Annotated in this window: 52 protein-coding genes (1 of these 52 only partly in view); 32 read left to right on the top strand and 20 right to left on the bottom strand. The window is 75.0% G+C overall.

Features of this window, described 5'->3' with window-relative positions; all coding sequences use genetic code 11:
* The 3 genes in view from IEZ31_RS27595 to IEZ31_RS27585 are tightly spaced (at most 2 nt apart) and all read left to right on the top strand, a layout consistent with a single transcriptional unit that may run on beyond the window.
* Nucleotides 1–619: the 3' portion of a biliverdin-producing heme oxygenase gene (locus IEZ31_RS27595; RefSeq protein WP_229835891.1), read on the top strand. Its footprint begins 29 nt before the window's first position; only the last 619 of its 648 coding nucleotides appear in the window; the start codon falls outside the window, past its left edge; its stop codon occupies nucleotides 617–619.
* Nucleotides 616–1,419 carry a heme ABC transporter ATP-binding protein gene (locus IEZ31_RS27590; RefSeq protein ID WP_190252903.1) on the top strand — a complete coding sequence of 268 codons (804 nt, stop codon included), beginning with the start codon at nucleotides 616–618 and terminating at the stop codon, nucleotides 1,417–1,419. The genes IEZ31_RS27595 and IEZ31_RS27590 overlap by 4 nt, the downstream gene beginning before the upstream one ends.
* Nucleotides 1,420–1,421: 2 nt before the next feature.
* Nucleotides 1,422–1,721, top strand: a complete 300-nt coding sequence (locus tag IEZ31_RS27585; protein WP_190252902.1) for a DUF2470 domain-containing protein — start codon at nucleotides 1,422–1,424, stop codon at nucleotides 1,719–1,721.
* 4 nt (nucleotides 1,722–1,725) lie between these two features.
* On the opposite strand, the gene IEZ31_RS27580 is transcribed toward IEZ31_RS27585, so the two are convergent.
* The 3 genes from IEZ31_RS27580 to IEZ31_RS27570 are packed head-to-tail and all read right to left on the bottom strand — an operon-like array spanning nucleotide 1,726 to nucleotide 4,573.
* Nucleotides 1,726–2,793: a FecCD family ABC transporter permease gene (locus IEZ31_RS27580; protein ID WP_190252901.1), complete on the bottom strand. Its 1,068-nt coding sequence runs from the start codon at nucleotides 2,791–2,793 to the stop codon at nucleotides 1,726–1,728.
* Nucleotides 2,790–3,809, bottom strand: a complete 1,020-nt coding sequence (locus IEZ31_RS27575) for a heme/hemin ABC transporter substrate-binding protein (RefSeq protein WP_190252900.1) — start codon at nucleotides 3,807–3,809, stop codon at nucleotides 2,790–2,792. The genes IEZ31_RS27580 and IEZ31_RS27575 overlap by 4 nt, the downstream gene beginning before the upstream one ends.
* Nucleotides 3,806–4,573, bottom strand: a complete 768-nt coding sequence (locus IEZ31_RS27570) for a neocarzinostatin apoprotein domain-containing protein (protein WP_190252899.1) — start codon at nucleotides 4,571–4,573, stop codon at nucleotides 3,806–3,808. The genes IEZ31_RS27575 and IEZ31_RS27570 overlap by 4 nt, the downstream gene beginning before the upstream one ends.
* A gap of 262 nt (nucleotides 4,574–4,835) precedes the next feature.
* Here IEZ31_RS27570 and IEZ31_RS27565 point away from each other — a divergent pair, with 262 nt between their 5' ends.
* The 4 genes from IEZ31_RS27565 to IEZ31_RS27550 all read left to right on the top strand — a co-directional run bounded on the left by IEZ31_RS27565 (nucleotide 4,836) and on the right by IEZ31_RS27550 (nucleotide 9,520).
* A complete protein-coding gene (locus tag IEZ31_RS27565) occupies nucleotides 4,836–5,942 on the top strand; it encodes an HtaA domain-containing protein (RefSeq protein ID WP_190252898.1) in 1,107 nt (368 codons plus the stop codon).
* 91 nt (nucleotides 5,943–6,033) lie between these two features.
* Nucleotides 6,034–6,984, top strand: coding sequence for a WxL protein peptidoglycan domain-containing protein (locus tag IEZ31_RS27560; protein ID WP_190252897.1), 951 nt, complete (start codon nucleotides 6,034–6,036; stop codon nucleotides 6,982–6,984).
* Entirely contained in the window at nucleotides 6,981–7,808 is an 828-nt protein-coding gene (locus tag IEZ31_RS27555) for a hypothetical protein (RefSeq protein ID WP_190252896.1), read from the top strand. The genes IEZ31_RS27560 and IEZ31_RS27555 overlap by 4 nt, the downstream gene beginning before the upstream one ends.
* Before the next feature lie 86 nt (nucleotides 7,809–7,894).
* Entirely contained in the window at nucleotides 7,895–9,520 is a 1,626-nt protein-coding gene (locus IEZ31_RS27550) for a methyl-accepting chemotaxis protein (protein ID WP_229835890.1), read from the top strand.
* A 33-nt stretch (nucleotides 9,521–9,553) separates the two neighbouring features.
* Here IEZ31_RS27550 and IEZ31_RS27545 read toward each other — a convergent pair whose 3' ends face one another.
* Both IEZ31_RS27545 and IEZ31_RS27540 read right to left on the bottom strand, forming a co-directional pair.
* Nucleotides 9,554–9,760, bottom strand: coding sequence for a hypothetical protein (locus IEZ31_RS27545; RefSeq protein WP_190252894.1), 207 nt, complete (start codon nucleotides 9,758–9,760; stop codon nucleotides 9,554–9,556).
* A 166-nt stretch (nucleotides 9,761–9,926) separates the two neighbouring features.
* Complete coding sequence (locus IEZ31_RS27540) at nucleotides 9,927–10,361, bottom strand: hypothetical protein (RefSeq protein ID WP_190252893.1); 435 nt, start codon at nucleotides 10,359–10,361, stop codon at nucleotides 9,927–9,929.
* Between the two features lie 258 nt (nucleotides 10,362–10,619).
* Here IEZ31_RS27540 and IEZ31_RS27535 point away from each other — a divergent pair, with 258 nt between their 5' ends.
* Nucleotides 10,620–11,366 carry a sulfite exporter TauE/SafE family protein gene (locus IEZ31_RS27535; RefSeq protein ID WP_190252892.1) on the top strand — a complete coding sequence of 249 codons (747 nt, stop codon included), beginning with the start codon at nucleotides 10,620–10,622 and terminating at the stop codon, nucleotides 11,364–11,366.
* A gap of 15 nt (nucleotides 11,367–11,381) precedes the next feature.
* On the opposite strand, the gene IEZ31_RS27530 is transcribed toward IEZ31_RS27535, so the two are convergent.
* The 6 genes from IEZ31_RS27530 to IEZ31_RS27505 all read right to left on the bottom strand — a co-directional run bounded on the left by IEZ31_RS27530 (nucleotide 11,382) and on the right by IEZ31_RS27505 (nucleotide 22,880).
* On the bottom strand, nucleotides 11,382–13,706 hold the full coding sequence (locus IEZ31_RS27530) for an ATP-binding protein (RefSeq protein WP_190252891.1): 2,325 nt from the start codon (nucleotides 13,704–13,706) through the stop codon (nucleotides 11,382–11,384).
* 226 nt (nucleotides 13,707–13,932) lie between these two features.
* Entirely contained in the window at nucleotides 13,933–19,965 is a 6,033-nt protein-coding gene (locus IEZ31_RS27525; RefSeq protein WP_190252890.1) for a tetratricopeptide repeat protein, read from the bottom strand.
* Between the two features lie 158 nt (nucleotides 19,966–20,123).
* Nucleotides 20,124–20,582, bottom strand: a complete 459-nt coding sequence (locus IEZ31_RS27520) for a cation:proton antiporter regulatory subunit (RefSeq protein WP_190252889.1) — start codon at nucleotides 20,580–20,582, stop codon at nucleotides 20,124–20,126.
* Nucleotides 20,583–20,599: 17 nt separating this feature from the next.
* Nucleotides 20,600–21,886: an ArsB/NhaD family transporter gene (locus IEZ31_RS27515; protein WP_190252888.1), complete on the bottom strand. Its 1,287-nt coding sequence runs from the start codon at nucleotides 21,884–21,886 to the stop codon at nucleotides 20,600–20,602.
* Between the two features lie 143 nt (nucleotides 21,887–22,029).
* Nucleotides 22,030–22,380 (bottom strand): hypothetical protein, encoded by a 351-nt coding sequence (locus IEZ31_RS27510; RefSeq protein ID WP_190252887.1) that lies wholly within the window; start codon nucleotides 22,378–22,380, stop codon nucleotides 22,030–22,032.
* A 167-nt stretch (nucleotides 22,381–22,547) separates the two neighbouring features.
* Nucleotides 22,548–22,880, bottom strand: coding sequence for a lysozyme family protein (locus IEZ31_RS27505; protein ID WP_190252985.1), 333 nt, complete (start codon nucleotides 22,878–22,880; stop codon nucleotides 22,548–22,550).
* Here IEZ31_RS27505 and IEZ31_RS59445 point away from each other — a divergent pair.
* The 5 genes from IEZ31_RS59445 to IEZ31_RS27480 are packed head-to-tail and all read left to right on the top strand — an operon-like array spanning nucleotide 22,867 to nucleotide 28,490.
* A complete protein-coding gene (locus IEZ31_RS59445; RefSeq protein ID WP_373294701.1) occupies nucleotides 22,867–23,127 on the top strand; it encodes a polysaccharide deacetylase family protein in 261 nt (86 codons plus the stop codon). The two genes, IEZ31_RS27505 and IEZ31_RS59445, sit on opposite strands and share 14 nt — an antisense overlap.
* Nucleotides 23,096–23,677, top strand: coding sequence for a glycosyltransferase family 2 protein (locus IEZ31_RS27495; RefSeq protein ID WP_190252886.1), 582 nt, complete (start codon nucleotides 23,096–23,098; stop codon nucleotides 23,675–23,677). The genes IEZ31_RS59445 and IEZ31_RS27495 overlap by 32 nt, the downstream gene beginning before the upstream one ends.
* Nucleotides 23,678–23,703: 26 nt before the next feature.
* Nucleotides 23,704–25,200 (top strand): serine/threonine-protein kinase, encoded by a 1,497-nt coding sequence (locus tag IEZ31_RS56885; RefSeq protein ID WP_229835889.1) that lies wholly within the window; start codon nucleotides 23,704–23,706, stop codon nucleotides 25,198–25,200.
* Nucleotides 25,201–25,233: 33 nt separating this feature from the next.
* Entirely contained in the window at nucleotides 25,234–26,457 is a 1,224-nt protein-coding gene (locus IEZ31_RS27485) for a transglutaminase-like domain-containing protein (RefSeq protein WP_190252885.1), read from the top strand.
* Nucleotides 26,454–28,490 (top strand): protein kinase domain-containing protein, encoded by a 2,037-nt coding sequence (locus tag IEZ31_RS27480; RefSeq protein ID WP_190252884.1) that lies wholly within the window; start codon nucleotides 26,454–26,456, stop codon nucleotides 28,488–28,490. Before IEZ31_RS27485 ends, IEZ31_RS27480 begins: the two co-directional genes overlap by 4 nt.
* 7 nt (nucleotides 28,491–28,497) lie before the next feature.
* On the opposite strand, the gene IEZ31_RS27475 is transcribed toward IEZ31_RS27480, so the two are convergent.
* A complete protein-coding gene (locus IEZ31_RS27475) occupies nucleotides 28,498–29,061 on the bottom strand; it encodes a DUF488 domain-containing protein (protein ID WP_229835888.1) in 564 nt (187 codons plus the stop codon).
* A 124-nt stretch (nucleotides 29,062–29,185) separates the two neighbouring features.
* Between IEZ31_RS27475 and IEZ31_RS27470 the strand changes: the two genes are divergently transcribed.
* Nucleotides 29,186–29,629 (top strand): YdeI/OmpD-associated family protein, encoded by a 444-nt coding sequence (locus IEZ31_RS27470; RefSeq protein ID WP_190252883.1) that lies wholly within the window; start codon nucleotides 29,186–29,188, stop codon nucleotides 29,627–29,629.
* A gap of 150 nt (nucleotides 29,630–29,779) precedes the next feature.
* Here IEZ31_RS27470 and IEZ31_RS27465 read toward each other — a convergent pair whose 3' ends face one another.
* On the bottom strand, nucleotides 29,780–30,895 hold the full coding sequence (locus tag IEZ31_RS27465) for a sensor histidine kinase (protein WP_190252882.1): 1,116 nt from the start codon (nucleotides 30,893–30,895) through the stop codon (nucleotides 29,780–29,782).
* Nucleotides 30,892–31,554 carry a response regulator transcription factor gene (locus IEZ31_RS27460; RefSeq protein WP_190252881.1) on the bottom strand — a complete coding sequence of 221 codons (663 nt, stop codon included), beginning with the start codon at nucleotides 31,552–31,554 and terminating at the stop codon, nucleotides 30,892–30,894. The genes IEZ31_RS27465 and IEZ31_RS27460 overlap by 4 nt, the downstream gene beginning before the upstream one ends.
* Before the next feature lie 128 nt (nucleotides 31,555–31,682).
* On the opposite strand from IEZ31_RS27460, the gene IEZ31_RS27455 reads away from it, so the two are divergent.
* From IEZ31_RS27455 to IEZ31_RS27445, 3 genes are read left to right on the top strand one after another with little or no spacing between them, the layout of a single operon-like run.
* A complete protein-coding gene (locus tag IEZ31_RS27455) occupies nucleotides 31,683–32,612 on the top strand; it encodes an ATP-binding cassette domain-containing protein (RefSeq protein WP_190252880.1) in 930 nt (309 codons plus the stop codon).
* Nucleotides 32,609–34,075, top strand: coding sequence for a DUF1349 domain-containing protein (locus IEZ31_RS27450; RefSeq protein WP_229835887.1), 1,467 nt, complete (start codon nucleotides 32,609–32,611; stop codon nucleotides 34,073–34,075). The genes IEZ31_RS27455 and IEZ31_RS27450 overlap by 4 nt, the downstream gene beginning before the upstream one ends.
* Nucleotides 34,072–34,830, top strand: coding sequence for an ABC transporter permease (locus IEZ31_RS27445; RefSeq protein WP_190252879.1), 759 nt, complete (start codon nucleotides 34,072–34,074; stop codon nucleotides 34,828–34,830). Before IEZ31_RS27450 ends, IEZ31_RS27445 begins: the two co-directional genes overlap by 4 nt.
* Nucleotides 34,831–34,967: 137 nt before the next feature.
* Here the strand turns inward: IEZ31_RS27445 and IEZ31_RS27440 are convergent, their stop codons facing one another.
* Genes IEZ31_RS27440 through IEZ31_RS27425 form a run of 4 tightly spaced genes read right to left on the bottom strand, consistent with a single transcriptional unit; the run spans nucleotide 34,968 to nucleotide 40,908 of the window.
* Entirely contained in the window at nucleotides 34,968–35,636 is a 669-nt protein-coding gene (locus tag IEZ31_RS27440) for an MBL fold metallo-hydrolase (RefSeq protein ID WP_190252878.1), read from the bottom strand.
* Nucleotides 35,637–35,669: 33 nt separating this feature from the next.
* Nucleotides 35,670–36,494, bottom strand: coding sequence for a FadR/GntR family transcriptional regulator (locus IEZ31_RS27435; RefSeq protein ID WP_190252877.1), 825 nt, complete (start codon nucleotides 36,492–36,494; stop codon nucleotides 35,670–35,672).
* Nucleotides 36,491–39,946: an indolepyruvate ferredoxin oxidoreductase family protein gene (locus IEZ31_RS27430; protein WP_190252876.1), complete on the bottom strand. Its 3,456-nt coding sequence runs from the start codon at nucleotides 39,944–39,946 to the stop codon at nucleotides 36,491–36,493. Before IEZ31_RS27430 ends, IEZ31_RS27435 begins: the two co-directional genes overlap by 4 nt.
* Nucleotides 39,943–40,908: a hypothetical protein gene (locus IEZ31_RS27425; RefSeq protein WP_190252875.1), complete on the bottom strand. Its 966-nt coding sequence runs from the start codon at nucleotides 40,906–40,908 to the stop codon at nucleotides 39,943–39,945. The genes IEZ31_RS27430 and IEZ31_RS27425 overlap by 4 nt, the downstream gene beginning before the upstream one ends.
* Before the next feature lie 61 nt (nucleotides 40,909–40,969).
* On the opposite strand from IEZ31_RS27425, the gene IEZ31_RS27420 reads away from it, so the two are divergent.
* The 13 genes from IEZ31_RS27420 (at nucleotide 40,970) to IEZ31_RS27360 (ending at nucleotide 52,564) form a co-directional block, all read left to right on the top strand.
* Complete coding sequence (locus IEZ31_RS27420) at nucleotides 40,970–41,848, top strand: enoyl-CoA hydratase/isomerase family protein (RefSeq protein ID WP_190252874.1); 879 nt, start codon at nucleotides 40,970–40,972, stop codon at nucleotides 41,846–41,848.
* Nucleotides 41,845–42,840 (top strand): acyl-CoA dehydrogenase family protein, encoded by a 996-nt coding sequence (locus IEZ31_RS27415; RefSeq protein ID WP_190252873.1) that lies wholly within the window; start codon nucleotides 41,845–41,847, stop codon nucleotides 42,838–42,840. Before IEZ31_RS27420 ends, IEZ31_RS27415 begins: the two co-directional genes overlap by 4 nt.
* Nucleotides 42,841–44,019 carry an acyl-CoA dehydrogenase family protein gene (locus IEZ31_RS27410; protein ID WP_190252872.1) on the top strand — a complete coding sequence of 393 codons (1,179 nt, stop codon included), beginning with the start codon at nucleotides 42,841–42,843 and terminating at the stop codon, nucleotides 44,017–44,019.
* Between the two features lie 167 nt (nucleotides 44,020–44,186).
* A complete protein-coding gene (locus tag IEZ31_RS27405; RefSeq protein ID WP_190252871.1) occupies nucleotides 44,187–45,008 on the top strand; it encodes an enoyl-CoA hydratase/isomerase family protein in 822 nt (273 codons plus the stop codon).
* Nucleotides 45,009–45,012: 4 nt separating this feature from the next.
* A complete protein-coding gene (locus IEZ31_RS27400; RefSeq protein ID WP_190252870.1) occupies nucleotides 45,013–45,891 on the top strand; it encodes an amidohydrolase family protein in 879 nt (292 codons plus the stop codon).
* A complete protein-coding gene (locus tag IEZ31_RS27395; RefSeq protein ID WP_190252869.1) occupies nucleotides 45,888–46,946 on the top strand; it encodes a Gfo/Idh/MocA family protein in 1,059 nt (352 codons plus the stop codon). Before IEZ31_RS27400 ends, IEZ31_RS27395 begins: the two co-directional genes overlap by 4 nt.
* Nucleotides 46,943–47,566 carry a cysteine hydrolase family protein gene (locus IEZ31_RS27390; protein WP_190252868.1) on the top strand — a complete coding sequence of 208 codons (624 nt, stop codon included), beginning with the start codon at nucleotides 46,943–46,945 and terminating at the stop codon, nucleotides 47,564–47,566. Before IEZ31_RS27395 ends, IEZ31_RS27390 begins: the two co-directional genes overlap by 4 nt.
* On the top strand, nucleotides 47,557–48,324 hold the full coding sequence (locus IEZ31_RS27385; protein WP_190252867.1) for an SDR family oxidoreductase: 768 nt from the start codon (nucleotides 47,557–47,559) through the stop codon (nucleotides 48,322–48,324). Before IEZ31_RS27390 ends, IEZ31_RS27385 begins: the two co-directional genes overlap by 10 nt.
* Before the next feature lie 38 nt (nucleotides 48,325–48,362).
* Complete coding sequence (locus IEZ31_RS27380) at nucleotides 48,363–49,193, top strand: ABC transporter ATP-binding protein (RefSeq protein WP_229835886.1); 831 nt, start codon at nucleotides 48,363–48,365, stop codon at nucleotides 49,191–49,193.
* Between the two features lie 2 nt (nucleotides 49,194–49,195).
* Nucleotides 49,196–50,086: an ABC transporter permease gene (locus IEZ31_RS27375; RefSeq protein WP_190252865.1), complete on the top strand. Its 891-nt coding sequence runs from the start codon at nucleotides 49,196–49,198 to the stop codon at nucleotides 50,084–50,086.
* Nucleotides 50,087–50,138: 52 nt separating this feature from the next.
* On the top strand, nucleotides 50,139–51,209 hold the full coding sequence (locus IEZ31_RS27370) for an ABC transporter substrate-binding protein (protein WP_190252864.1): 1,071 nt from the start codon (nucleotides 50,139–50,141) through the stop codon (nucleotides 51,207–51,209).
* Nucleotides 51,210–51,212: 3 nt separating this feature from the next.
* Nucleotides 51,213–51,512: a hypothetical protein gene (locus IEZ31_RS27365; RefSeq protein ID WP_190252863.1), complete on the top strand. Its 300-nt coding sequence runs from the start codon at nucleotides 51,213–51,215 to the stop codon at nucleotides 51,510–51,512.
* 65 nt (nucleotides 51,513–51,577) lie between these two features.
* Nucleotides 51,578–52,564 (top strand): zinc-binding dehydrogenase, encoded by a 987-nt coding sequence (locus tag IEZ31_RS27360; protein ID WP_229835885.1) that lies wholly within the window; start codon nucleotides 51,578–51,580, stop codon nucleotides 52,562–52,564.
* Here the strand turns inward: IEZ31_RS27360 and IEZ31_RS27355 are convergent.
* The gene (locus IEZ31_RS27355) at nucleotides 52,537–53,466 is read right to left on the bottom strand and encodes a TIGR03619 family F420-dependent LLM class oxidoreductase (protein ID WP_190252862.1); all 930 of its coding nucleotides are present in this window, start codon (nucleotides 53,464–53,466) and stop codon (nucleotides 52,537–52,539) included. The two genes, IEZ31_RS27360 and IEZ31_RS27355, sit on opposite strands and share 28 nt — an antisense overlap.
* Nucleotides 53,467–53,560: 94 nt before the next feature.
* On the opposite strand from IEZ31_RS27355, the gene IEZ31_RS27350 reads away from it, so the two are divergent.
* Both IEZ31_RS27350 and IEZ31_RS27345 read left to right on the top strand, forming a co-directional pair.
* Entirely contained in the window at nucleotides 53,561–54,067 is a 507-nt protein-coding gene (locus tag IEZ31_RS27350) for a nuclear transport factor 2 family protein (protein WP_190252861.1), read from the top strand.
* A 93-nt stretch (nucleotides 54,068–54,160) separates the two neighbouring features.
* Nucleotides 54,161–54,895 carry a hypothetical protein gene (locus tag IEZ31_RS27345; protein WP_190252860.1) on the top strand — a complete coding sequence of 245 codons (735 nt, stop codon included), beginning with the start codon at nucleotides 54,161–54,163 and terminating at the stop codon, nucleotides 54,893–54,895.
* 21 nt (nucleotides 54,896–54,916) lie between these two features.
* On the opposite strand, the gene IEZ31_RS27340 is transcribed toward IEZ31_RS27345, so the two are convergent.
* Nucleotides 54,917–55,678 carry a class I SAM-dependent methyltransferase gene (locus IEZ31_RS27340; protein ID WP_190252859.1) on the bottom strand — a complete coding sequence of 254 codons (762 nt, stop codon included), beginning with the start codon at nucleotides 55,676–55,678 and terminating at the stop codon, nucleotides 54,917–54,919.
* Between the last annotated feature and the right edge of the window lie 167 nt (nucleotides 55,679–55,845).

Below are 55,845 nucleotides of genomic sequence, written 5' to 3'. Positions count from 1 at the left end.
GCGGCGCAGTACCGAAGGACGGCACCGGGACGCGGAACAGGCCGCGTTCCTCGGGCGGCTCGTCACCGGCGCCCTGCCGCTCGCCGGCTACGCCGCCATGGTCGCGCAGCACCACCACATCTACAGTGTGCTCGAAGAGGCCGCCGCCGTCATGCGGCACGACCCGGTCGCCCGGCCGTTCGTCCACGATGGACTGACCCGGCTGCCGGCGCTGGAGAGCGACCTGCGCACGCTGCTCGGCGACGACTGGCAGCGCCGGATCGAGCCGAGCCCGGCCACGACACGGTACGCCGAGCGGCTGCGGGAGGTGTGCTTCGCGTGGCCCGGCGGGTTCGTGGCCCACCACTACACCCGCTACCTCGGGGACCTGTCGGGCGGGCAGTACATCGCCGCCGCCGTCCGCCGCCACTACGGCACCACCGCGACCGGCTTCTACGTCTTCGACGGCATCGGCAGCCCGGCCGCGTTCAAGACGGGCTACCGGGAGGCGCTCGACACCGCGCCCTGGGACCCCGACGAGCGCCGCCGCATCCTCGACGAGGTCCTCGTCGCCTACCAGCTGAACATCGACGTGCTCACCGACCTCGGCCGCGACCACGCCGCCGGGCAGGCCGCGTGAGGCTCGGCCGCGGCCCGCGCCCGCCCGGGCCGCGCGCCAAGGGCGCGGTGGCGGTCAGCGGCACCGGCCTGGACAAGCGCCGCAACGGCCGGCCGGTGCTCGCCGACGTCGACGCGACGATGACCGCGGGCGAGGTGCTCGCCCTGGTCGGGCCGAACGGCGCCGGCAAGTCCACGCTGCTGTCGGTGCTCGCCGGCGACCTCGGACCGGACCGGGGCGAGGTGACGGTCGACGGCCGGCCGCTCGGCGACTGGACCCCGGTCGAGCTGGCGATGCGCCGGGCCGTGCTGCCGCAGCACCACCTGCTGTCGTTCCCGTTCCCGGTTGTCGACGTGGTCCGGATGGGCCGCGCGCCCTGGCCCGACGAGGGCGAGGACATCGTGGCCGGCGCCATGGCGGCGACCGGCGTCGCGCACCTGGCCACCCGGTCGTTCCTGGCGCTGTCCGGCGGCGAGCGGGCCCGGGTGGCCCTGGCGCGCGTGCTGGCCCAGCGCACGGGCGTCCTGCTGCTCGACGAGCCGACCGCGGCGCTCGACCTGCACCATCAGGAGCTGGTCCTGCGCATCGCCCGGGAGCGCGCCACCGAGGGTGATGCGATCCTGGTGGTACTGCATGATCTCGGTCTCGCGGCGGCGCACGCCGATCGCGTGATGGTCCTGTCCGGCGGCCGCGTCGTCGCCGACGGACCGCCGGCCGAGGTGTTCACACCGGACCTGCTGACCGACGTCTACCAGCACGAGATCGAGGTGCTCCCGCACCCGCGCACGGGCACCCCGCTGGTCCTGCCGAGAAGGAGCTGAGCATGGCACAGCCGTTCACCGACGAGATCGTCGCCGCGGTACGCCGGCACATGAACGACGACCACGCCGAGGACAGCCTGCTGATCTGCCGGACGCTCGGCGGGCGGCCGGACGCGACCGCGGCGGCGATGACCGGCATGGACGGCGACGGCATCGACTTCACCGCCGTCGTCGACGGGCGGGACGTGCCGGTGCGGGTGCCGTTCAGCCGGCCGCTGACCGAGCGCGCCGAGGTCCGCCCCGAGGTCGTGCGCATGTACCGCGAGGCGTGCGCGGCGCTCGGCGTGCCGGCGCGGTCCTAGGCACTCATTGCCAACCGCCCGACCGGGTGCGGGTGCGGCGCAGCAGCCAGAAGAAGCACGGCCCGCCGACCAGCGCGGTGAGCACGCCCAGCGGCAGCTCCTGGTAGTCGACGATCGTGCGGGCGGCGAGGTCGCCGCCGACGAGCACGATCGCGCCGCCGAGCGCGCTGGCCGGCAGCACGACCCGGTGGCCCGGCCCGGTCACCATCCGGACCAGGTGCGGCACGACGAGGCCGATGAAGCTGATGATCCCGGTGAACGCCACCGCGCCGGCGGTGAGCAGCGCCGTGACCACGATGAGGCCGAGGCGGAGCCGTTCGACGTCGACGCCGAGGTGCCGGGCCGGCCGCTCGCCGAGCGCGAGCAGGTCGAGCCCGCGCGCGCCGGCCGCCGCCCCGGCCAGGCCGACGGCCACGCACGGCGCAACGACGGCGACCGCGGGCCAGCTGGCCTGGGCGAGGCTGCCGAGGTTCCAGAACGCGATGGCCCGCACCCCGTCGTCGTCGGTGAGGAACATGAGCAGGCCGAGCACGGCGCCGGCCGCCGCGTTGACCGCGATGCCGGTCAGGACCACGGTCACCACCTCGGCCCGGCCGCCGGACTGCGCCAGCCCGTACACGAGCAGCGCCGTCAGCAGCCCGCCCGCGAACGCGCAGGCCGCGACGGTCCAGTTGCCGAACAGGCTGATCCCGGTGACGATCGCGGCCCCGGCCCCGACCGCCGCGCCCGACGACACGCCGATGATCGCCGGCTCGGCGAGCGGGTTGCCGGACAGCCCCTGCATGAGCGCCCCGGCGCAGCCGAGCGCCATCCCGACGAGCACGCCGAGCGCGACCCGCGGGAACCGCACGAACCACAGCGCGTTGTCGCCCTGCACGGCGCTGGGGGTCGGGCCGGCGGGGATGCCGAGCCGGTGCAGCAGCGACCCCAGCACCTCGGCCGGGGGCACCCGCACCTGCCCGGTCCCGGCCGCGACCAGGCACAGCACGACGAGCGCGACGGCGAGGCCGGCGACCACGAACGTGTTCCTGGCGGTGGTTCTTCCCGGTGGTACCGCCGGTGCCTCGATCATCGGCAGGTCGCCGTGACGGCGCGGGCGAGGGCGCGGACGGCCTCGCCGACGCGGGGACCGAAGCTCAGCAGGACGCCGTCGGCCATGTCGACGATCCGGCGGCGCTCCCCGGCCGGGGTCTGGGCGACGCCCGGCATCCGCAGCAGGCCGTCGACGCCGCCGACCGACTGCAGCCCCTCGGTCATCACGAGAATGACGTCGGGCGCGGCGTTGATGAGGCCCTCGCTGGTCAGTGGGCGGAACCCGGACAGCCCGATCGCGGTGCCGGCGTCCTGGGCGCCGATGGCCTCGATCATGGCGTCGGAGCCGGCGCCCTTGCCGCCCATGAGGTACACGCCCGCGGCCCCCCGCACGTACAGGAACGCGACCCGCAGCGGCCGGCCCGCCGGCGCGACCCGGGCGGCCGCGACGTCGGCCTCGACCCGCCGGACGAGCTGCTCGCCGGCGCCCGGCACACCGAGCGCGGCGGCGACCTGGCGGATGTGCGCGGACACGCCGGAGAGGGTCTGCTGGTCGTCGACGAACACCACGGGGATCCCGGACCGGCGCAGCTGGGCGATGACCTCGGCCGGACCGATGCTCCGGTCGGTGACGACGACGGTCGGGTCGAGCCGCAGGATGCCCTCGGCCGACAGGTCGTGCCCGCTGGGCGTCACGAGCGGCAGGTGCGCGGCCGCGGGGAACGTGGTGGAGGTGTCCCGCCCGACGACCCGGTCCCCGAGCCCGAGACTGAACACGATCTCGGCGATCGACCCGTACAGGTTGACCGGCAGGATCCGGCTCACGTCGGTGACGGTGACCCGCTGCCCGTCGGCGGAGTCGACGGTGACCGGCAGCGCGGGCTGCGGCCGGTCGGCGAGCGGGGTGACGTCGGCGGTGTCGAGGGTGGCGGTGACCGGCCCGCATCCGCCGGTGCCCGCGGCCTGCGGGTCGCCGAGGGTGGTGGTCTGCCCGGCACAACCGGCCAGTGTGGACAGCGCGAGCAGCGCGGCCGTGGCGAGGGTCAGGCGGTTCATGACGCGGCCTTCCGGGCAGGGCGACGGCGAACGACGCCGCGGACGGCGAGGGTGACCAGGCCGAGGACGACGGCGGCGGTGACGCCCGTCCACCAGCGGTTGGCCGACTGGCTCGCGCTGATCCTGGTCAGGGTGAGGTCGCCCGGGCTGGCCGGGCCGGCGCTCCCGGCGGGCGGCAGCGCCCCGGCCACCGGCGCACCGGCTCCCCCACTCGTCGCGGCGGGCACGGCCGGGCCGCTGCCCCCGCCCGCCGGAGGCGCGGCGGCCGCGGTCGTCCGGGTCGGGGCGGGCGCTCCCGCGGCGGCGAACGTGACCGGCACCCGCACGTCCTGGCTGCGGTCGCTGGTCCGGGTGTGGTCGGCCCGGGTCGCCACGGCGCACCGGGCCGACCGGCAGTCGACGCCCTCGGCGAGCGCGGCGGCGACCTTGAGCTCGACCCGGAACGTGCCGCCCGGGCCGTACGGGATGGCGAGCCCCTTGCCGTATGCCGGCGGGTTCGACGAGATCCAGTACGAGGAGCCGCTGCTCCCGGTCGTGTCGATGCCACCGCCGCACGGGCTCGGCGCCTGGCCGGGCCCGTTGTCGACGCAGAAGGCGACGTAGATGCCCTTGGTGACGTCATACCCGGAGCCCGACACGGTGACCGCCTCGCCGGCCGGGGCGAGGCCGGCGGTCTTCGCCACGGTCAGCCGCTGCCCGCCGGGCCCGACCCCGGTGGCCGCCGCGGCGGGCGCGGCCGGCCCGACCACGACGGCAGCGGCCATACCGACCACGACGGCAGCCGCGCGCACCGCGGCCTGAATGCATCCCGAGCGCATAGTTAGGTGAGGCTAGCCTAAGTCAACCGACTTGGGTATCCGTGAGATGGGTCGCAGGACCGCGGCGCGCAGGGGATGTTCCGTGAACCCTTAGGTAAGGCTAACCTCACTAGGTCATGGACGGGCGTGCCGCTGCGCGTCGCCACGCGGCCTGGACAGCCGGCGCCGGCTGCGGCACGCCCTGCCACCCATCTCCTGAGAGGTACGGATGACGACGACCAGACTACGCGCCGGCGCGGGCCGGCACCGGATGCTGCGCTGGGGCACCGCCCTCGCGCTGGGCACGGCAGCGGTGTTCGCCACGGCCGCGCCGGCCGCGGCGGCACCGGCCGAAGTGGACAGCGGGCACCTGGACTGGGGGTTCAAGGCCTCGTTCCGGGCCTACGTCGGCACCGGCAACGGTACGCCGCCGATCGGGGCGAGCAACGGCGCCACGATCAACGCCAACGGCACGTTCCGCTTCCCCGTCACCGGGGGCAGCTACGACGCGGCGAGCGGCGCGACCACGGTCAACTACGGCGGTACCGTCGTGTTCTCCTACCCGGCGCACTTCTTCACCATCACCATGGCCAACCCGACCGTGCAGCTCGACGGCGCGACCCGGGTGCTCAAGGCCGACGTCGACCTGACCACGACCGGTGGCGGGTTCGAGCCCGTCCACGTCGTGCAGGCCACCGTCGCCACCATCGGCGCCGGCGACCCCGTCGTCACCGGCACGAGCGTGGCGTGGACGAGCCTGGGGGTCACGATGACGGAGACGGGCGCGTCGGCGTTCGGCGGGTTCTACGGGGCCGGCACCGCCCTCGACCCGCTCTCCGGCGCGGTCACCCTGGCCGCCGGCGAGGAGCCGGGCGGCCCGGGCGAGCCCGGCGGCGCCAGCACCGACCAGGAGCTCACGGTCGAGGTCCCGGGCGGTCCGCTGTCGCTGTCGTCGGCCGGTGGCACGGTGGCGCTCACCGGCGCCACCATCGGCGGCGCCGCGACGGGTGCGCTCAACGCGACGACGGTGAGCGACCTGCGCGGTACCAACGCGGGATGGAACCTCGTCGGGCAGGTCGAGGACTTCACGGGCGACGCCGGCACGATCGGCGCCGGCCAGCTCGGGTGGTCCCCAACGGCGACGGCCGCGCCCGGCTCGGGCACGGTCACCGCCGGCGGCGCGGCCACCGGCCTCGGCACCGGCCACACGCTGTGCAAGTCCGACCCGGGCGCGAGCGCGGGCGTCTTCACCTGCGGCGCGGGCCTGACGCTGAACATCCCGGCGACGACGAAGCCGGGCAGCTACACCGCAACCCTGACGCTCACGCTGTCCTGACAGCGCGTGCGTGACGCCGGCCCGGCAGCTTCGCCGGGCCGGCACCCGCAGCTCCCCGCCGCTCCCCCGAAGCCGAAACCGAAGGCCGACCATGTTCGCACGCGCCACCGTCGTCACCGCCGTCGCCGCACTCCTGCTCGCCGCGCTGCCCGGCCCGGCCGCGGCCGAGGACCAGGGCTGGTCGGTCCAGCCCGCCACCACCGGCACCACCGCCGGCCGCAGCTACTTCGTCTACGACGTCGTGCCGGGCCAGCAGGTCGAGGACGCCGTGCGGGTCACCAACCGCGCGGCCACGCCGCAGACGTTCACCGTGTACGGCACCGACGCCTACACCACCGCCGACGGGGCCTTCGACCTGCTGCCGGCCAGCCGCGAGCCGACCGGCGTCGGCGCCTGGATCGTGCTCGGCCAGCGCGCGTACACCGTCGAGGCCGGCCGGTCCCTCGACATCCCGTTCCGGCTGACCGTGCCCACCAACGCCGGCCCGGGCGACCACGCCGGCGGCGTCATCGCCTCCGTCGTGACCCAGCAGACCACCGGCGAGGGGGCGCGGGTCAACGTCGACCGCCGGGTCGCCGCCCGGGTGTACCTGCGCGTCGCGGGCCAGGCGAGGCCGGCCGTGCGGGTCGAGACGGTCACGGTGGCCTACGACAACCCGCCGCACCCGTTCACCGGCAGCACGATGACGGTGACGTACCGCCTGCACAACACCGGCAACCTGCGCCTCTCCGGCGCCGCCCGGCTGCGCGTCACCGGCCTGTTCGGGCTGACCCTGGGCCGCACGCCCGACGTCGCCGTGCCCGAGCTGCTGCCCGGCGCGAGCATCACGGTGACCGAACGGATCGCCGGCATCGCCCCGGCCGGCCCGCTGACGGCGGACGTCACCGTGGACCCGGCGACCGCGGACGGGCCGCTGCCGTCGGTCACGCGGTCGGCCTCCTTGTGGGCGGTACCGTGGACGGCCCTGGCGACCGTGGCGCTCCTGGCGCTCGGTCTGCTCGCCCTGCGGTGGTTGCGCCGGCGCCGGGCGACCGCCGGGTGACCCGCCGGCACCGCTGGTCGATCGTCGCGCTGGTGCTGGCGGTGACGGGCGGCGCCGCACCGGCGTCCGCCCACGCGCCGTCGCCCGTGGTGCAGGTGCAGCCGGCGAAGGACCGCTACACCGTGCGGCTGACCGGGTGGCCGCCCGGCGCGGTCACCGTGGCCGTGTGCACCGACCGCCCGGACGGCGGCTGCGCCGACGCCACCGCCGTGCAGGCCGGCGTCGGCCCGGACGGCACCGCGGCGGCCACGCTGCCGGCGGCCGCCCCGGCGACGGGCTGCCCGTGCGTGGTCCGGGTGCGGACGCTGACCGGCGCGCTCACCCGGGCCGCGCCGATCGCCCTGAGCGCTCCCGCGGTGGCCGGGGCGCGGCCGGCGGACGTGCCGCGCCCGCTCGCCATCGCCCGGGTGACCGTCCACGGTGGATGGCGGTGGGCGGCGCTGTTCGGCGGCCCGGTCCGCCGCGACGTCACGCTGACGGTCCGCAACACCGGCCCTATCGCGATCCCCGCCACCACGGTCACGGTCACGGCCGGCCGCGGCGAGCACCCGACCGGCCTGGTCGCCGCCCCGGCGCTGGGCCCGCTCGACCCCGGCGCCTCGGTGACGTACACCGTGCCGGTGCGCTTCGCCGGACCGGCCGCCGGCACGTACACCGTCCACGGCGAGCTGGACCCGAACGGCCCGCTCGGCCCGGCGGGCGCCACCGTCGCCTTCCACGCCGAGACGACGACCCAGCCGTGGGGCCTCACCGCCCTGCTGTTCGCGGTGGCCCTGGCGGCGGCCGTGCGCTCCCGGCGCTCACGCGGCCAGGCGCAGGGCTGACCGCCGGTCGCCCACAAACGCTCAGGTTGCCGGGTGGGCGGCCGATGGTTGCCGGTGGGGTGCACACGGCGCGGGGGTTTGCTGCAGTGACGACGCACGTGGCCGGCGCAGGCCGGCGGGGCTGGTGGCGATGGCTCGCCGATCGGCGGATTCGCACGAAGATCCTGACCGCGGTGGCGCTCGTCGCCACCCTCAGCACCGTCGACAGCGTGTTCGCCCTGGAGGAGCTGGGCGCCACCAACGACCGGGTCGACACCGTCGCCGGACACACCCGGCTGGTCGAGGCGGCCGGAGAGCTGCGCGAGGCGGTGTACCGCGCCCGCATCAACTCCCTCGACCTCTTCCTGGCCCAGGACCGGGCGACGGTGACCACCAGGACCCAGGGCATCACCACGACGGCCCAGGCCGTCGCCGACGCCGAGGCCGCCCTGCGCACCCACCCGCTCAGCGCGGCGGCGCGGCAGGCCCTGGCGACGTTCGACACGACCTGGACGGCGTACCTGGCCGTGCTGCGCGACGAGCTGCAGCCCCTGGCCGTGCGCGGTGACCTGACGGCGATCGAGTCCGTCCGTGCCGCGAAGATCGCCCCGCTGACCGCCACCATCTCGACCGCGCTGGACAGCCTGGTCAGCCAGGCCGTGCAGGCCGCGCACCGCGAACAGGCACAGGCCGACGAGGCCTACCGCGAGACGTTCGCCGTCGTCGCCTCGGTGCTCGCCGGCACGCTGCTGTTCGGCATCCTCCTCGCGGTGGCCGTGGCCCGGCTCATCTCGACCGCCCTCGGCCGGTGCATGACCGCCCTGCGCCGCATCGGCGCCGGCGACCTCACCGCCCGGGCCCAGGTCGACGTCCGCGACGACCTCGGCGAGCTCGCCGACACCCTGAACGCCACCGCCGCCGCCGTCGGCGACACGGTCCGGCGGGTCAGCGACAGCGCCCACCGCCTGGCCGACACGTCCGCGCAGATGTCCACCGTCGCCACCGACCTGTCCGGGTCGGCGCAGACCTCGTCCCGGCAGGCCGCGACGGTCTCCGACGAGGCCCGCCGGGTCTCCGGCAACGTCTCGGCGGTCGCCGCCGGGGCGGAGCAGATGGGCGCCGCCATCCGCGAGATCACCACGAACGCCACCGAGGCGTCCCGGGTCGCCGCGAACGCCGCCCAGATCACCGGCAACGCCCAGGTGTCGGTGCAGAACCTCGGCGCGTCCTCGGCGCAGATCGGCTCGGTGGTCAAGCTCATCACCTCGATCGCCGAGCAGACCAACCTGCTCGCGCTCAACGCCACCATCGAGGCCGCCCGGGCCGGCGACGCGGGCAAGGGCTTCGCCGTCGTCGCCGGCGAGGTGAAGGACCTGGCCCAGGAGACCGCCCGGGCGACCGAGCAGATCGGCGCCCAGGTCACCGCGATCCAGCAGGAGACCGACAGCACCATCGCCGCGATCGGCCGGATCGCGGAGGTCATCGGCCGGGTCAACGACTACACCACGACGATCGCCTCGGCCGTCGAGCAGCAGACCGCGGTCACGGCGGAGATCTCCCGCAGCGTCGCCGAGACCGCGGCGAGCGCCACCAGCATCGCCACGAACATCGCCGGGGTGGCCACCACGGCCGACGCCGTCACCACGGGGGCCACGGAGACCCGGCACACGGCCGGCGACCTGGCCACGATGGCCACCGAGCTGCGCAACGCCATCGCCACGTACAAGGTCTAGGGTCACCGACGGCCTGGAGGGCAGTGGCGCCGGCTACCACCAGGTGGGGTAGCCCTTCAGGGCCTCTTCGGCGCTTGGCGGGCCGGTCCTGCCGCGGCGCTGCCGAACCCAGCGGCTGCGGCGGAGGGCGCCGACCAGCAGGCTGCACAGCAGGAGCGGCAGTATCGTCCACGAGACGTCCCAGTCGCCCACCCACGCGCCGACCAGGACCATGAGCCATGCCGCCACGACGACGGACATCAAGCCACGCCAAACCGCCAGCGGCCACTTCACCTGCGCATTGTATGACGCCCGGACGTAGGCGGACGGCGATGAGACCGGGTGGTTCGGGCCGGTCGGCGTGTCTGCGGACATGCAGGCGAGGAGCCGCGCCGGCAGGCGTCCTGCTCGGGCCGCTGTCCGCCGATCACGCCGTAGGCGGCCCCGGGTGGTTGATGATGTTCCCGAACATCACTCCCTGGGCGGTGGCACCCGGCGCGGAGGCCGTGATGTGCTGGACCCACTGCTGCTGCGCCGCCGGCAGCCGCTCCAGCACCTCGTCGCGCAGCGCGACCAGCGCCTCGGCCAGCGCCGGGTCCTCCTCCACGAGGTCGGTGAGGCGGGTCTGCCAGGCCGGCAGGAGCCGCCGCCGGACCTCGTCGCGCTGGTCGGCCGGCGCCTGCTCCACCTCGGCGGCGAGGGCGTCGAGCCGCTGTCCGGCGAGGCCCTCCCGGCCGGGGTCGCCGCGCCCGAGCAGCCGGGCGAACCCGTCCCGGGCCAGCTGCCAGCCGTCGGTCGCGACGGCCTGCACGAGCGCGGCCGCGCCCGTCATCCCCACCTGCGCCAGCCACGCCAGGTCCACTGCGGTTCCTCCTCGCGACGCGTCCCCCCATTGTGGACGCCGGGCGCAACGGAACGCACCAGCCCTGCTGGCAGTCCTCGGTGGACGGGGAGACGACGATCCCGTCGTCGACGCTCTGCTGCCGAGGCCCACGTGATCGAGTCCACCGCGGCCGGTGTGGGCCCGGCCACCGTGTCCGGTGCCGGCGCGGCCCCGGCGCCAGCGGCTGCAGGACCGCTTCGGCGGGCGCCGAACTGCCCGTGGCCTACCCTCGGGCTCATGACCTTGGGGGAGATGCTCGCCGTGCTCGTGGCGGGGCTGGCCGCCGGGGCCGTCAACACCGTCGTCGGGTCCGGCACGCTGGTCACCTTCCCCGTCCTGCTCGCCACCGGCCTGCCCCCGCTCACCGCGACCGTCTCCAACGCCATCGGCATGACGCCGGGGTCGGTGAGCGGCGCGATCGGCTACCGGAAGGACCTTCCCGGCCGCCGGATCCTGTTGTACCTCGCAGCCGGCGCGACCCTGGGCGGCCTGACGGGCGCGACCCTCCTGCTCGCCCTGCCGGCCGGCGCGTTCGACGTGATCGTGCCGGTGCTCGTCGCCCTCGCGCTCGTGCTCGTCGCGCTGCAGCCGGTCATCGCCAGGAGGCTCAGCCGCCGGGCGGAGCGCCGCGACGGCGGCAAGGCGCTGTTCGCCGGGCTGACGCTCGCCAGCGTCTACGGCGGGTACTTCGCCGCCGCCCAGGGCATCATCTACATGGCCCTCATGGGCGCCCTGCTCGACGAGCCGGCGCAGCGCCGCAACGCCGTGAAGAACGTCCTGGTCGCCGTCGTCAACACCGCGGCGTCAGCGGTCCTGCTGTTCCACGCCCACGTCGCCTGGCCGGCCGTCGCCCTGCTCGCGGCCGGCTCCGCCCTCGGCGGCCAGGTGGGCGCCCGCCTGGGCCGCCGCCTCTCCCCCGCGGCACTGCGCCTGCTGATCCTCGCCGTCGGCACGGTGGCGCTGGTCCAGCTCCTGCTGCGGTGACGACACCGCCGGGCGTCAGGCGGGCTCCGGCATGCCCAGCTCCGCGTAGAGCGTGGCGGCCAGGACGCGGTGGGTGCGGGCGCTCGCCCGGTCGCGCAGCGCCTCGTGCGCCTCGCCGAGGCCGCGGTGGGCACGGGCCTGCTGGTCGCGGACGCCCGCCGCCGTCGCCGCGTCCAGGGCTGCGGTGTGGTGGTCGACGGCGCCGGCCGGGTTCCCGAGGGCGAGGGCGGCCTCGCCCAGGCCGTTGCGGGCCCAGGCCTCGCCGACGCGGTCGAGCCCGTCGAGAAACATCGACAGGGCCTGCCGGTGGTGCTCGGCGGCCTCGTCCAGCCGGCCCAGGCGGTGCTCGGCGATGCCCAGGTCGGTCAGGGCGCCCGCCTCGCCGCCCGGGTCGCCCAGCGCCCGGTACAGCGCGAGGGCCTCCAGGTGGTGCTGCTCGGCCGCGGCATACCGGCCCTGCCGCTCCTCGGCGAGGCCGAGGTTGTTCAGGGTGCGGGCCGCGCCGGTGCGGTCGCCGACCTGGCGGAACAGGCGCAGCGCCGCCTCGAAGGAGGCCACGGCGGACGGGAGCCGGCCCTGACGGCTGGCGGCGTAACCGAGGTTGTTCAGCGCGCGGGCCTGCCCGGCCGGGTCGCCGATCGCGGCGAACAGCTCGACGGCGCGCTCCAGCACCTCGACCGCGGCAGGCCGGCCGAGCCGCAGCAGGGCCACGCCGAGCACGTTGCGGCTGTGGGCCTCGCCGGCGCGGTCGCCGGAGGCCAGCGCGGCGTCGAGGGCGTGGCCGTGGACGGTGACGGCGTCGGCGGGATCGGCGCCGAGGTGGCGGGCCAGGACGCGGGCCAGGTCGACGGCGTGCCCCGGGCGGCCCGCGGCTGCGGCCCCGGCGACGATCGCGATGAGCACGGCCCGCTCCCGGTCGAGCCAGGCCCGGGCCGCCTCCCGGTCGGCGAGCTCCGGCAGCGGCCCGGCTGCCGGCGGCACGGCGGGGCGGTGGTGGGCATCGGTCGGGTATGCCACGTTCATGGCGGCGGCCGCGGCCGCCCGGTAGTAGTCGAGCAGCCCGTCGAGCTGCGGGCCGCCGGGCGCCAGCTCGAGGGCGTAGGCGCGGAGCAGGTCGTGCATCCCGTATCGCCCGGGCCCGGTCCGGTGGACCAGGTTGGCCCGGGCGAGCAGCTCCAGCTCACCGCGGGCCGGGCCGAGGGCCGCACCGGTCAGCGCCGCGGCGGCGTGGGCGTCGAGGTCGGGACCGGGGTGCAGGCCGAGCAGGGCGAACGTGCGCGCGACGCCGGGCGGCAGGTGCCGGATCGACCAGGACAGCACGACCCGCACCGACGCCCGCGGGTCGTCGTCGACGACGAGCAGGTCGAGCCGGCGCCGCTGGTCGTGCAGCTCGGCGGCCAGGTCGTCGAGGCCGGTGTCGGCGCGGGAGGCGGCCAGCTCGGCGGCGACCCGCAGCGCCAGCGGTAATCGCGCGCACTGCTCGGCGATGCGGGCGACGGCGTCCTCGGCGGCCGCGGCCCGCGGGCCGATGAGCCGCCGGAGCAGGGCGTGGGCGTCGCCGGGCGGCAGCAGGCCGACGGCGAGCCGGTGCGCGCCGTCGACGGCGACCAGGCCGGCGAGGGCGTCGCGGCTGGTCACGAGGACGGCACTGGACGCGGTGCCGGGCAGCAGCGGCCGGACCTGACCGGCCGTGGACGCGTTGTCGAGCAGCAGCAGGACGCGCCGGTCGGCGATCTCGGTGCGGAAGCGGGCGGCCCGGTCGTCGACGTCGACGGGGACCTCCTCGCCGGTCACGCCGAGCGCGGCGAGCAGGCGGACCAGGGCGTCGGCGGCGGTCATCGGCTGGGCCGGGTCGGAGCCGCGCAGGTTGAGATAGAGCTGGCCGTCGGGGAAGCGCTCGCGGACCCGGTGCGCCCAGCGGACCGCGAGGGCCGTCTTGCCGGCGCCGGCCGGGCCGGTGACCACGGCGACGAGGACGGCGGTCGCCTGATCGGCGGCGGCGTCGAGGGCGCCGAGCTGCTCCTCCCGCCCGGTGAACGCCGACACGTCGGGCGGCAGCTGCGCCGGCACCCCGGCGCGGGGCGGCGCCGCGGGCGGCTCGGCCGCGCCGGCCGCGCAGCGGCGGAAGTGCTCCGCGTCGGCGCCGGTCAGCCCGAACACGTCGGCGAGCAGCCGGACGGTCGGCGGCCGCGGCGCCGCGGTCCGGCCGCCCTCGATCTTGACGATGCTGCGGACGCTCAGGCCGGCCTTGGTCGCCAGCTCCTCCTGCGTGAGGCCCAGCCGCCGCCGATGGGCGCGGACGAGCTCACCGAACGCCCTCGATTCCTCGACCTCACTCACGCCCGCAACCGTACGCCCCCCGTACGACAACTTCGGCACGGCAAGTTCCGACGAAGTACCGGCGAACGTCCTGGAAGCCGGGGCACCGATCGTCAACGATGGAGTGGAGCGGCACCGGTGGCACGAGGGCACCGGTGCCGCTCACCACGTGAAGCCACGTGCAGCCGCGTGCAGCCGCGTGCAGCCATATGCAGCCGGGCGACGCCGCGTGCAGCCGGGACAGCGCCTACCGCCGCTGCCGCGCCGTGTCGGCCGCGAGGTTGCCGAGCGCCTGGTCGGGAATCGGTGCCCACCGGCGCTGCTCCTCCAGCGCGGCGGCCAGGACGGCCTCGGCCGCCGGGTGGCCCTCCAGCGCGGCGACCGCCCGCCGCCCGTGCTCGACGGCCTGGTCCAGCTCGCGGTGGTCGCCGGTCCGCTCGAAGCGCAGCCGCAGCACGGCGCTCAGGTGGCACAGGCAGCGGGCGCGGTCGGCCGGCCGGGCCCCGCCGGACGCGACGGCCCGGCCGGCCGCGGCCAGGGCGCGGTCCAGGTCGGCCGGCTCGAACGTCCACTCGTACCGCTCCAGCAGGGCCGTCACCAGCGCTTCGGCGTACCGCGCGTACTGCGGCAGGATCTCCGCCGAAGCCAGCACCGCCTCGCCGTGGGCGTCGACCGCCCGGTCGAGGTCGGCGAGCTCGCCGCGCCGGGCCAGGCGGGCGTTGCCGAGGTCGAACCACCGCTCCGCCCGGGTGCCGCGGTCCGCCGGTGTACGGTCGAGCGCCTGCTCCGCCAGCCGCACCGCCTCGTCGAGGTCGGCCCGGTCCCCCTCCTGCCGGCCCCGCAGGCACAGCCGGCGGCTCAACCGGGCCAGTTCCTCCGGGTCGTCGGTACGCACGGAGTCGGCCGGGCCGCCGGGCCCGGCGTCGCTCGCCGGCGCGAGCCGTGCGGCCCGGGCCTCGCTCAGGCCGGCGAGCCGGCCGGCCCGCGCCGGGTCGTCCTCCGGGGTGGCCGCCACGAGATCGCCCGCCACGGTCTCCCACTCGTCGCGGTCGGCCGGGTCACCGCCGCGCTCGAACCGTTCGCGCAGGGCCTGGGCCAGCAGCGCGAGGTACCTCGCCCGCTGGGCCGAGCCGGACGGCATCGCGGCCACGATCCGTTGGCGGAGGTCGACGGCGGCGTCCAGGTCGGCGGCGTTCTGCCGGATGCGCAGCGCGGTGGAGATGGACCCGAGCGTGCGTGCCGCGCCGCCGTCGTTGGCCGGCTCGTCCGCGGCCGCGTCCAGCGCCCGCTGGCCGATCTCGACGATCCGTTCCCGGTCGGCCGGCCGATGCGAGTGCGCGTACCGCTTCGACCAGGCGTGCGCCAGGTCGGCCAGGGACCGCGAATCGTTCGCTTTGGCAGCCGCGATGCGTTCGAACACCTCGATCGCGCGGTCGATGTCCGGCACCGCCGCGGTCACGGACGCCCGCGCCAGCCACGCCTCCGCGAGCTGCCGCTGCCGGCCGGCCCACAGCGGGTCGCCGTCCGGCAGGCCGCCGGCCGCGCCCTGGAGCGCATCGAGGGCGGCGTCCACGTCGGACAGTTCGTAGGTCGCCTCGAACCGGTACAGCCAGGCCCCGCCGAGGGTGTTGAGGTACCGCGCGTGGCGGGGATCGCCGGCCGGGACCATCTCGACCGCGCGCCGGGCGAGGTCGACCGCCTCCCGCGCGTCCGCCGGCCGGTCGAGCAGCCTGGCCCGCAGCGTGATCGCGCCGGCCAGCCGGTTGAGTCGCGCGGACCGGTCGGCCGTCCCGTGCGCGGTGGCCGCGATCGCGCGGCGCAGCGCCTCGACCTCACGGTCCAGGTCGGTGACGTCCCTGGTGCGCTGGTACCGCCGGAAGCGGGCCCGGCCGAGGTGGTCCAGCCATCCGGGCAGCGCGGCGTCGTGGTCCGGCGACGCGGCGGCCGCCTGCTCGTACAGCCGGATCGCCCGGTCCAGCAACTGCGGCACCTCGTCGGCCTGCGGGAGGTCGAGCAGCCGCGCCGCCTCCGCGGCCCAGGCCGGTGGGTCGTCGCCGGCCGGTGGCGCGATCTCGGCCACCATGCCGAGGAGCCCCTCGGGGACGATCGCCGGCGCCACCTGCAGTACCAGACCGAACCACCGCTGCGCGGCCGCCAGGTCGGTGGCATCGTCGCCGGCCAGCACGGAGTGCCGGACGAAGCGCACAACGCCGATCATGAACGCGGCCAGCAGGTCCGCGCCGTTCACCGGGCGTCGCGCCAGGTCGGCCTCGACCCGGCGGGCCAGCTCGACCACCTCCGCCAGCGCGTCCGGGCCGAGCGCCGCCGACGGGTCGGGCTCCGGGCCGTCGCCGGTGACCGCGACCGCCCTGGCCTGGACCGCCTCGAACAGCTCGTCGCGGGTCATCGAAGCGGGGCCGCGTTCGGCGGCCGAGCCGGCGAGCAGCAGCCGCGTCCGGAGGAGCTCGTCCAGCACCCGCACCTGGTAGGCGCGATCGAGGTCCTCGGGCGGCGGGCCGGCCAGGACCGCGCGACCGGCGTCGATCGCCTCGTCCAGGTCGGCCGGCTCCTGCAGGTCCGCGAACCGCCGGGTGAGCAGCGTCCGCAGCCAGGCCAGGAGGCTGGTCCGCTGCGGTTCCCCGGCCGAGACCCGGGCCGCCGTCTCGCGCAGGCAGCCGATCAGCGCGACGAGCTCGGCGTCGGTCATCGGGTGCCCGGCCCGGCCCTTGACGGTGGCGACGAGCGAACCGGCCAGCAGGTCGCGCTGCCGCTGATCGTCCGCGTAGCGGCCGATCGCCCGGCGCAGCGCGTCGAGCGACCGGTCGAGATCGGCGACGGCGCCGGTGCGGCCGTACCGCACCCGGCACGCGATGCCGAGCACGCCGAGGCTCCGGGCCCGGTCGGCGGCCGGCACGCCGGGCGCCGAGGACGCGCGCTCCAGCAGGTCGATGACCCGGTCGGCCACCTGCTCGCCGGGCTCGGAGATCAGCCTCGGCATCAGGCGCGCCGCCTCCGCGTACCAGGCGGCCGGGCCGTCGGCGGGCGGCTCGGCGGCGGCGGGCCGGGCCTCCTGCGTCAGCCGCGCCACAGCCGCCGCGCGTTCCTCGGCGTACCCGGCCGGGTCGTCCTCGGCGAGCCGCCCGAAGACGGTGGCCGCCTCCTCGTGGTACGGCAGCGCCTCCCCCGGCCGGTCGAGCGCGGTCAGCGCCGTGGCCACCGCCGTGCACGACTTCGCCAGCGCCGGCGCGTGCACGGCCCACTGTTCGGCGGCGAGCTCCCGGTGCACCGCCAGCGCCTCCTGAAAGCCCGCCAGGGCCTCCTCCCAGCGGCCGAGCCGGCCGAGGCAGTCGCCGCGGTTGTGCGCCGCGCGGGCGAGCTCGGCCCGGTACCGGCGCGGCTCGGCCGCGGCCAGCCGCCGCCCGACCGTCACGGCCTCGGTCAGGGCGTCCAGCGCCGCGTCGTGGCGGTCGAGCCGCGACAGCCAGACGCCCTGGTTGCCGAGCGAGGTGACGAGCTCGTGCTCGTTGAGGCCGGGGTGCTCGTCGAGGCGGCGGCGCCGGATCCGGATCGACTCGGCGCCGGCCTCGATCGCCTCCTGCGGGCGACCGGCCTCGAAGAGCCGGACGGCGTAGCCGTTGAGCACGCTCGCCAGGTTGTCCAGGTTGGCCTCCGGCTCGGCCGCGGCCTGCGCCCGGCCCAGCCGCAGCGCCTCCTCGTTCGCCGCCATGGCCTCCGCACCACGGCCGTCCGCGGCGAGGAGGACCGACAGCCGGTACAGCATGCCGAAACCGCGCTGGGCCTCGGGAAGCGTGCGCTGCAGATCGGCGGCCTCCAGCAGTACTTCGATCGCCTCGTCCCACCGGCTCAGCTCGCACAGCAGCTCGGCGTGCCGGCTGAGCCCCCGCACGACGTGCGCCTCGGAGACGGTGGCCACGGTCCGGGCGAGCCGCCGGACGAGGGCGAGGGCCTCCAGCGAGCGGTCGATCGCCTCGCTCGACCGGCCGGCCGCGGCCAGCCGCCGGCTGAGGTCGCCCAGCGCCTGCACGAGCGTCAGCCCGTAGCCGGCGGGGTTGAGCGCGGCGGCCCGCTGGTAGACGTCGAGTGCCTCCTCGGTGGCGTGCAACGCCTCCGCCGCCCGCCCTTCGTCGGACAGCCGCCGGGCCAGGTTGAGCAGGCCGGCCGCACGGTCGGTTCCGGACGCGCCCGGGTCGTTCGCCGCGGCGGCCTCGCGCAGCCGGTGGGCCTCCTGCGCGGCGACGGCGGCGTCGCCGCGCTGCCCGAGGGCGGCCAGCGCCGACGACAGCACGCCGAGCGCCACGGCGAGCTCGACCCGGGCGGACGCCACGTGCGGGGCGGCCGCGGCCACCCGGCGGTGGATCGCCACCGCGAGCCGCGCCGCCGCCACCGACTCCTGGAACCGGCCGACGAACCGCAGCAGCGTGCCGAGGCTGGTCAGCGCCCTGGCGTACTCGAAGTTCTCGCCGCGGTGGTGCCGGACCGCCGCCCGGAACAGGCCGGCCGCCTCCCGCGTGGCCGCGACCGCCTCGGTGTTGCGCTCCCCGCTCGACAGCAGGAACCCGAGGTCGTACAGCGCGCGGGCGAGCCGCAGGTCCGGTTCCGCCGACCCGCCGGTGACCGTCCGGAACAGCGCCACCGCCTGCTCGGCGTTGGACAGGGCCTGCTCGTCGAGCCCGGCCCGCGACTGGCGCACCGCGAGCGCCTGATGCAGCTCAGCCCGGTCGGCGGGTTCGCCGGTGCCGGCGAGCCGGTGCAGCGTGAGGCGTTCGGCGACGGCGGCGATGCCGGGGTCGAGCTCCAGGTGTGCGCGGTCCGGGAACCGGGCCTCGATGCGGGCCAGCAGCTCCGGGTCGACGTCGTCGATGGCGGCGAGCGCGCTCAGGGCCGCGCTGCCGGCGTCGAGGGCGAGCTGCGGGTCGGCCTCCAGCGCCGGGTACAGCACCGCCGGCCCGACGTGGGGCCACCGGGCCGTTGCGGCGGCGAGGAACGTGACCGCCCGCGCGGCCACGTCCCGCGATGCCAGCAGGCCCGTGGTCGTGGGGCCGGCCCACGGCTGGGCGGGGTAGTCGGCGCGGTGCCCGGGCAGCGTGAGCGCGAGGAAGTCCTCGGCGAGCCGGTCGGGGTACAGCGGGGACAGCACCAGGCCCGGTCCCGCGGGCGGGTAGCACAGCGCGTGGTCGGCGAGGACCTGCGCGGGTGCCGGCCCGGCGTGCGCGTGCCGCATCAGCGCCAGGCCGGCCGGCTCGGGGACGGGACCGCTGAGCGCGGCCACGAACACGGTCCGGCTCATCACGTCGGGCGGGCTGTGCGGCACCGGCCCGGGTTCGAGGTTGTGGGACGGGTCGCCGTACCGGTCGGCCCAGTGCCGGTGCTCGCGGTCCAGCAGGTACACGCTGAGGCCGGCCGGGTCGGCCGGCACCCGCCGGCCGCTGACGTGGGCGTCCACCGCGACCAGCGCCGCCATGTGCAGCGCGAGCGTGAGCCCCAGGCCCGGCTGGTCGAGCAGGGCCGGACGTTCCACTTCGGACGGATGGGGGATCCCGTACCGCGCGCCGAAGCTGTCCCGGGCCGCCCCGAACATCGTCGCGCGGCCGTCGCCCTCGCCGGGCAGCGGCTCCAGCGCCTGGCCGGACGTGCCGGCCTGGTGGTTGGCCAGGGCCGCGCGCACCGACGGCCAGGCGTCGGCGGTCCGGGCGAGCAGCAGCACCCGGGTGGTGACACCGGGCCGGTGCAGGACGGCGTTGCTGAACAACCAGGTCAGATGCGTGTGCGGCCACCGGTCGGCGTAGTCGACGATCATCAGCAGCCCGGCCGCGCCGTCGAGGGTCAGGTCCTGGCTGCCCGGCGGCGGCAGCACCGCGCCGGGCCCGTGCGTGGCGGTGACGACCTTCCAGCCGAGCCCGGCCGCCTCCGCCGCGAACTGCGCGGCGAGCCGCGACTTACCGACCCCGCCGGGCCCGTGCAGCCAGCGCGCGGCCAGCCGCGGCCCGGTGCCGCACCACGCGTGCAGCCCGGCCAGCTCGGCCGTCCGGCCGGTGAAGCCGACGACCTCGAACCGGGCGTTGAGCATCCGGCTCGGCAGCTCCCGCAGCCACTCCGGGTCGGGCTCCGCGGCCGGCCGCCAGTTCTCCAGCACGTACAGCGGCATCCCGTCGCCGAACACGTGAATGTCGGCCCCGACGACCCCGTAGGCGAACCCGCCGGCGGCCGTCACCTGCTGGCTGACCCGCGGCAGCTCCTCCGCCGGCCCGAACCCGGTCATACGTGACTACCTCCGCCGATGACCAGGAGCCCATCCCCGCACGCGACGCTACCGGCGCGCGGGCCGCCCCAGAACCTCCGGTCGTATCGGCCGTACCGGCCTGTCAGCCGGGTCGTTCCGGCCGCGGACGGGATGCCCGCGGCCGGGACGAGCGCCGGTCAGGCCGCCGTGAGGAAGTCGATCACCTCCATGGCCGCGTCGGGCCGGCCGACGACCACGACGACGTCGCCGGGGCTGAACCGGAACTGCCGGCCCGGGGCGACGAGGACCTGGTCGTCGCGGACGACGGCGGCGACCACCGCGCCGTCGACGGCCGCGTCCATCGCGGGGCGGCCGGCGCCGATGAGGACCTGGAGCACCGCGACGCGCTCGGCGTACCGGTCGAGCCGCGCGCAGTGCACCGTCGGGCCGTCGACGCCGAGCAGGTCGGCGAGGACGCCCGCCTCGGCGGTGGTGAGCAGGACGCCGGTCATGCGGGTGTCCGGGTCGGCCGGGTCGTAGACCACCAGCTCGCGGCGGTCGTCGGCGTGGTGGACGAGCCCGACGTGGTGGCCGTCGTCCGCGTGGAGCAGGTGCAGGGTGCCCACGCCGGGAAGTGGACGCTGATCGGTTCGCACGATGCCTCCCTCGGCGGTCATGAGAAGTACCGGAGCCAGACATAGCCCCACGCGACGACCGTGGTCATCACCGTGGTGACGATGCCGTAGCGGGTGAACTGCCAGAAACTGATCGGCTCGCCGGCTCGGGCGGCGATGCCGAGAACGACCAGGTTGGCGCTCGCGGCCACCGCGGTACCGTTGCCGCCGAAATCGGCGCCGAGGGCGAATGCCCACCACAACGAGCGGCCGGTCTCCGGGTCGGACGTGGTGGCGACGAGGTCCTCGACGATCGGGGCCATGGTCGCCACGTACGGAATGTTGTCGAAGAACGCCCCCAGGACCGCCGAGCCGAACAGCAGCCCGGTGGCGGCCATGAAGTAGTTGTCACCGACCTGGCCGGACGCCCACGCGCCGATGCGGTGGATGACGCCGGTCTCGACCAGCCCGCCGACCATGACGAACAGGCCCATGAAGAAGACGAGCGTCGACCACTCGACCTCCTCGAGGTACCGCTCGGTGCTCACCCGCGAGACGAGCACCATCAGCCCGGCGCCGAGCAGCGCGATGATCGCCGGCTCGACGTGGATGACCGCGTGGAGCGAGAACCCGGCGACCACCAGCGCGAGCACGGCCAGGCAGCGCACGAGCAGCCCACGGTCGGTGATGGACTCCCGCTCGTCGAGGGCCATGACCTCGGCGACGCGCTCCGGGTGGTACTCGAAGCGCTTGCGGAACATCACCCACGCCAGCAGCACGAACAGGGCGAACACCACGACGACGATCGGCGCCATGTGCACCACGAAGTCGTTGAACGTCAGCCCGGCCCGGCTGCCGATGATGATGTTCGGCGGGTCGCCGATGAGCGTCGCGGCGCCACCGATGTTGGAGGCGAGGGCCTCCGCGATCAGATACGGCACCGCGGACATGCCCAGCTTCCGGCAGACCAGGACGGTCACCGGGGCCACCAGCATGATCGTGGTGACGTTGTCCAGGAACGGCGACGCCACCGCGGTGATGACCATGAGCAGCACGAACAGCCGGTAGGGCCGCCCTTTGGAGCGTTTCGCGGCCCAGATCGCCAGATACTCGAACAGGCCGGTCTGCTTGATGATCCCGACGATGATCATCATGCCGAGCAGCAGGAAGATGACGTTCCAGTCGATGCCGGCGTGCTCGGAGAAGAACACGTCCTTGCCCGGCACCAGGCCCAGCAGCGCCATGAGCCCGGCCGCGAAGAGCGCGACGGCGACGCGATGGACCTTCTCGGTGGCGATGAGGACGAAGGCGACCGTGAAGATGACGATCGCGGCGAGGGCGCTCACGGGCGGCCCGGCGGGCCGTGGAGGGTGACGAGCGGACGAACGCACAGCGGTATGCGAAACATGGAGGACCTCCGGAAAGGGCAACGCAACGAGGCCGTCGACCCGGATGGGTCACGGCTTCACGGACGAAGGCGTCTGGTGCCTCAGGAGGTCGGCGGGCCCCGGCATCCGGGGGTGCCGGCGCACCGTCCACGATGGACGAAGCGCTCGGCGGACGCGCCGGCCACCCGGACCAGGCGCGGATCGACGACCACGACGTCGGGCAGCGTGGCGTGCCACACCTGCCCGTCGGCGGGGTTGTCGTGGGTCTTGAGTGGCTTCCGCCCGTGCGGCGCCTCGGCCCCGGGCGCGGCGGCGACCGCACTCGCGGTGCGCGCGACCTGGAAGGTGTCCCCCGGCAGCGCATGATGCGCGTGGGAGAGCCCGAGCAACAGCGCACACATGGTGAGCGCAAGCCCGACGGCGGCGGCCCGCAGCGCGGAAGCGTTCTTCACTCCGCACCTCCTACCGGCCGCTGAATCCCGGAGTCTACCAGGACGAGGACCGCGCCTCGGCGCGTTCGCACGGACGATACGCTGGGCGGAGCCGTCTGCCACGTTGCCGCCGCGCGTCCCGACCCGGCCGCGTGGGCCGGACATCGTCCCGGGCTCGAAGCGGACGCTCAGCGCAGTTCGTGCTCGTCGCCGGAGACGTCGACGTGCAGCGGCGGGTCGAGTTGGTGCTCGTCGGCCTCCATCAGGTCGCGCAGCGCGGCGGCGCGGCCGGCCGAGTCCGCCCACACCGTGTGGGTCGCCGCGTCGTGCGGGTGGCGCAGCGTGTCGGAGCGGGCGTCGAGGAACGTCTCCAGCCAGGCCTGCTCCGGCACGCCCGCCGCCGGGCCGGGGCCCGCCCGCGCGATCAGCGCCGGCAGGCCGTCGTTCCCCGACGCGCTGGACGACCAGGACTGGTCCACGGTCCAGGAGACCGCCCGGCAGGGGTACGTGACCGTCCTCAACGACCTCGACAGCCGCGACTGGTCGCGGCCCGGCGTCGACGCGATCGTGCGCGGCGCGACCCCGCAGGACCAGGACGGCGCCGTCGTGCTCTTCCACGACGCCGGCGGCGACCGCGCGCAGACCGTCGCCGCCCTCGACCGGCTCATCCCGCAGCTGCAGCAGCGCGGCTACCGGTTCACGAGCACCCCACCGATCGCCTCGGAGACGGTCGGCGGTGCGCTCCCTCGCGCTCTCCGCGCACCGTGAGGTCGAGGTCATCGTGGTCGACGACGCCTCCACCGACGGCACCGCCGAGGCCGTGGAGGCGCTCGGCCTCGGCAACGTCGCGGAGGCGCCGGCCACCCTGTCGCAGTTGTGGATCCAGCGGTACCGCTGGAGCTATGGGACCATGCAGGCACTCTGGAAGCATCGCGCGGCGATCCGCGACTGCGGGGCGTCGGGGCGGCTCGGGCGGCGGGCGCTGCCCTTCATCACCCTGTTCAGCGTGCTCCTGCCGCTGCTGGCGCCCCTGCTGGACATCTACGGCACGTTCTTCCTCGACCAGACGGTGACGGCCGCCGGGTGGCTGGCGATGCTGGTCGTGCACGTGGTGACCGCGATCCTCGCCTTCCGCCTGGACCGCGAGCCGATGCGTCCCTTGTGGACGCTGCCGTTGCAGCAGCTCGTGTACCGCCAGGTGATGTACCTGGTCCTGCTGTACTCGGCGGTCACCGCGATCACCGGCCGCCGGCTACGCTGGCAGAAGCTGCGCCGCACCGGCGAGGTCGGCGTGGTCGAGGCGCCCGGCGCATATTGATCGCTTTTCCTGGGTATCCCGACGAGGTGCTCAGCCAAGGCGACCTGCTCAGCGACCGGTACCGGCTCGACGACCCCATCGCGACCGGGGGCATGGGCCAGGTCTGGCGCGCCACCGACACCCTGCTGGGGCGGACCGTCGCGGTCAAGCTGCTCAACCGGGGTCCGGCCGCCGAGCGGGAGTTCCAGACCCGCTTCCACCACGAGGCGAAGGCGATGGCGGCGCTGCGCCACCCCGGCATCGCCGGCGTCTACGACTACGGCCAGGGCGCGAGCGGCGCCTACATCGTGATGGCGTACATCGAGGGCCGACCGCTCGACCAGCGCATCGCCGAGGAGGGCCGGATCGACCCGCCGGCGGCGATGGCGGTCGTCGGGCAGGCGGCCCGCGCGCTGGAGGCGGCCCACGCCGCCGGCATCGTCCACCGCGACGTCAAGCCCGGCAACCTGATCATCCAGCCGGACGGCACGGTGGTCCTGGTCGACTTCGGCGTCGCCCGCTCCCCGGCGCTGGCCGCGATCACGGGAACGAACGACGTGGTGGGCACGGCCCTGTACATCGCGCCCGAGCAGGTGTCGAAGCAGCGCACGGGCCCGGCGACGGACGTCTACGCGCTGGGCGCGGTGGCGTACCACTGCGTGGCCGGCCGCCCGCCGTTCGTCGGCGACAACCCGGTGACGGTCGCGGTCCACCACCTCAACGACACGCCGCCGCCGCTCCCGCCGGACGTGCCGGCCCCGGTGCGCGACCTGATCGCGACGGCGCTGGCCAAGCGCCCGGCGGACCGCTACGAGTCGGCCGCCGCGCTGGCCGAGGCCGCCGACGCCGCGGCCGCGGCGATCGGGCCCGATGCGGGCGGGCCGGCTGCTCTTGCGGGCGCCGCCGGTCTGGCGGGCGCCGCCGGTGCTGCGGGTCCGGCCGGACTCGCCGGGCTTTCCGGGCCTTCCGGTCCGGCTGGGCGTCCCGGGACGGCCGAACTCGGCGCGACCGCGCCGCTGGCCGGCACGGGCGGCACGGGCGGCACGGGCGGCACGGGCGGCGCGGGCGGCGTGGGCGGCGCGGGCGGCGTGGGCGGCGTGGGCGGCACGGGCGGCACGGGCGGCGTGGGTGCCGGGGCGGGGTTTCCCCGCCGCTCGGCGGCCCTGTGGTTCCTCGGCCTGCTGGCCCTGATCGCGGTCCTCGCCGCCCTGCCCCTCACCGGCCCGGACACCATCTTCCACGGCCCCGGCGACGACCCCGCACCCACCGGCACCGGCGCACCCGCCACCGGCGTCAGCGGCGGCCAGACCCGCACCGGCCCGGGCGGTTCGGCCGGCGGCTCGTCCCAGCAGCCCTCGACCGCCCCCGCCGCGACCACCGGCACCCAGCCCGGCGGTGGCGGCGGCCCCCAGCCGTCCGACGAGGTCCCGGCGACCCAGAACCCGCAGCCGACCCCGACCGGTTCGGCTCCGGCCACCTCGGCCCCCGAACCCTCCGCCCCCGCGAACACGGCACCGGCCCCGGCCCTGAGCGCCAGCGGCTGACCCCGGCCCGGCGCTGAGCGGTAGGCTCGGCGGGTGGTGATCGACCCGTTCCTCGCCGCCGACGACGTCGTGCAGGCCGACCACCCGGCCGTGCGCGCGGCCGCGGCCCGGCTGCGCGGCCGGCACCCCGACGACGTGGGGTTCTCCCGCGCGGCCTACGAGTTCGTGCGCGACGAGGTGCGCCACTCCTTCGACGCCGACGACCCGCGGGTCACCGTCACCGCCGCCGAGGTGCTCGAACACCGCGTCGGGCTGTGCTACGCCAAATCCCACCTGCTCGCCGCGCTGCTGCGGGCCGAGGGCGTGCCCGCCGGGCTGTGCTACCAGCGCCTCGCGACGGGCGACGGCGGGTTCGTGCTGCACGGGCTCGTGGCGGTACACCTGGATGGAAGATGGCACCGGCAGGACCCTCGCGGAAACAGGCCGGGCGTCGACGCCCAGTTCTCGCTGGACGGGCCGCGGCTCGCGTTCACCGTCGACCCTTCGGCGGGCGAGCGCGACTACGAGCCGGTGTACGCCGCCGCGGACCCGGGTGTGCTGGCCGCGCTGCGCGCCAGGACCGACGTGCTGACCCTGCGCACCGCGGGCCTGCCCGGCGAACCGCTCGGCCCCGACCATCGCGCGGTGGAGCAGGCGCTCCTGCGGCAGGGGTGGCGCCCGTGCGGCGCCGGCGACTGGGCGATCGCGCTGCGCTCGCCCGACGGCACGGCGGCCGCGCGGATCAGCCCGTTCGACCCGACCGGCCCGTACACCGCCGCCCTGTACCGCGAGGCCGCGCACACCCGCCAGGTTCCGGCGCTGTACGCGCACCGCCGGCTGGCCGGGGGCGGTGACCTGCAGGTGCTGGAGTGGCTCGAACCCGTCCCCCACGCGGCCGCCGCCGCGTTCCACCGGGCGATCGCCGAGCGCTCCCCGGAGGTCGCCGAGCTGGTCGACGTCGTGCGCAGCGTCCACGAGCGGGCCCGGCGCGACCTGCCGTGGTGCGGGCCGCTGGACGACAACCCGGCCAACGTGATGCGCGGCGCGGACGGGCGGCTCGTCGTCGTCGACCTGTTCTACGCCGACGGCCCGGACCTGTACGCGGCCGCGGCGACGGACCCCGACCGCGTGGCCGCGCTGATCCCGGAGGCCGAGCGGCGCTTCATGACGGAGATCCCGCTGGCCGGCTCCGGTCCGTGGGACCCCGCGGAACGGGAGGCGATGCGCGCGGGGCTCGCCGCCGCCGACGCCCGCCGGGCCGCCGAGGCTGGGCCGTGACGTCGATCGAGCTGGTCACCGGGGACATCACCGCCGAGCGGGTGGACGCCGTCGTCAACGCGGCGAACTCGTCGCTGCTGGGCGGCGGCGGGGTCGACGGCGCGATCCACCGCAAGGGCGGCCCGGCGACCGCGCTGCGGACGCCACCGCCGGGCATCGACCTCATCCGCCTCGTCCTGTTCGACGACGACACCCGCCAGGTCGCCGAACGGGTCAGGCAGGCGGACCCGCGCTCGCCTTGGTGTTCGGGGCGGGCACGCCGGACAAACGACACGGTTCCTACCCGGCTTGCGTCCACCGCTAGAGTGCGTTCCGGACGGGGGTCCAGGGTCCGGCCTGCGAAAGGGGTCGCGTTGATCGACGCGGGAACGGTGCTGGCCGGGCGGTACGAGATCACGCGGCACATCGCCAGCGGCGGCATGGGCGACGTGTGGCAGGGCTCGGACCGGGTGCTCGGGCGCACGGTCGCGGTCAAGCTGCTGCGGGCGCCGTCCGACGACCCCTCCTTCATCGAGCGGTTCTGGGCCGAGGCGCGCACCATGGCCACGATCAGCCACCCCGGCGTGGTCGACGTGTACGACTTCGGTGACGACCCGGCCGCCGGGGTCTACCTGGTCATGAAGTACATCGAGGGCGAGTCGCTGGCCCGCGCCCTGGACCGCGGCCGGCTCGGCGCCGAGGCGACGATGCGGCTGGCCGCCGAGGCGGCCGACGCCCTGCACGCGGCCCACGAGAAGGGCGTGACGCACCGCGACGTCAAGCCGGCCAACCTGCTGCTGCGCCCCGACGGCAGCGCGGTGCTCACCGACTTCGGCATCGCCCGGTCGGCGGCGGCGACCCACCAGACCTCGACCGGGCTGCTGCTCGGCACCGCCTCGTACATCGCGCCCGAGCGGGCCGGCGGCCAGCCGGCGAGCGCCCGGTCCGACATCTACTCGCTGGGCGTCGTCGCGTACCAGTGCCTGGCCGGCCGGCTGCCGTTCGAGGGCGAGAGCCTGCTGCAGATCGCGCTGCGGCACGCCAACGACGAGCCGCCGCCGCTGCCCCAGGATGTACCGTCCGGCGTCCGCGAGGTCGTGCTGCGCGCGCTGGCGAAGGACCCGGCGGAGCGCTGGCCGTCGGGGGCCGCGTTCGCCGCCGCGGCCCGGCAGGCGATGGCGGCCGAGTCGGCCCGGACGGTGCCGCTGCGGGCCCGCGACCGGTCGGCCGTCACCCGGCGGCTGCTCGTCGCCGGGACCGCCGTGCTGGCGGTCGCGGTCGCCGTGGGCGCGGTGCTCACGCTCGGCCGCGGCGACGACCCGGAGGGGCCGGACCAGGCGGCGGGCATCCCCGGTGCGACCGGCGGCGCGGAGGAGGCCGGCCTCTCGGCGGCGTCCGGCGCGGCCGGCCAGGCGGCGACCTCGCCCGGCGCCGGCGCGACCGGTCCGGCCATGGTGGCCGGCCCGCCGTCGCCGACGCGCACCGCCGGGGCCGGGCTGCCCGCGGTACCCACCAAGCTCAAAGCGACACCCGTGAACGCCACCACCATCCGGCTGCAGTGGGCGGACAACTCGGGCGACGAGACCGGATTCACCGTCATCAACGGCGCGACGTCGAGGAACGTCGGCGCCGACACGACGACGCTCAACTGGGACGGGCTCGCGCCCGACACGTACATGTGCTTCAAGGTGCGCGCGTTCAACGCCGCGGGCGCGTCCGCGTACTTCCCCGCCGCGCAGCAGGACTGGGTCTGCGCCACCAGCCAGGGCGGCACCGGGCCGGCGGCACCGTCCAACCTGTCGGCCACGGCCGTCGGCGCCACCGCCGTCCGGCTGCAGTGGGCGGACAACTCGGGCGACGAGACCGGATTCACCGTCATCAACGGCTCGACATCGAGGAACACCGGCGCCAACGCCACCTCGTACACCTGGGACGGCCTCGCGCCGGGCACCTACATGTGCTTCAAGGTGCGCGCGTTCAACGCCGCCGGCGTCTCCGCCTACTCCCCCGCCGCCCAGGACAGCTGGGCCTGCGTCACCACACCGGCCGCATAATGCCAGGTCACAGGCCCGGCAGCGTCGGCTGCGCGTCGTAGACCGGCCAGCCGTCGGCGCCGCGGCGCACCCCCTCGGTGAGCCGGTGCGGCTGCCGGGAGCCCACGTCGAGCAGGTGCTCGACCACCACCCCGCGCAGCACCAGCGCGTCCGCGACGAGCATGCGGTGGCAGTGCCACCACAGCGTCTCGGCGCAGAGGATCGCGGGCAGCCCGGTCCGCGCCCGGTCGATCAGGTCGTCGACCGCGGCGCGGAACGCCGGGGTGTCCATGTGGTCGGCGTACGCGGCGAACGCGGCGTTGCGCAGCGCGGTGTGGCGGGAGCCCGGCTGCCCGTGCCGGCGTCCGCCGAGGGTTTCGCCTTCCCAGGTGTACCGCAGGCCGGCCCCGCGAACGGCCCCGGCGAGCTCGTCGCGGCCGAACTGCGGATGCCGCCGTGACCCAGGGTAGCGGCGCACGTCGACCAGCGTGTCGACGCCCGCCTCGGTGAGGATCGCCAGGAACGCCCCGATCTCCCGGGCGCCGTGCCCGATCGTGCAGATCCGGACCGGCGGCCCCGCTGCGCTGTCCACCGCTGGCAGGCTACGTCATCGGCTCCCCACCACCTCGGCGGGACCACGCACGACGTTCGACGTTCGACCGCGCGGTGCCTGGCCCCGCCACGCCGGCGGGGCCGGGTGAGGGAGGATGCACCTCATGAGGTTCCGCACGCACGTAGAGCCTCCGGAGCCGATGCGCGGCCTGGAGGTCCCGCCGGAGATCGTCGAGGCGCTCGGCGGCGGCGCCCGGCCACCGGTGACGATCACGGTCAACGGCCACTCGTGGAAGAGCCGGGTGGCCATCATGCGCGGCCGCCACCTGCTCGGCCTGAGCAACGCCAACCGCCGGGCGGCGGGCGTCACGGTCGGCGAGGAGGTCGAGGTCGACCTGGAGCTGGACACCGAGCCCCGCGTCGTGGCCGAGCCCCCGGACCTCACCGCCGCACTGGACGCCGACCCGGCGACCCGCGCCGCCTGGGACGGCCTGGCGCACACCCACCGCCGCGAGCACGTCCTCGCCATCGAGAGCGCGAAGAAGCCCGAGACACGCCTACGGCGCATCGAGCAGGCGATCGCCACGCTCCGCGCCGGCAGCTCGTGAGGGCTCACTCGGGACCGTTGCGGTACGTAGGACCGGTGGTCCACCCGCCGAGTTCGTCACGCCGAGCCGGCCAGCCGTGCTGGATGTCGGGCGCCGCCCCGTTCTCGCCCACCGACGCGACCGGCCGCGGCGCCGCCCATTGCCGGTCGGTCAGGTCGTGCGCCGCAGTGTCGTGCTGCCGCCCGTCAGCGCGGGTGGGAAGTCGACGGTGACCTGGAGGCCTCCTTCCGGCCGGGGCTGGGCGGCGAGCGGGGCGCGGTGGGCGTGGGCGATGGCGGCGACGATGGCCAGGCCGAGGCCGTGCCCGCTGGTCTGGTCGGTGCGGTCGGTGCCGAGCCGCTGGAACGGCTGGAACAGGCGGCTGGTCTCGGCCGGCGGGATCGGCGTGCCCGTGTTGCCGACCGTGAGGCGGCCGGTCGCCGTCGTGGCGATCGCCACCGTCCCGCCGGGGATGTTGTGGCGTAAGGCGTTGTCGACGAGGTTGGTGACGAGGCTCGCGGCCAGGCGCGGGTCGCCGGTCACGGTGGCCGGGTCGAGCGCCGTGCGGACGCTGATGCCGCGCTCCTCCGCCTCGGCGCGGTGGTCCAGGACGACCTTCCGGGTCAGCTCGGCGAGGTCGAACGGCTCCCAGTGCTCGATCGGCTGGTAGCCGCTGGCCAGGGTGAGCAGCGCGTCGATCAGGTGCTCCTGCTGCTGGCCGAGCTCCAGCAGCTCGTGGCAGGTCGCCCGGAGCGTGTCGGCGGTGGCGTCGGGGTCGGCGACGGTGAGCTGCAGCAGGGTCCGTTGCACGGTCAGCGGGGTGCGCAGCTCGTGGGAGGCGTTGGCGATGAACTGCCGCTGCGCCGTGAACGACCCGTGCAGCCGCCGCACCAGGCCGTCGAGCGTGTCGGCGAGGTCGGCGAACTCCCGGTAGCGGGCCGGGACGCTCAGCCGGCCGGCCAGGTTGTCCGCGGACATGGTGCGGGCGGTCGAGGTGATCAGGGCCAGGGGCCGCAGCGCCCGCCCGGCGACCAGCCAGCCGAGCGCGATCGACAGGCCGGCGATGACGACCAGCGCCACGGCCGAGTATCGCAGCACCTCGCCCACGTTGCCCGTGGTCCGGGCGTCGGTGGGTGGTCCGGCTGCCGGCTTGTTGGCGATGTGGCCGGCGCTGACGAACGGCACGTTGACGAAGGCCAGCAGCAGCGCCCCGCAGGCGAAGGCGAGCCCGGCGTGCAGCAGCGCGAGCCGGGTGCGCAGCCGGCGGCGCGGTGCCGGGCGGGTCACGGTGCACCGATCCGGTAGCCGCCCTCGCGGACGGTGTGGATGGCCGGCGGCTGGCCGAGCTTGGCGCGCAGCCGCCCGATGGTGGTCTTCACCGTGCTGGTGAACGGGTCGGTCGCGTCGTCCCACACCCGCTCGAGGAGCTCCTCGGTGGGGACGACCCGGCCGGCGGCCGCGAGCAGGTGCTCCAGGACCGCGAACTCCTTCGGGCTCAGGTCCAGCCGCCGACCGGCCCGCATCGCGACCCGGCGGTTGGGATCCAGGGTCAGGTCGCCGTTGTCCAGCACCGGGGGCAGCGCCGGTGTGCTGCGGCGGGCCAGCGCCCGGATGCGCGCCACGAGCTCGGCGAAGTCGAACGGCTTCGGCAGGTAGTCGTCGGCGCCCAGGCCGAGGCCCTCCACCCGGTCCCGGACGGTGCCGGCCGCCGTGAGCATCAGCACGCGGGTGTCCGCCGCGCTCGCCACGATCCGGCGGCACACCTCGTCGCCGTGCACCCCGGGCAGGTCCCGGTCGAGGACCACGACGTCGTAGCGGGTCGCGGCCACCTGCTCCAGCGCGGCGTGACCGTCCAGGGCCACGTCCACGGCCATCGCCTCCCGGCGCAGGCCGGCCGTGATCAGTGCGCTCAACGTCCGGTGATCCTCCACCACGAGCACCCTCATGATCACGATCCTTTGCCGATCCGGACGCCCCCTGCGCCACGCCGTCCACGATGCCAGCCGGCAGGTGACAACCAGGTGACAGCCGAACGCACCGGGCTGTCACCGGCGTCGGCGTACAACTGCGTGCCATGAGCGATGCCACGATCGAGGTCTCCGGGCTGCGGAAGCGGTACGGGCCGACCACCGCGCTGGACGGGATGACGTTCACGGCCGCCCCCGGGCGGGTGACCGGGTTCGTCGGGCCCAACGGCGCCGGCAAGTCCACCACCATGCGGATCGTCCTCGGCCTGCACACCGCCGACGCGGGGCGGGCGCTGGTCGGCGGCCGGCCCTACCGGTCGCTGCGCAGCCCGCTGCGGCACCTGGGCGCGCTGCTCGACGCCTCCGCGCTGCACCCGGCCCGGACCGGGCGGAACCACCTGCTGTGGCTGGCCCACTCGCAGGGCCTGGACCCCCGCCGCGTCGACGAGGTCCTCGAGCACGTGGGACTGGCCTCGGCGAGCCGCCGCCCCGCGGGTGGGTATTCGCTGGGCATGCGGCAACGGCTCGGCCTGGCCGCCGCCCTGCTGGCCGACCCGCCGGCGATCATGCTGGACGAGCCGTTCAACGGCATGGACCCCGAGGGCATCGTGTGGCTGCGCGGCTTCCTGCGCGCCCTGGCCGGGCAGGGGCGGGCCGTGCTGGTGTCCAGTCACCTGATGAGCGAGCTGCAGGGCATGGCCGACCACGTGGTGGTGGTCGGCCGCGGCCGGGTGATCGCCGACAGCAGCGTGGCCGACCTGGTCGCGGCCGCCTCCGGAGACCGGGTGCGGGTGCGCACCGGTGCGCCGGAGCCGGCCGCCGCGGCCCTGACGGCCGCCGGCGCACAGGTGACCCGCGCGGGCGAGGACGTGCTGGACGTGCGGGGGCTGGCCGCCGAGCGGGTCGTCGCGGTGCTCACCGCCGGCGGGCTGCCGTTCTCCGAGTTGTCGCCGCACCGCGCCACCCTCGAAGAGGCGTATTTCGACCTGACCCGCGACGCCGTCGAGTATCGGGCGGCCACCGGAGCGGCGTCGTGACCCGGCCGCCGATGCCGCGCCTGCTGCGGGCGGAGTGGACCAAGTTCCGGTCGGTGCCCGGCTGGGTGCGCGCCAGCGCGGTCGCGGCGCTGATGATCCTGCTGTTCCCCGTCACCGGGCTGGGCGGCGCGCCGCCCGACCGGGCGTCGCCGGTCCCGATCGGGCCGGACGGCACGCCGGTCAGCGCCGGGTTCTACTTCGTGCACCGCCCCCTGTCCGGGGACGGCCGGATCACCGTCGCCGTCGCCTCGCTGACCTCTGTGGGCGCCGGCGACGACGGCGCCGCCGCGCCGTGGGCGAAGGCCGGGCTGATCATCGCCGCCGGGCCCGAGCCCGGCGCCCGGTACGCCGCGATCATGGTCACGGGCGGGCACGGGGTGCGGATGCAGCACGACTACCGCCACGACCGGGCCGGGCCGCCCGGCGACGCACCGCGCTGGCTCCGGCTGACCCGCGCCGGTGACACGATCACCGGCGAGGCCTCGGCCGACGGCACGCGCTGGAGCGAGGTCGCCACCGTTCGGCTGCCCGGGTTGCCCGCCACCGTCCAGGCCGGCCTGTTCGTGGCCTGCCCGCAACGCGTCGACGGGCTCGGCACGGCGGGCGACGCGGCCACCGCCGCGTTCGGCGGCCCGCAGCTGGCGGGTGGCTGGCCCGCGGCCGACTGGACCGGTGACCAGCGGGGAGCCCGCACCGCCACCTTCGCCGGCTATCCGCGCGGCGTCTCCGGCGGGTTCGCCCCGGCCGGGGACGGGTTCACGGTCACCGGAGCCGGCGACCTCGCCCCGGCCACCCGCAGCGACCTGCCCGTCGGAGCCGCCGCCGGCGACCTGCTGTTCGGGACGTTCCCGGCGCTGATCGTGGTGGTCGTCGTGGCCACCTTGACGGTCACGACCGAGTACCGGTACGGGATGATCCGCAGCACGCTGAGCGCCAGCACCCGCCGGGGCCGGGTGCTCTTGGCGAAGGCCGCCGTGGTCGCCGGCGTCACGTTCACCACCAGCCTGGTCGCGACGGTGATCGCGGTGCCGCTGTGGTCGTGGCTGGTGCGGGGGCTCGGCGTGTACCTGTTCCCGGCCACGCCGGCCGCCCTGCTCCGCGCCGAGGCCGGCACCGCCGCGCTGCTCGCCGTCACCGCCGTCTTCGCCCTGGGCGTCGGCACCATCCTGCGGCGCAGCGCCACGGCGGTCACCACCGTCGTCGCCGCCACGGTGCTGCCGTACCTGCTGGCGCTCATCCCGTTCCTGCCGCCACCGATGGCACTGTGGCTGACCCGGGTCACGCCGGCCGCCGCCCTGGCCGTGCAGCAGACCCTGACCCGCTACCCGCAGGTCGACAGCGTCTACACCCCGGCCCTGGGCTACTACCCGCTGCCGCCCTGGGCCGGCCTGGGCGTGCTGTGCGGCTACGCGGCGCTCGCCCTCGCCGTGGCCGCCGTCCTGCTGCGCCGGCGGGACGCATGAGCACCGCGCTGCACGCCGTGCGGGCGGAGTGGACGAAGCTGCGGACGACGCCCGGCCCGGCGTGGCTGCTCCTGATCACCGCGACGGTCACCGTGGCGCTGGGGGCCGCGGTGTCGGCGGCGGCCACCTGCGCGCGGGCCGGCTGCGACCTCGACGCGGCGAGGCTCGTCCTCAGCGGCGTGTATCTCGGGCAGGCCCCCGTCGCCGTGCTGGCCGTGCTCGCGGTCAGCGGCGAGCACAGCACCACGCTGATCCGCACCACGCTGACCGCGATCCCGAACCGCCCGGCGGTGCTGGCCGCCAAGGCCCTGGTGCTCGCCGCCGCGGTGGCCGCCGTCGCGTGCCTGACCGTGCTCGCGTCGCTCCTGGCCGCCGGCTCCGTCCTGCCCACCGGCCGCCCCTCCCTCGCCGACGGCCCCGTGCTGCGGGCGAGCGCCGGCACGGTCGCCTACCTGGCCCTGATCGCCGTCCTCAGCCTCGGCGTCGCCGCCGCCGTGCGCGACTCGGCCGCCGCGATCGGCACCGTGCTCGGCCTGCTCTACCTCCCGCCGGTCGTCACCCAGATGGTGAGCGACCCCGACCTGCACCGTCTGCTCGAACGGGCGGCGCCGATGAGCGCCGGCCTGGCCGTGCAGGCCACGACGGACTTACCCCAGCTGCCGATCGGGCCCTGGGCCGGCCTGGGCGTGCTGGCCGCCTGGTCCGCGGCGGCGCTGCTGACCGGCACGCTCCTGCTCCGCTACCGCGACACATGACCCCACGCCTCGGTGCCGGGGCGGCGAGCCCACCGTGATCAGGGAGGGTTGTGTGTCGCTGGCGACGGAAGCTGTGGACGGCCCTCGGCGTGCACGGCGCGGCGCAGAGTGCATCGGCCTCGGTTACAGCGCCACGCTCACGCGGCCGCGAGGTCGCGGAAGCGGTCGGCGGCGGAGGCGGTCACCGCGGCGCCGTGGCCGAAGACCGCCACCTCGAAGGTCAGCCGCGCCAGGCGGGCCACGCTGGCGTTCGCCGCGACGGTGTCGGCGGTCATCAGCCGCGGCGTGCGGCGGACCCTCGTGGCGCCGCCGGCGGCCGCGTCGCCGGCGAACAGCACACCGCCGTCGCGGTCGAGGAGGAACGACACGTGGCCCGCGGTGTGGCCGGGCGTGTGCACGGCGGTGAAGCCGGCCACCGAGAACGGTCCGTCGCCGTCGAGCACCTCGTCGACGGCGACGGGTGCGGGCGTGCCGGTGATGCGCTTGGTGACCCTCTGCAGCCGGGTCAGCGGCGCCGCGACCACGCCGGACACGACCGGCGCGTCGAGCGCGTGCGCGACGGTCCGCGCGCCGGAGCGGCGCCGCAGCTCGGCGGCGCCGCCGGTGTGGTCGGCGTGCCAGTGCGTGAGCAGGACGGCCCGCACGTCGCCGACCGCGCGCCGGGCCTCGCGCAGCGCCCGCTCCACCCGGGCCGACCGGCGCGGCAGCCCGGTGTCGACGAGCACGACCCCGTCGTCGACCACGACGAGGTGTGCGTGCACGAACGCGATGTCGATCTCGAAGACGCCGTCGGCCACCTGCCGCATGGCGTCCACTGTACGACCGCGGGAGGGCCGGGGTCAGTAGTCCGGGGGCCGGATGAGCTGGGCGTTGACCACCACCGACGGGTCCACGCCGAGATTGGCCTGGGGCTGGGTGTCCTCCTGGTGGCGGCGGGCCAGGATCGCGGCGCCGGGGCCGTCGCCCTCCTCGATGGCCTGGATCAGCTCGTTGTGGCTGTCGAGGCTGCGCCGGGTCGCGGCCTCGCCGGGGATGCCGCCCTCGATGACCGTGCGGGCGGCCCACTCCTCCTCGTGCGCATACCAGAGCCCCTCCAGCATGCCCGCGAGCAGCTCGAAGGTCTGGTTCCCGCAGTTGCGCACGAGCGCCTCGTGGAACTCCTTCATGCACGCCACGAACTTGGCGAAGTCGCCGATGCTCTCCTCGGTGCGGCGCTGGATCTCGCGCAGCGCGGGGACGACCGTCTCCATGCGGTCCGGCCTGGTCGCGCACATCTCGGCGCACACCGGGTCGAGGCGGCGGACCGCCAGGCCCAGGTCCTGGACGCTGACGTTGCGGGACTGCAGCACGAGGCCGAAGACGTAGCCGGCCCGTTCGAGCTGGGGCGGGTGCACCTCGGCGCCGCCCCGGTTGCCCCGGCGGATCGTGATGAGCCCCTCGGTCTCCAGGGTGCGCATGGCCTCGCGGACGGACGGCATGCTGACCCGGAACTCCTCGAACAGGTCGTCCTGCTTCAGCAGCCCGTGCTCCGTGGTCAGATCACCGCGCAGGATCCGGTCCCGCAGCTCGTCGGCAAGGCGCTCGCCGACCCGGCGACGCTGCAGCAACGGGCCCTTCGCGCCACGGCCCTGAGCTGGGTCCGCCATGATCTCCGCCTTCCTCATCCGTCCACCTGGGAGGGTTGTGCCAGCATCGCCCGGAACCGGGCCACATTGGCGAGCTTGATGGTCTCATATCCGCGGACGACATCCGGCGCCTGCGCGACCGCCAGGCAGCGGTCCCGGTCGTCGTCCCGCAGCGCCGCGAGCACCGCCGTCGTGTACTCCTCCGGCAACGATCGCTCGACCCGCCGTACCGCTGCCAGACCGAACAGGTCGAACGGCGTGCCCCGGACCGTCCGCATCGCCCGCAGCACGGCGAAGGCGGGCCGGATCCAGCCGCCCAGCGCGAGCTTGCGGCGCAGGCCGAGCGCCCGCAGGAACGGTGGATGGATGTGGTACCGCACCCGCGCGCCGAGATCGACCTTCAGGTGCAGCCGGGCGACCTCGTACTCGTCCTTGTACGCGAGCAGCTTGAACAGGTAGCGCGCGAACTCCGCGGACACCGCGTCCGTGCCGAACCGCTCGGCCTCGGCGGCGACGACGCCGCGCACCGCGTCCACGTATCGCCGGGCCAGCCGCGCGTGCTGGTAGTCGACGAGCTCGGCGGCGCGCGGCTCGGCGATCTCCCGCACCGCCGCCGGCAGGCCGGCCCCGTCGAGCAGCCGGCGCACGGCGTCCCGCGCGGCGGGCGCCGGGTCGAGCCCGGCCGCACCCAGGCGGCCGGGCGGTGCGGGCGCGTCAGGCTCGGCGGGGGTCACCACGTGGCGCCGCCCGGCCCGGAACGCCGCGATGTTCGTGTCGACCGCGACGCCGTTGAGCCGGATCGCCTCCTCGATCGAGGCGGCCGACAGCGGCACGGCACCGGCCTGGTAGGCCACCCCGAGCAGCAGGACGTTGGCGGTCGTCTCGTCGCCGAACAGGGTGCGGCTGAGCCGGGCGGCGTCGACGGCGGTGGTGCGGCCGGCGACGCCCCGGATGCGGTCCAGCAGCGCGCCGGCCGGCGGGAGGCTGGTCGCGATGTTCGTGACCACGGCCGACGTCGGCGTGAGCGAGGACGCGACGACCGCGACCGTGCGCCGCGCGTCGGCGCGGGCGAGGTGCTGCGGTGCCGCGCCGCTGAGCAGGTCGAACACGAGGTAGAGGTCGGCCTGCCCGTCGGTGACCGCGGCGGTGCGGTCGTCGACCGGGGCGGCGCTGATCTGCAGGTGGGACACGACCGCGCCGGCCTTCTGGCTCATCCCGGTCTGGTCGAGGCCGGCCGTGTGCAGGCCGTCGAGCAGGGCCGCCGTGGCCAGGATCTGGTTGACGGTGACCACCCCGGTGCCGCCGATGCCGACCAGGTAGACGCCGTACGCCTTGCCGCCGGCCGACGCCTTCGCCGCGGGTTCGGGCGGCACGTCCTGCGGGTCCGGCCGGCGGGGGCGCCGCGGATCGCGGGCGGCCGCCGTCGTGCGGATCGTGACGAAGGACGGGCAGTCGCCGTCCAGGCAGCTGAAGTCGGAGTTGCACGACGTCTGGTGGATCTGCGTCTTGCGACCGAGCTCGGTCTCGACCGGCTGGACCGACAGGCAGTTGCTCTGCACACCGCAGTCGCCGCAGCCCTCGCAGACGAGCTCGTTGATGACCACCCGCCGGTCGGGCGTGGGCAGCTTGCCGGTGCGGCGCAGCCGCCGGGCCTCGGCCGCGCAGACCTGGTCGTAGATGAGCACGGTCACGCCCTCGACCGCGCTGAGGCGCTCCTGCGCGGCCAGCACGTCGTCCCGCGGCAGCACGGTGACGCCGTCGGCCAGGTCGCGCACGCCGCGGTACCGCCCGGTGTCCTCGGCGCACACGATGATCTGCTTGACGCCCTCGGCGGCCAGCTCGCGGGTCAGCGCCGGCACCGACATGCCGCCGGCGATCTCCTGGCCGCCGGTCATCGCGACGTAGCCGTTGAACAGGATCTTGAAGGTGATGTTCACGCCGGCCGCGACGCAGGCCCGGACCGCGAGCAGGCCCGAGTGGGAGTACGTCCCGTCGCCCAGGTGCTGGAAGATGTGCCCGGTCTGCGCGAAGGGGGCCATGCCGATCCAGGGCACGCCCTCGGAGCCCATCGGCACGACCGGCAGCTTCTGGTTGTCGGCGAGCCGGGGGTCGAAGTACGACATGCCGTGGCAGCCGACGCCACCGCCCACGACGGCGCCGCCGGGCAGCACGGTGGACCGGTTGTGCGGGCATCCGCTGCAGTAGGCCGAGGTGCGGGCCAGCAGCGGCAGCGCGATCGGGCCCGAGGAGCGGGTGGTGGCCCGCACCGGCGAGGGCAGGCCGAGCTCGCGGCGCAGGATCGGCTTGATGCGGTCGACGCCGAGCTCGCCGTGGGCCGGCACGAGCAGCTGGCCGCCGCGGTCGCGCTTGCCCACGACGGTCGGCCGGTGCGGGGTCGGGTAGAGCGCGTTGCGCAGCGCCGACTCGATGAAGTCGCGCTTCTCCTCGACCACCACGACGTGGTCGAGGCCGTCGGCGAAACGATCCACAATGGACGGATCGAGCGGGTAGATCATGCCGAGCTTCAGCAGGCGGACGCCCCGCTCGCGCAGGCCGGCGTCGTCCAGGCCGAGGTCGGCCAGGGCCTGCCGGACGTCGTAGTACGTCTTGCCGGCCGCGACGATGCCGATCCGGGCGCCTGCGGTGGCGCCCTCGATCCGGTTGAGGCCGTTGGCGGCGGCGAAGGCGACGGCCGCGAGGTGGCGGCGCTCCAGCAGGTCCCGCTCCCGGTCGACGAGGATCGTCGGGACGAGGTCGACGCGCTGCCGGTGCTGCCACGACTCCCCGTCGATCTCCAACGCCGGCCGGTGCAGCGACAGCCGGTCGGGCGCCAGGTTGACCGAGCCCACGGAGTCGGCCACGTTGGTGACGACCTTCAGCCCGACCCAGCAGCCGCAGTAGCGGGACAGCTCCAGCCCGATCACGCCGTAGTCCAGCAGTTCCTGGGTGGAGCCGGGCACGAGCACCGGCATCAGCGCGTCGTAGAAGGCGGTCTCGCTCTGGTTCGGCAGCGACGAGGACTTCGCCGCCGGGTCGTCGCCGGCCACCGCGACGACGCCGCCGAACGGGCTCACGCCGAACTGGTTGGCGTGCTTGAACGCGTCGCCGCACCGGTCGACGCCGGGTGACTTGCCGTACCAGAGCCCGAAGACGCCCTGCAGCCCGTCGCGGAACCCGCCGGGCGAGGGCTGCTGGGTGCCGAAGACGACGGCGGCCGCGAGCTCCTCGTTGACGCCGGGCACGTGCCGGATGTCCTCGGCGGCGAGGGTGGCGGCCGCCCGGTGCAGGGTGAGGTCCAGCCCGCCCAGGGGGGATCCGGGGTAGCCGGACGCGAGGCCGCCGGTGCGCAGCCCGGCCGCCCGGTCGATGCGGTGGCGGTCGAGGAGGATGCGGGTGATGGCCTGGGTGCCGGTGAGGACGACGGTGCCGTCGTCGGCGTCGTAGCGGTCGGTCAGTTGATAGCCGGCCGGGGCGCTCGCCACTTCGGTCATGGGTGTGTCGGGCCCTTCGTTGCGGGGATGGCGGAGTCGCTGGCCGTCGAGGGCAGCCGGGTCACGCTGGACGGGTCGTGCGGGTCCTTGTAGAGCAGGATCGTGCAGGCGCCGCCGTCGAGGCCGGCCGGGCAGCGGTTCACCGGCCAGGGCACGCCGAGGCGCTCGCGGGCCATCTCCACGTGCCAGATCGGCACGTGGGTGCGGTAGATCGTGGTCGGGCGCCCGCCCCAGGTCACCGGGTGCTCGTCGGTCACGACCGCAAGCCCGAGCCCGGCCGCGAACCGGCCGTCGAGGACCTGGCGGGCGCAGGTGCCGCAGGGGTCCTGCACGATCGTGAACTTCTCGTCGTCCTCGCTGATGACCAGGTCGGTGAAGTGGCCCTGCAGCAGGCGGACGAGGTTCTCCAGGCGCTCGCCCACGGGCCGGTCGATGTCGCGCATGAGACCGCGCAGGGCGTCCTCGCCGCGGCGGCGGTGGAACGCCTCGAGCTCGTCCGGGCCGTAGCCGGTGTACACCTGCGAGAGCAGGGCGGACAGCCAGTCCCGCAGCACGTCGACGGCCGAGCGCCACTCGGCCTCGCACCGGTCGAAGATCGCCAGTGCGGTGTCCGCGTCGCCGCGGCCGGCGGCCTCGGCCACCTCGTCGGCCATGGGCGCCGGCGCCGCGTCCCGCACGGGGTCGACGCCCGGATAGGCCGCGAAGAAGGCCAGGGTCCGGCCCACCAGGAGGCGCAGGCCGGCGCGGCCGTGCCGCTCGACGGCGGTGTCGAGGATCGTCGCGACCCAGTCGAGATAGCGCTCGCGCTGCCCGTGGTGCTCGCGCTCCAGCGCCGCCACCTCCTCGCGCAGACCGTCCACATCGGACCGTGCGAGCCGGCGCGCCAGGCGGTCGCGGGGCGACCTCGACAGCTCGCGCAACGCCTCGTCGGTGAACAGGCGACGCGCTCGGCCAGCGCTCACGTTGGCCTCCTCTCCACCACCCTTGACGCTAAGGTCGTAACCTTATAACCTTCGCCGTGTGATGCACAACACTCCCCTGACCAGCAAAGATGCGGCGCCCGCCACGCTGCAGCTCTCGGTCGACGCCGGGGTCGCGTGGGTCGAGCTGCACCGTCCCGAGGTGCTGAACTCGTTCGACGACACGATGCTGCGCGAGCTCGCCGACCTGTGGGCACGGCTGCGGGTCGACGACGAGGTGCGGGTCGTGGTCGTCACCGGCGCCGGCGAGAAGGCGTTCTGCACCGGCTACGACCGCTCGGGCCTGGACACCGAAGACACCGAAGACGCTGAAGACACCGAAGACACGGGCGACGCGGACGAGTCGACCGCGGTGCTCAAGGCGAGCAGCCCGTTCCTGCGCGCCGACGTCGGCGACTTCCTCGGCCCCAAGTCGTGCGGCCTGTGGAAGCCGGTCGTCGCCGCGGTCAACGGCATCGCCTGCGGCGGCGCGTTCTACCTGCTCGGCGAGTCCGACATCATCATCGCCGCCGACCACGCCACGTTCTTCGACCCGCACACGACGTTCGGCATGCCGGCCGTGTTCGAGCCGCTGCACCTGCTGCGCCGCATGCCGCTCGGCGAGGTGCTGCGGCTGGCCCTGCTCGGCTCGGCCGAGCGGATGTCGGCCCGGCGCGCGCACGAGATCGGCCTGGTGTCCGAGGTCGTGCCGGGCGACCGGCTACGGGCGGCGGCCGGCGCCGTCGCGGCGACCATCGCGGCCCTGCCACCCCTCGCGGTCCAGGCGACCCTGCGCGCCATCTGGATCGGCTCCGAGATGGCGCCGGGCCAGGCGCTGGGCGTCGCGCACGCGCTGGTCGCCGCCGGCACCGACCCGGCCGCCCTGGCCGCCGGGCAGCAGGCGTTCCGGACCGGCAACCGGCCCCGGTGGCGGCTGCGATGATCGACTTTTCCCTGTCGAGCGAGCAGCTCGACCTGCGGGCGGGCCTGACCGCCCTGCTCGCCGACCACTCCACGCCGGCCCGCGTCCGGGCGGCCGAGCCGCTCGGCTTCGACCCCGCGCTGTGGGCCGTGCTCGGGGACTTCGGCTTCCCCCAGCTGGCGGGCTCCCGCGACGGGACACCGGCCGGGCTGGCCGAGCTCGTCATCGCCGCCCAGGCCGCCGGGGCCGCCCTCGCCTCGGCCCCGCTGGTGGAGACCCTGGTCGCGACCCGCCTGCTCGACCGCCTCGGCCGGGCCGACGCCGGCACCGACCTGGTGACGTTCGCACCGCGGCCGGCCGCCGGCGGCGTCGCCCGCACGGTGCCGTGGGCGGCGGTCGCCGACCGGGTCATCGCCTGGGACGAGGGCCGGATCGTCGCGTCCGGGCCCGGCCACGACGTCACCACGCCGAAGCAGACCCTGTCCGGGCTCGCGATCGGCCACGTCGACCTCACCGGCGCGACGGTGCTCGCCGACGGGCCCGAGGCGGCCGCGCTCTTCGCCGAGGCCGCGGCCGACTGGCAGGTCCTCACCGCGGCCGGCCTGGTCGGCATCGGCACCACCGGCCTGCACCTCGGCGTCGAGTACGCGAAGACCCGCCACCAGTTCGGCCAGCCGATCGGCGCCTTCCAGGCCCTGGCCCACCAGCTCGCCGACGCGGCGACGCTCGTGGACGGGGCCGAGCTGCTCGTCCTCGAGGCGGCCTGGGCCGGCGACACCGGCAGCCCCCGGTGCCTCGGCCTGGCCGCGATGGCGTACACGTTCGCCGGCCGGGCCGCCCGCCAGGCCACCGACCGCAGCCTGCACGCCCACGGCGGCTACGGCTACACGATGGAGTACGACATCCAGCTCTACTTCCGCCGCGCCAAGGCGCTGGGGCTGCTGGGCGGCGGCGACGGCGACGAGACCGTCGTCGCGCTCGCGCTCGCCGACACCGACGAGGGGCGGCCGTAGATGGACTTCGAACCGTCCGACGCGCAGCTTCGGTTCCGGACCGAGATCCGGCAGTTCCTGGCCGAGCTGCCGCCGGCGACCTCGGCCGCCGTGCACGACTCCGGCACGCTGCACAGCTGGAGCGTGCACCGCGCCATGGCCGAACGGGGCTGGCTGAAGGCGGCCTGGCCGGTCGAGCAGGGCGGGCAGGGCCGCGACCCGTTCGAGATGGCGACGCTGAACGAGGAGTTCGCCCGGGCCGGGATCCCGATCGAGGGCTGGCTCATCTCCGAGCTGGTGGCCAAGACGCTGCAGATCGTCGGCACCGAACAGCAGCGGCACGAGGTCATCCCGGCCATCCTCAGCGGCGAGATCCTCATGTGCCTCGGCTACTCGGAGCCCGACTCGGGCTCCGACGTCGCCGCCGCCCGCACCCGGGCGACCCGCGACGGCGACGGGTGGGTCATCGACGGCCAGAAGATGTTCACCACCATGGCCCACGAGGCGAGCCACGTCTTCCTGCTCGCCCGGACCAACCCGGACGTGCCCAAGCACCGCGGCCTGACGATGTTCCTGGTGCCGCTCGACGCGCCGGGCGTCGAGGTGCGCCCGGTGCACACGCTCGGCGGCGAGCGCACCAACGCGACGTTCTACGAACGGGTCCGCGTCCCCGACAGTGCCCGGGTCGGCGAGGTCGACGGCGGCTGGGACGTCATGATGGTGGCGCTCGCCTTCGAGCGGCAGCCCGCCGCGGCCGGGCACCTGCTGCACCTGGTCGACCGGGCCATCGCCTGGGCCCGCAGGCCCGACGCCGGCGGCCGGGCGCCCATCGAGCGGCCGGAGGTGCGGGCCTGCCTCGCCCGCGCCTACACCGACCTCGAGGTGAGCCGCCTCATGGGGTACCGCATGACCTGGCTCACCGCGCGGGACGTCCTGCCTCACACGCAGGGGTCGCTGGCCAAGCTGTTCAGCTCGGAGGCGCTCATGCGGGCGGCGTCGTCCCTCGTGGACGTCGTCGGCGCGGACGGGCTGCTCGCCGGCCACGGCACCGAGGCGCCGGCCGACGGCTGGATCGAGCACGAGTTCCGGCACTCGGTCGTGACCACCATCTACGCCGGCACCAGCGAGATCCAGCGGGGCATCATCGCCGAGCGCCACCTCGGCCTCCCCCGGGCGCAGGCCAGGCGGGCGAGCGCATGACCGGTTCCGGAGCGAAGCGGAGGAGGCCGGTCATCATCGGCTCAGTGTGGAAGGCATGCGGCCGGAGCGAAGCGGAGGAGGCCGGTCATCATCGGCTCAGTGTGGAAGGCATGCGGCCGGAGCGAAGCGGAGGCAGCATGACCGGTCCGGAGCTAAGCGGAGGCAGCATGACCGGTGCCGTGGAGGACGTGACCCAGCAGGTGCGCTGCACCGTCGCGGACGGCGTGGCCCGGATCGTGTTCGACCGCCCCGAGAAGCGGAACGCGCTCGGACCACCGCAGCGCGAGCGACTGATCTCGCTGCTGGCGCAGGCCGGCTCGTCGGTCGAGATCCGGGCGGTCGTGCTCTCGGCCGTCGGACGCGCGTTCTGCGCCGGCGGCGACCTCAGCCTCCCCCGCCGCGATCCGGTGGCCGGCCGGCCGGCCCGGGTCGTGGGCGAGACCGGTCCCGCCGTGCGCAGCGCGCAGGCCCTCATCGCGGCGGTGCTCGACTGCCCCAAGCCGGTCATCGCCGCCGTGAACGGGGTGGCCGCCGGCATGGGCGCCCAGCTCGCCCTCGCCGCCGACTTCGTCGTGGCCTCGCCGCAGGCCCGGTTCGCGGAGCTGTTCATCACCCGCGGCATCGTGCCCGACGCCGGGGCCGCGTACCTGCTCCCCCGCGTCCTCGGGCTGCACCTCGCGAAGCGGCTGCTGCTGCTCGGCGGCGACCTGTCCGTCGCGGAGGCCGAGCGGCTGGGCATCGTGCACCAGGTGGTCGAGCCGGAGGAGCTCGACGCCGCCGCCGGAGCGCTGGCCGCCCGGCTCGCGACCGGGGCGACCATCGCGATCGGGCTGGCCAAGCGCCTGCTGAACCGGTCGCTGGACGCGGACCGGGTCGCGGCGTTCGACCAGGAGGAGATGGCCGTGGCCATGAACGTGTGGACCGAGGACAGCGCCGAGGGGTTGCGCAGCTTCGCCGAGAAGCGCGACCCGGTCTTCCGGGGGTGGTGAGACGATGCCAAGGCCCACCGACATCGGGGTCATCGACCTGATGATGGGCATCCCGAAGGGACCCGGCGACGACAGCTGGCGCCGGTTCCTCGGCACCCAGCTGCGCGACCAGGAGAGCCGCGAGACGTACCGGTTTCCCGCCGAGTACATGTTCAAGGGCCTCCCCGACCAGCGGTTCAGCGCCGACGGCGCCAGGGCCGTGCTGCTGGAGATGGACCGCTGGGGCGTCGAACGGGGCATGATCACGGTCAGCTTCGACGACGAGCTCGCGGTCGCCGCGCTCAAGGCCCACCCCGACCGCTTCCTCGGGGCGTTCCCGGTCGACCCGAACGCCGGGATGGAGGGCGTGCGGGCGCTGCGCCGGGCGGTCGAGGAGCTCGGCGTGGTGGCGGCGAGCGCGATGCCGAGCGGCCTGAACCCGCCGGTACCCATCAACGACAAGCGGTTCTACCCGCTGTACGCGGCCTGCATCGACCTGGACATCCCCATCTTCGTCTGCGCCGGCGTGCCCGGGCCCCGCATCCCGTTCGCGGCCCAGGAGGTCGCCCTCATCGACGAGGTCTGCTGGTTCTTCCCCGAGCTGCGCTTCGTCACCCGCCACGGCTGCGAGCCGTGGGTGGACCTGGCCGTGAAGCTGCTCCTGAAGTGGCCGAACCTGTACTACTCGACCAGCGCCTTCGCGCCGCGCTACTACCCGAAGCAGATCCTCGACTTCGCCAACACCCGCGGCGCGGACAAGGTGCTCTACGCCGGGTACTTCCCGATGGGCCTGTCGCTGGAGCGCATCTTCACCGAGCTCGACGACCTGCCGCTGCACGAGCACGTGTGGGAGAAGTTCCTGCGCACCAACGCGCTGCGGGTGCTCGGCCGGGGTGCGGCATGACCCGCCGGGCGATCGTCGTCGGCACCGGCTTCGGGTTGCGGGTGCACGTGCCGGCCCTGCGGGCGGCCGGCTTCGAGGTGGCCGCCCTGGTCGGCCAGGACGCCGAGCGGACGGCCCGCCGGGCCGCCCGGGTCGGGGTGCCGGCCGGGTTCGACGCCCTCGAAGCCGCGTTGGGAGCCACCGGCGCCGACGTCGTCACCATCGCCACGCCGCCGGACACCCACGCCGAGCTCGCCGGGCTCGCGATCGCGGCCGGTCGGCACGTCATCTGCGAGAAGCCCCTCGCCCTGTCCGTGGAGCAGGCCGAGGCGATGGCGAAGGCGGCCGACGCGGCCGGCGTCGTCGCGCTGGTCGGCACCGAGTTCCGGTGGGACCCCGCGATCGAGGCGGTCCGCGACGCGATCGCCACGGGCCGGGTCGGCCGGCCGCACACCGCCACGATCGTGCGCTCCTACCCGATGCTGGCCGCCGCCGACGCGGGCGCGCCCGGCTGGTGGTTCGACCCGGCGCGCGGCGGCGGGTGGCTGCGGGCCAACGGCACCCACCTGCTGGACCAGCTGCAGCTCTGGCTCGGTCCGATCGTGGAGGTGTCGGCCACCCTGGGCCAGGCCGTGCCCCGGGCGGGCGGCGGCGCCGACGACGGCTACGCCGTGCTGTTCCGCACCGCGTCCGGCGCCGTCGGGGTGCTCCAGGAGTGCGCGGCGGCCTGGGGCACGCCGGTCGAGGTGACCCGCGTGGCCGGCACCGCCGGCACGGTGTCCGTCGTGGACGGCCGGGCGCACCTCACCACGCCCGACGCCTCCCACGACCTGACCCCCGACGTTCCCCCGCCCCCGTCGGCGGACCCCGGCGACGCCCGGCCGTGGACCGCGCAGGAGATCGCGTCGTACACCGGACTCGCCCGCTGGCTGCACCAGCACCTCACCGGCGCGGCCACGCCAGCCTCTCCCCGTCCGGCGACGTTCGCCGACGGCCTGGCCGTCCTCCGGGTCGTCGAGGCGATCGAGGCGTCGGCCGAGCAGCGCCGCACCGTCACGCTGGGCGGCGTCTCATGAGCCGGCGACTCGATCCGGACGCGGTCCGGCCCGGCGGCACCGCGGTGCTGACGATGGAGCTGCAGCGCGGCATCGTCGGCACCGAGAGCCTCGTGCCGCAGCTGGGCGAGCAGCTGCGCGCCGCCGGCGGCGTGGACGGCGTGCGCCGCCTGCTGGCCGCGGCCCGCCCGGCCGGGGTCGCGGTCGTGCACGCCACCGTGGCCCGCCGCGCCGGGGGCCGGCGGGCCGCCCCCAACGCGCCGATCCTGGAGCGGGCCGAGGCCATGCCGGACCACCTGCTCACCGGTTCGGTGTCGGCGCAGCTGCTGCCGGAGCTGGGGCCGGAGCCGGGCGACGTCACCGTCGAGCGGCTGCACGGCGTGACCCCCTTCACCGGTACCGAGCTCGACGCGACCCTGCGCGGCCTGGAGGTCCGCACGATCGTCCTGGTCGGCGTGTCGGTGAACATGGGCATCCTGGGCGCCTCGATCGAGGCGGTGGGGCTGGGCTACCGCGTGGTGGTGCCGGTCGACGGGGTGGCCGGCGTCCCGGCCGACTACGCGGCCGACGTCATCCGGTACAGCCTGCGCCACCTGGCGACGCTGTCCACTGTGGACGAGGTGGTGGCGGCATGGACCTGAGCGGACGCGTCGCCGCCGTCGCGGGCGTCGGCCCGGGGCTGGGCCGCGAGCTCGCCCTGACCTTCGCCGAGGCCGGCGCCGGCCTGGCCCTGCTGGCCCGCCGGAGCGCGTATCTGGACGAGGTCGCGGGCGAGGTGGGCACGGCGGCGCTGTGCCTGCCGACCGACCTCACCGACCGGGCCGCCTGCGCCGAGGCCGCCCGGCGCGTCGGCGAGCGCTACGGCGCGGTCGACGTCCTGGTGCACAACGCGTTCTCCCGGCCGCCACTCGGGTCGCTCGGCGAGCGTTCGGCCGCCGACTGGCACGCCGCGGTCGACGGCAACATCCTGTCGGCGACCAACCTGCTGTACGAGCTGCTGCCGCTCATGCAGGGCCGGCGGGCGTCGATCGTCCTGGTCAGCTCCATCTCGGCCCGCCAGCCGTACCCGGACTCCGGCATCTACGCGGCCATGAAGTCGGCCATGCTCACCCTGGTCCGGGTGCTGGCCCACGAGCTCGGCCCGCACGCGGTCCGGGTCAACGCCGTGGTCCCCGGCTACATCGAGTCGGACAACCTCGAGGCGTTCTTCGCCGACGCCGGCACCCGCCGCGGCACGAGCGCCGCGCAGGCCCGGCTGGACGCCGAGGCGACGACCTGCCTCGGCCGGTTCGTCACCGCCCGCGAGGTGGCCGACGTGGTCGCCTTCTTCGGCTCGGCCGCCTCCGCCGGCGTGACCGGGCAGACGCTGGACGTCAACGCCGGCCAATGGTTCGGCTGACCCGCACACACCCCGCCCTGACAACACCTGGAGCGCCAGTGGACACACAGACACGGCAAGCGACCGCAGCGCCACCGCCGACGGCGGCCACCGGCGCCAAGCTGCTCGCGACGGGCGTGGAGCGGCAGTTCATCTCCGGCAAGCACCGCGTCCACGCCCTCGGCCCGCTCGACCTGCGGGTCGCCGACGGCGAGTTCGTCTGCCTGGTCGGCCCGTCCGGCTGCGGCAAGTCGACGTTCCTGCGCATCGTCAACGGCCTGCTGCCGCCGACCGCCGGCACCCTCGACCTCTGGCTCGACGAGGGCCGCTCGGCGACGTCGATGGTCTTCCAGGACTACGGCGTCCTGCCGTGGAAGACGGTCCTGGCCAACGTGCGCTTCGGCCTGGAGATGGCCAAGGTACCGCGGCGCGAGGCCAACGAGCGGGCCATGGAGTGGATCCGCCGGATCGGCCTGAGCGGCTTCGAGAAGGCCTACCCGGCCACCCTGTCCGGCGGCATGCGGCAACGGGTGTCGATCGCGCGGGCGCTCGCGGTGCAGCCGCAGATCCTGCTCATGGACGAGCCGTTCGCGGCCGTGGACGCGCAGATGCGGGTCGTGCTGCAGGAGGTGCTCCTCAAGGTCTGGGAGGAGGACCGCCGCACGGTCCTCTTCGTGACCCACAGCTTGGAGGAGGCGCTGGTCCTCGGCGACCGCGTGGTCGTCGTGTCGGCCCGGCCCGGCCGGGTGGTCAGCGACATCGCCGTGCCGTTCGGGCGGCCCCGCTCCAGCGACATCCGCCGCACGCCCGAGTTCGCGGCCCTGCAGCAGAACGTCTGGGATGTGCTGCGCGACGAGGTCCAGGCCTCGCTGGCGGCGGGAGAGGAGTAGTCATGGCCGACACAGTCACCGTCACGCCTCCCGACGAGCAGACCAGCGGACGGATGGTCCGCCGCGAGGCCTCGGCGACCCCCGAGCGGGCCGCGGTCCGCCGGCGCCGGCGCCGGCTCGTCGAGATCGTGCTCGGCTTCGGCGCCCCGGTCGCGCTGTTCGTCGTGTGGCAGGTCGCCGCCACGAGCGGCGCGGTGAACCCGCTGTTCTTCCCGCCGCCCACCGAGGTGTGGAAGGCCGCGCTCCAGCTCGTCGAGAGCGGCGAGCTGTTCGACCATCTCTGGGCCAGCCTGACCCGGGTGCTCATCGGCTGCGCCATGGGTGTCGTGTCGGGGGTGGCCGCCGGCATCGCGCTCGGCGCCTCCCGCTGGGTCCGCGCCACGCTCGAACCGCTGCTCTCGGCGCTCTACACGGTGCCGAAGCTGGCCATCTTCCCGTTGCTGCTGCTCATCTTCGGCCTCACCGACACGGCCCTCAACGTGGCCATCGGGATGACCGTCTTCTTCTTCATGTGGGTCAGCACGATGGCCGCGTTCCTGGCCGTGAGCCCCGGCCACCGCGAGGTGGCGCAGAGCTTCCAGGCCGGGCCGTGGCAGACGTTCCGCCACATCCTGCTTCCGGCCGCCCTGCCGCAGATGTTCATCGGCCTGCGGATGTCGGTCAGCGTCGCCGTGCTCATGATGGTCGGCGTCGAGTTCACCCAGGCCAACAAGGGCATCGGATATCTCATCTGGTACTCCTGGACGCTCTTCCAGGCGCCCAAGATGTACGTCGGCATCGTGGCGGTCGCCCTCATGGGCCTGCTGCTGAGCAATGTCGTCAAGTGGGTGTCGCTGCTCGTGCTGCCGTGGGCTCGCGTCGAGATCGAAGGCGGCGACCGGAACCTCCTGTAAGTCGGTTTCCCTCCCCCAGAGTTAGGAAGTCGCAATGCGTCGATTAGCCGCCATGTCCATCGTCGCCGTGTTCGCCGTCCCGCTGCTCACCGCCTGCGGCGGCGACGGCGCCACACCCGCCTCGAACTCGGCCACGACCCAGCCGGCGAGCGCGCCCAGCCCCGGCCCGACCGGGCCGAACACCCCCGCGCCCAAGCCGCTGCCGAGCGAGGTCACGGTCAACGCCTCGCTGCCCTTCCGCAACATCGAGGCGTACGCGCCGTTGCTGCTCGCCGAGTACTTCGGCGAGTTCAAGAAGGAAAACATCAAGATCAATATCCAGCTCGTCCAGACGAACAACCTCGTCGTGCTGATGCAGAAGGGCGACATCGACGTGGCGCCGGCCGCGCCGTCCGCCGGCCTGTTCAACGCCATCGCCGGCGGGGCCGACATCAAGGGCATCGGCGGGGGCGTCGGCTGGAGCCCCGCCAACCACCAGGGCTACTACGTGCGCAAGAGCCTGCTCAAGCCGGACGGCACCTTCAGCGCCTGCGACCTGAAGGGCAAGAAGGTGTCGACCGGCTCCGCGACCGGTCTCGGCTCGCCCGCCGTCGTGGAGCTGGCCGCGTACCTGAAGACCTGCAACCTCACCGTGAAGGACGTGACGATCGTCCCGCTCGGCGGCGCCGACCTGCTGGCCGGCCTCGACTCGGGCGCCGTCGACGCCGGCAACCTGAGCGACCCGGTGTGGACCACCGCCGAGACGTCCGGCCACAAGCTGATCATCCCGTTCACCGCCTCCATCACCAGCTACTGGATGGGCAAGATCCGCACCGAGAAGCCGGACGTGGCCGCGGCCATCCTGCGCGCGCTCGTCCGCACCAGCCGCACCTACCTGCAGGGCGACTACCGCAGCAACCCCGAGGTGAAGCAGGGACTCATCAAGGCGATGGGCGCGACCGAGGCGCAGCTGACCGGGCCGTCGAGCCTGATCTTCGACCCGGACTTCAAGTTCCCCATCCAGAACATCGCACCCATCGAGACGGCCTGGGCCGAGATCGGTGGCATCGTCAACTTCAACAAGCCGCTGTCCGACTCGCAGCTGTTCGACGACGGCCCGCGGACGACGGCACTGGCCGCGTAGCCGATGCCGAAGTTCCTGGCCATCGGCCACCACGGCCCGGTCGATCCCGAGCTGGGCCTGCGGATCGCCGACGTGGCCGTCGACTGGATCTCGGCCCGGCTGGCCGACGGCACGTTCGACTGCCTGTACTCGATGGCCGGCGGCGGCCGGATGATCGTCGCGAACGCGACCAGCGAGGACGACCTGCTGGCGATGCTGCGGGCGGCGCCGGACGCACCGCGGGAGTGGACGCTCACCGAGCTGTTCGACGGCATCGAGGTCATCCGCAAGTACGTCGAGTCCATGCGGTCCGGAAACGCGTGAGGTTACCTGCTGGGCGGGCCGTCGCGGCCCGCCCAGCGGCATATTTTTGCAGAGGGAGCACAGCAATGAGCGACATGTGGGCCGCCCACCTCGTGGCACCGTCGACGTTCGCCGAGGTCCGCGTCCCGGCGCCGGCCGCGGCGGCGCTCCGCCCCGGCGAGGTGCTGCTGCGGGTGCGCGCCGGCGCGATCTGCGGCAGCGACATGCCGCTGTTCAAGGGCGCCATCCAGCGCCAGGGCGGGCTGGGCAACCACCCGGACGGCGCACCGCCCGGACCGGGCTGCCCGATGCACGAGGTCGTCGGCGACGTGCTCGCCTCACGCCACCCCGCGTTCGAGCCCGGCACCACCGCGGTCGGCTGGGCCCTGGGCCAGGACGCCATCGCCGAGTTCGTCGTCACCGAGGGGGACTCGCTGGTGCCGGACGACGGCGCGCTGTCGCCCGCGAACGCGGTCGTCGCGCAGCCGCTGGCCTGTGTCATCTACGCGGTCGAGCGGATGGGGAACGTGGCCGGGCAGCGGGTCGCCGTCCTGGGCCAGGGGCCGATCGGCATGCTCTTCAGCCACGTGCTGAAGTCGATGGGCGGGGCGGCCCACGTGGTCGGCGTCGACCGCGTCGACCGGTCGGCCGAGGCGCGGACGTTCGGCGTCGACGAGTTCGTGCGGGCGTCGTGCGACCGGTGGGCGGAGTCGCTCGCCCCGCACGACCGGCCGCAGGTCGTCGTCGAGTCCATCGGGCACCAGGTCGGCACCCTCGCCTGCGCCGTGGACGCGGTCGCCGACGGCGGCCTGGTCTACTACTTCGGGGTGCCCGACGACCTGGTCTACCCGGTGCCGATGCACACGTTCTTCCGCAAGGACCTGACGCTGCGGGCCGGCACCACCAAGGACCGCCAGCGGGTGTTGCGGCTCGCCCAGCGGTACCTCCGGGACCATCCGTCCATCGTGGACGCCTATGTCACCGACCGGCTGCCCATGGCCCGCGCACAGGAGGCCTACGAGCGGGCCGCGGCACCGCGCGCCGGTCAGCTCAAGGTCGTGCTCGAGTGGTGATCGTCCCGGGCGTCGAGGAGCGGCTGGAGGAAGCCCGGCAGCTCCTCGGGCGTGCGGACGAACGCGAGCGGGTGCACGATGACGCAGTCGGCGCCGGCGTCCCACAACGCCCGCGCCTCCTCGACGACGGGCATCGCGCCGGCCTCCTCGGCCGAGCGGCCGTGCTCGACCAGCGTCGTGGCCGTCGTGACGGTGACCGCGGCCGGGTCCCGGCCGGCCCGCTCGCACTCCTCGCGGATGCCGGCGATCGCCGCGCGCACGGCCTCGATCGGCATCGGGGCCGCCCACCAACCGACGCCGAGGCGCACGATGCGCTCGACGGCCCGCGGGGTCGGGTTGAAGCCGAACGACAGCCGCAGGTCCGCGCCCTGCACCGGCACGGGCATGCTGTGCAGGTCGGTGAAGTCCAGCCGCCGGCCCGCGTGGGCCGCGGGGCCGCCGGCCCACAGCGCACGGCAGACGGCGACCTGCTCCTCGATGTAGCCGAACCGGCCCTCGAACGGCCGCTCGGTGGCCCGGTACTCCTCCACCTGCCAGCCCGCGCCGAGCCCCACGTCGAGGCGCCCGTCGCAGATGACGTCGAGCGTCGCGAGCTGCTTTGCCAGCAGTACCGCCGGGCGAATCGGCGCGACGAGGACGTTGGTCCCGAGGCGGGCGCGCCCGGTGACGGTGGCGACGGCCGCCAGCGCGGTCAGCGGCTCGAACCAGTTGGTCGAGATCGGGTACGGGAAGCCGACGGTCACGCGGTCGCGGTGGGCCTGCTCGCTGAGCGTCACGTGGTCGGGAAGCACGAGCAGGTCGACGCCCGCCCGGTCGGCGAGCGCGGCCGCCTCGAGGATGCCGGCGAACCGGCCGCCGTAGAGCTCGTCCACGCCCATCAGGTTGAACCCCAACCGCGCCATGGCGTCTCCATTTCGTTTGCTGCCAACGGATTCCCCGACCAAGCAAGTGCTTGGTAGCTTAGCCGAGAGTCGACCCGATGCCGAGGGAGAAATGATGTCGAGTGAGGATTCCGACCGCGCCGCCATCCGCGAGTTGGTGTGCCGGTACTGCCGGGGCGTCGACCGCCTGGACATGGACCTCGTCCGGTCGTGCTACCACGAGGGCGGGATCGACCACCACACCGGATTCGACGGCCCCGTCGAGGACTACATCGCGTGGGTGGAGCCGAAGCTGCGCGGCTTCGACGGAACCATGCACCTGGTGGCGAACCACCTCGTGGAGTTCGCGGGATCGCGGGCGCTGTCGGAGACCTACGGCATGGCCGTACATTGGGGGACACCGTCCGACAGCCCGAGCGTGAACTTCACGAGCGGCTTCCGCTACGTCGACGTCGTGGAACGCCGCGACGGCGAGTGGCGCATTCTCGAGCGGTACGCGTCGCGGGAGTGGACCCGCTCGGACGCCAACCTGTTCATCCCCCGCGAGGGCCCCGGCCCCGCCGGCCGCCGCGACCGCGAGGACTACGTGTACCGCCTCCGCAGCCAACTCCTGGCGCCGTGAGCGACTGACCCACGCCGTCCTGCTACCGCCGTGGGGTTCCGGTACTCGGTCGGACACACTTGACATGGCGGTGAGCGGCTGTAGAACAGACGAATGTCACATGCTGAGCGGCAACAGGCAGCCATCGACTTCCGGCAACTCCTCGACAAGGCTGCCCAGCAAGTCGCTGACCCATGGTTCGCGCTTCCGTACTCCAGTTGGAACGTAACTACGACGCAGAACGCCTACCGAGAACGGGTGTACTGCTACGAGCTGTACCACCAGATCCGCGTGCTGAGCGACAGTGATGGCCGAGCGGCTGGCGCACCGCTCTTCGTAGCATCAGGGGAGCTCAACAAGTCTGGATTGCACTCAGTGATCCAAGGCGGGAAGCACCAACCGGACCTCGTATGGCACGTGCCCGGAAACGCCCATGAGAATGCCGTCGTCGTTGAGATCAAGTCGCTGCCGGGCTTCATGAAGCACGGACCTCGCAAGGATTTGGAGACCCTCGCTGCGTTCCTGGAAGCGGGCGAGCGCAGTTACGAACGCGGCATCCTACTCATCTACGGCTCCCTCGTACCGCACCGGCATCACCATGAGGTCTACGACCAGCAATCGGGCCCGCCGCGCATCCGAGCCAGGGTTCTCGAGACTGCCGACGAACTCCAAGCAAAGGCAACCGATGAGGGGGAGACAAAGAACAGCCCTCAGGTTGCCCGCCACCGCCCGACCAAAGGCAATGCGCTGTCCGACGACGCGCGCCGACGGATCAGTGTGCTGTGGCATCCACATGTCGGGCAGAATCTCAACGACCTGGGGACCCTTGAGCGCCTTCCGATCGCGTAGAGGGCTGGGCGGTCGGACGTCTCACAGCCACCGGACGCGCAGGACGCCGGTCAGCATCGGGAGGGTGAACTCGCCGCCGGCGGTCTCCGGCCGGCTCGCGAGGTAGGCGCGGATCCGGCCGAGCGTGGCCTCGCGTTCCGGCTCCGGCATGACCAGCATCCCCGCGCGCGTCGCGATGGTCGCGGCGAGGGAGTCGGCGGTGCGGCGCTGGCCGTGCGGGAACTCGGCCTGCTCCGGCGCGCCGATGTCCGGCAGGTGCAGGGCCGCGGTCGCGGCGCGCCAGTTGCCGGCCGTGTCGCGCGGGCCGACGGCCGCGCTGCCGCCGACCCGTTCGAGGCCGGCAACCCAGTCGACCCGGTCGTCCAGGACGTTCCACAGGCCGGCGAGGACGCCGCCGGGCGCGAGGACCCTGGCGATCTCGGGCCCCGCGACGGCCATGTCGAACCAGTGCAGGGCATTTCCCGCCAGCACCGCGTCGACGGACGCGTCCGGCAGCGGTATCGCCTCGGCGCTCCCCGGCCGGGCGCGGACCGCCGGCAGCTCGCGGCGCAGCTCGGCCAGCATCCGCGGGTCCGGCTCGACCGCGATGACGTCGGCGCCGAGCGCGACCAGGGTGCCGGTCAGCTTGCCGGTGCCGGCCCCGAGGTCGAGCACCCGCGGACCGGGCGCGGCCTCCAGCGCCCAGCGCACCGCGGCCGGGGCGTAGTCGGGCCGGTGCTCGGCGTACGCGACCGCCGCCGCGCCGAACGAGGATGCCTCAGGCCGCCGCGCGTCCCGCTCCATACCGCCACCCCGTCAAGGCTCATCCACGCCGCTGGAACCGTCCTCCCCCGATCATGACAGGTCCTCCGGGTGCTGTCGTTGGTCCCGGCCGGGAGGGGACTTCGGTCCCGGGCGATCGGGGAGGTTCGGCACCGGCCGCCGGCGCGGTCCCGGGATGACGATGGTGG

Source organism: Dactylosporangium sucinum (assembly GCF_014647515.1).
In the GTDB taxonomy this organism is placed as follows: domain Bacteria; phylum Actinomycetota; class Actinomycetes; order Mycobacteriales; family Micromonosporaceae; genus Dactylosporangium; species Dactylosporangium sucinum.
This window is presented reverse-complemented; position numbering and strand designations above follow the sequence as displayed.

What these genes read in the sequence shown, in the direction of transcription:
- IEZ31_RS27585 (WP_190252902.1), top strand. Translation starts at nt 1,422, where the DNA reads ATGGCACAGCCGTTCACCGACGAGATCGTCGCCGCGGTACGCCGGCAC.
- IEZ31_RS27580 (WP_190252901.1), bottom strand. Translation starts at nt 2,793, where the DNA reads ATGATCGAGGCACCGGCGGTACCACCGGGAAGAACCACCGCCAGGAAC.
- IEZ31_RS27575 (WP_190252900.1), bottom strand. Translation starts at nt 3,809, where the DNA reads ATGAACCGCCTGACCCTCGCCACGGCCGCGCTGCTCGCGCTGTCCACA.
- IEZ31_RS27570 (WP_190252899.1), bottom strand. Translation starts at nt 4,573, where the DNA reads ATGGCCGCTGCCGTCGTGGTCGGGCCGGCCGCGCCCGCCGCGGCGGCC.
- IEZ31_RS27565 (WP_190252898.1), top strand. Translation starts at nt 4,836, where the DNA reads ATGACGACGACCAGACTACGCGCCGGCGCGGGCCGGCACCGGATGCTG.
- IEZ31_RS27560 (WP_190252897.1), top strand. Translation starts at nt 6,034, where the DNA reads ATGTTCGCACGCGCCACCGTCGTCACCGCCGTCGCCGCACTCCTGCTC.
- IEZ31_RS27545 (WP_190252894.1), bottom strand. Translation starts at nt 9,760, where the DNA reads ATGTCCGTCGTCGTGGCGGCATGGCTCATGGTCCTGGTCGGCGCGTGG.
- IEZ31_RS27535 (WP_190252892.1), top strand. Translation starts at nt 10,620, where the DNA reads ATGACCTTGGGGGAGATGCTCGCCGTGCTCGTGGCGGGGCTGGCCGCC.
- IEZ31_RS27525 (WP_190252890.1), bottom strand. Translation starts at nt 19,965, where the DNA reads ATGACCGGGTTCGGGCCGGCGGAGGAGCTGCCGCGGGTCAGCCAGCAG.
- IEZ31_RS27470 (WP_190252883.1), top strand. Translation starts at nt 29,186, where the DNA reads ATGAGGTTCCGCACGCACGTAGAGCCTCCGGAGCCGATGCGCGGCCTG.
- IEZ31_RS27460 (WP_190252881.1), bottom strand. Translation starts at nt 31,554, where the DNA reads ATGAGGGTGCTCGTGGTGGAGGATCACCGGACGTTGAGCGCACTGATC.
- IEZ31_RS27455 (WP_190252880.1), top strand. Translation starts at nt 31,683, where the DNA reads ATGAGCGATGCCACGATCGAGGTCTCCGGGCTGCGGAAGCGGTACGGG.
- IEZ31_RS27445 (WP_190252879.1), top strand. Translation starts at nt 34,072, where the DNA reads ATGAGCACCGCGCTGCACGCCGTGCGGGCGGAGTGGACGAAGCTGCGG.
- IEZ31_RS27440 (WP_190252878.1), bottom strand. Translation starts at nt 35,636, where the DNA reads ATGCGGCAGGTGGCCGACGGCGTCTTCGAGATCGACATCGCGTTCGTG.
- IEZ31_RS27435 (WP_190252877.1), bottom strand. Translation starts at nt 36,494, where the DNA reads ATGAGGAAGGCGGAGATCATGGCGGACCCAGCTCAGGGCCGTGGCGCG.
- IEZ31_RS27430 (WP_190252876.1), bottom strand. Translation starts at nt 39,946, where the DNA reads ATGACCGAAGTGGCGAGCGCCCCGGCCGGCTATCAACTGACCGACCGC.
- IEZ31_RS27420 (WP_190252874.1), top strand. Translation starts at nt 40,970, where the DNA reads ATGCACAACACTCCCCTGACCAGCAAAGATGCGGCGCCCGCCACGCTG.
- IEZ31_RS27415 (WP_190252873.1), top strand. Translation starts at nt 41,845, where the DNA reads ATGATCGACTTTTCCCTGTCGAGCGAGCAGCTCGACCTGCGGGCGGGC.
- IEZ31_RS27410 (WP_190252872.1), top strand. Translation starts at nt 42,841, where the DNA reads ATGGACTTCGAACCGTCCGACGCGCAGCTTCGGTTCCGGACCGAGATC.
- IEZ31_RS27405 (WP_190252871.1), top strand. Translation starts at nt 44,187, where the DNA reads ATGACCGGTGCCGTGGAGGACGTGACCCAGCAGGTGCGCTGCACCGTC.
- IEZ31_RS27400 (WP_190252870.1), top strand. Translation starts at nt 45,013, where the DNA reads ATGCCAAGGCCCACCGACATCGGGGTCATCGACCTGATGATGGGCATC.
- IEZ31_RS27395 (WP_190252869.1), top strand. Translation starts at nt 45,888, where the DNA reads ATGACCCGCCGGGCGATCGTCGTCGGCACCGGCTTCGGGTTGCGGGTG.
- IEZ31_RS27390 (WP_190252868.1), top strand. Translation starts at nt 46,943, where the DNA reads ATGAGCCGGCGACTCGATCCGGACGCGGTCCGGCCCGGCGGCACCGCG.
- IEZ31_RS27385 (WP_190252867.1), top strand. Translation starts at nt 47,557, where the DNA reads ATGGACCTGAGCGGACGCGTCGCCGCCGTCGCGGGCGTCGGCCCGGGG.
- IEZ31_RS27375 (WP_190252865.1), top strand. Translation starts at nt 49,196, where the DNA reads ATGGCCGACACAGTCACCGTCACGCCTCCCGACGAGCAGACCAGCGGA.
- IEZ31_RS27370 (WP_190252864.1), top strand. Translation starts at nt 50,139, where the DNA reads ATGTCCATCGTCGCCGTGTTCGCCGTCCCGCTGCTCACCGCCTGCGGC.
- IEZ31_RS27365 (WP_190252863.1), top strand. Translation starts at nt 51,213, where the DNA reads ATGCCGAAGTTCCTGGCCATCGGCCACCACGGCCCGGTCGATCCCGAG.
- IEZ31_RS27360 (WP_229835885.1), top strand. Translation starts at nt 51,578, where the DNA reads ATGAGCGACATGTGGGCCGCCCACCTCGTGGCACCGTCGACGTTCGCC.
- IEZ31_RS27355 (WP_190252862.1), bottom strand. Translation starts at nt 53,466, where the DNA reads ATGGCGCGGTTGGGGTTCAACCTGATGGGCGTGGACGAGCTCTACGGC.
- IEZ31_RS27350 (WP_190252861.1), top strand. Translation starts at nt 53,561, where the DNA reads ATGTCGAGTGAGGATTCCGACCGCGCCGCCATCCGCGAGTTGGTGTGC.
- IEZ31_RS27345 (WP_190252860.1), top strand. Translation starts at nt 54,161, where the DNA reads ATGTCACATGCTGAGCGGCAACAGGCAGCCATCGACTTCCGGCAACTC.
- IEZ31_RS27340 (WP_190252859.1), bottom strand. Translation starts at nt 55,678, where the DNA reads ATGGAGCGGGACGCGCGGCGGCCTGAGGCATCCTCGTTCGGCGCGGCG.